The organism is Halorubrum sp. ASP1 (assembly GCF_005435135.1).
Lineage (GTDB): Archaea > Halobacteriota > Halobacteria > Halobacteriales > Haloferacaceae > Halorubrum > Halorubrum tropicale.
Genome location: NZ_SGUA01000003.1, coordinates 112148 through 167282, shown reverse-complemented (window position 1 = coordinate 167282; position 55135 = coordinate 112148). Strand labels below are relative to the sequence as shown.

General features: G+C 71.5%; 56 protein-coding genes, 2 tRNA genes and 1 pseudogene (2 of these 59 cut by a window edge). 28 read left to right on the top strand and 31 right to left on the bottom strand.

Going from position 1 to position 55135, the window contains the following annotated elements:
• On the bottom strand, positions 1 to 313 hold the 5' portion of the coding sequence (locus EXE48_RS05770) for a TRAM domain-containing protein (RefSeq protein ID WP_053770438.1). 161 nt of this gene lie to the left of the window's left edge; 313 of the gene's 474 nt are visible here — the first part of the coding sequence; its start codon is at positions 311 to 313; its stop codon lies off the left edge, out of view.
• A gap of 146 nt (positions 314 to 459) precedes the next feature.
• A complete protein-coding gene (locus tag EXE48_RS05765) occupies positions 460 to 807 on the bottom strand; it encodes a hypothetical protein (RefSeq protein WP_053770437.1) in 348 nt (115 codons plus the stop codon).
• Between the two features lie 99 nt (positions 808 to 906).
• Here EXE48_RS05765 and EXE48_RS19305 point away from each other — a divergent pair.
• Positions 907 to 1134, top strand: a pseudogene (locus EXE48_RS19305) (3-keto-5-aminohexanoate cleavage protein); the annotation flags it as partial.
• 5 nt (positions 1135 to 1139) lie between these two features.
• Here the strand turns inward: EXE48_RS19305 and EXE48_RS05755 are convergent.
• On the bottom strand, positions 1140 to 3014 hold the full coding sequence (locus EXE48_RS05755; RefSeq protein WP_137705016.1) for an ATP-binding protein: 1875 nt from the start codon (positions 3012 to 3014) through the stop codon (positions 1140 to 1142).
• Between the two features lie 86 nt (positions 3015 to 3100).
• Here EXE48_RS05755 and EXE48_RS05750 point away from each other — a divergent pair, with 86 nt between their 5' ends.
• Positions 3101 to 3313, top strand: coding sequence for a DUF7987 family protein (locus EXE48_RS05750; RefSeq protein WP_053770434.1), 213 nt, complete (start codon positions 3101 to 3103; stop codon positions 3311 to 3313).
• A 298-nt stretch (positions 3314 to 3611) separates the two neighbouring features.
• Here the strand turns inward: EXE48_RS05750 and EXE48_RS05745 are convergent, their stop codons facing one another.
• Complete coding sequence (locus tag EXE48_RS05745; protein WP_053770433.1) at positions 3612 to 3935, bottom strand: DUF8022 family protein; 324 nt, start codon at positions 3933 to 3935, stop codon at positions 3612 to 3614.
• Positions 3935 to 5479: an acyl-CoA carboxylase subunit beta gene (locus EXE48_RS05740; RefSeq protein ID WP_053770432.1), complete on the bottom strand. Its 1545-nt coding sequence runs from the start codon at positions 5477 to 5479 to the stop codon at positions 3935 to 3937. Before EXE48_RS05740 ends, EXE48_RS05745 begins: the two co-directional genes overlap by 1 nt.
• 294 nt (positions 5480 to 5773) lie before the next feature.
• Between EXE48_RS05740 and EXE48_RS05735 the strand changes: the two genes are divergently transcribed.
• The 4 genes from EXE48_RS05735 to EXE48_RS05720 all read left to right on the top strand — a co-directional run bounded on the left by EXE48_RS05735 (position 5774) and on the right by EXE48_RS05720 (position 8123).
• On the top strand, positions 5774 to 6412 hold the full coding sequence (locus EXE48_RS05735) for a 50S ribosomal protein L1 (RefSeq protein WP_053770431.1): 639 nt from the start codon (positions 5774 to 5776) through the stop codon (positions 6410 to 6412).
• A complete protein-coding gene (locus EXE48_RS05730; protein ID WP_053770430.1) occupies positions 6409 to 7449 on the top strand; it encodes a 50S ribosomal protein L10 in 1041 nt (346 codons plus the stop codon). Before EXE48_RS05735 ends, EXE48_RS05730 begins: the two co-directional genes overlap by 4 nt.
• 16 nt (positions 7450 to 7465) lie before the next feature.
• Complete coding sequence (gene rpl12p / locus EXE48_RS05725; RefSeq protein ID WP_053770429.1) at positions 7466 to 7810, top strand: 50S ribosomal protein P1; 345 nt, start codon at positions 7466 to 7468, stop codon at positions 7808 to 7810.
• 121 nt (positions 7811 to 7931) lie between these two features.
• On the top strand, positions 7932 to 8123 hold the full coding sequence (locus EXE48_RS05720) for a hypothetical protein (RefSeq protein ID WP_053770428.1): 192 nt from the start codon (positions 7932 to 7934) through the stop codon (positions 8121 to 8123).
• Here EXE48_RS05720 and EXE48_RS05715 read toward each other — a convergent pair.
• A complete protein-coding gene (locus EXE48_RS05715) occupies positions 8104 to 8745 on the bottom strand; it encodes an SWIM zinc finger family protein (protein ID WP_121599972.1) in 642 nt (213 codons plus the stop codon). The genes EXE48_RS05720 and EXE48_RS05715 overlap by 20 nt on opposite strands.
• 176 nt (positions 8746 to 8921) lie before the next feature.
• Here EXE48_RS05715 and EXE48_RS05710 point away from each other — a divergent pair, with 176 nt between their 5' ends.
• Positions 8922 to 9137 carry a DUF7472 family protein gene (locus tag EXE48_RS05710; RefSeq protein ID WP_053770426.1) on the top strand — a complete coding sequence of 72 codons (216 nt, stop codon included), beginning with the start codon at positions 8922 to 8924 and terminating at the stop codon, positions 9135 to 9137.
• Positions 9138 to 9192: 55 nt separating this feature from the next.
• On the opposite strand, the gene EXE48_RS05705 is transcribed toward EXE48_RS05710, so the two are convergent.
• The 5 genes from EXE48_RS05705 to EXE48_RS05685 form a co-directional block, all read right to left on the bottom strand.
• Positions 9193 to 10353: a DNA primase gene (locus tag EXE48_RS05705; protein WP_053770425.1), complete on the bottom strand. Its 1161-nt coding sequence runs from the start codon at positions 10351 to 10353 to the stop codon at positions 9193 to 9195.
• A gap of 105 nt (positions 10354 to 10458) precedes the next feature.
• Complete coding sequence (locus EXE48_RS05700; protein ID WP_053770424.1) at positions 10459 to 11109, bottom strand: HVO_2922 family protein; 651 nt, start codon at positions 11107 to 11109, stop codon at positions 10459 to 10461.
• A gap of 88 nt (positions 11110 to 11197) precedes the next feature.
• Positions 11198 to 11851, bottom strand: a complete 654-nt coding sequence (locus EXE48_RS05695; protein ID WP_053770979.1) for a protein sorting system archaetidylserine decarboxylase — start codon at positions 11849 to 11851, stop codon at positions 11198 to 11200.
• Complete coding sequence (locus EXE48_RS05690) at positions 11848 to 12897, bottom strand: AAA family ATPase (protein ID WP_053770423.1); 1050 nt, start codon at positions 12895 to 12897, stop codon at positions 11848 to 11850. Before EXE48_RS05690 ends, EXE48_RS05695 begins: the two co-directional genes overlap by 4 nt.
• A 60-nt stretch (positions 12898 to 12957) precedes the next feature.
• The gene (locus tag EXE48_RS05685) at positions 12958 to 13614 is read right to left on the bottom strand and encodes a DUF4013 domain-containing protein (RefSeq protein ID WP_053770422.1); all 657 of its coding nucleotides are present in this window, start codon (positions 13612 to 13614) and stop codon (positions 12958 to 12960) included.
• Positions 13615 to 13785: 171 nt separating this feature from the next.
• On the opposite strand from EXE48_RS05685, the gene EXE48_RS05680 reads away from it, so the two are divergent.
• From EXE48_RS05680 to EXE48_RS05665, 4 genes are all read left to right on the top strand, one after another.
• Positions 13786 to 15084 carry an ABC transporter substrate-binding protein gene (locus EXE48_RS05680; RefSeq protein ID WP_137710963.1) on the top strand — a complete coding sequence of 433 codons (1299 nt, stop codon included), beginning with the start codon at positions 13786 to 13788 and terminating at the stop codon, positions 15082 to 15084.
• 53 nt (positions 15085 to 15137) lie between these two features.
• On the top strand, positions 15138 to 16124 hold the full coding sequence (locus EXE48_RS05675) for a carbohydrate ABC transporter permease (protein WP_053770420.1): 987 nt from the start codon (positions 15138 to 15140) through the stop codon (positions 16122 to 16124).
• Positions 16121 to 17065, top strand: coding sequence for a carbohydrate ABC transporter permease (locus tag EXE48_RS05670; protein WP_053770419.1), 945 nt, complete (start codon positions 16121 to 16123; stop codon positions 17063 to 17065). The genes EXE48_RS05675 and EXE48_RS05670 overlap by 4 nt, the downstream gene beginning before the upstream one ends.
• 102 nt (positions 17066 to 17167) lie before the next feature.
• Positions 17168 to 18286 carry an ABC transporter ATP-binding protein gene (locus tag EXE48_RS05665; protein WP_053770418.1) on the top strand — a complete coding sequence of 373 codons (1119 nt, stop codon included), beginning with the start codon at positions 17168 to 17170 and terminating at the stop codon, positions 18284 to 18286.
• A gap of 48 nt (positions 18287 to 18334) precedes the next feature.
• Here EXE48_RS05665 and EXE48_RS05660 read toward each other — a convergent pair whose 3' ends face one another.
• Together EXE48_RS05660 and EXE48_RS05655 are read right to left on the bottom strand one after the other, a co-directional pair.
• Positions 18335 to 18748, bottom strand: a complete 414-nt coding sequence (locus EXE48_RS05660) for an SHOCT domain-containing protein (protein WP_137705013.1) — start codon at positions 18746 to 18748, stop codon at positions 18335 to 18337.
• Between the two features lie 64 nt (positions 18749 to 18812).
• Positions 18813 to 19292 (bottom strand): DUF192 domain-containing protein, encoded by a 480-nt coding sequence (locus tag EXE48_RS05655; protein ID WP_053770416.1) that lies wholly within the window; start codon positions 19290 to 19292, stop codon positions 18813 to 18815.
• Between the two features lie 61 nt (positions 19293 to 19353).
• On the opposite strand from EXE48_RS05655, the gene EXE48_RS05650 reads away from it, so the two are divergent.
• Positions 19354 to 19427, top strand: a tRNA-Val gene (locus EXE48_RS05650).
• A 256-nt stretch (positions 19428 to 19683) separates the two neighbouring features.
• Here the strand turns inward: EXE48_RS05650 and EXE48_RS05645 are convergent.
• The 13 genes from EXE48_RS05645 to EXE48_RS05585 form a co-directional block, all read right to left on the bottom strand.
• Positions 19684 to 20118 (bottom strand): hypothetical protein, encoded by a 435-nt coding sequence (locus tag EXE48_RS05645; RefSeq protein WP_137710962.1) that lies wholly within the window; start codon positions 20116 to 20118, stop codon positions 19684 to 19686.
• Positions 20119 to 20196: 78 nt separating this feature from the next.
• Positions 20197 to 21012 (bottom strand): ABC transporter permease, encoded by an 816-nt coding sequence (locus tag EXE48_RS05640; protein ID WP_137710961.1) that lies wholly within the window; start codon positions 21010 to 21012, stop codon positions 20197 to 20199.
• Entirely contained in the window at positions 21009 to 22058 is a 1050-nt protein-coding gene (locus EXE48_RS05635; protein ID WP_137710960.1) for an ABC transporter ATP-binding protein, read from the bottom strand. The genes EXE48_RS05640 and EXE48_RS05635 overlap by 4 nt, the downstream gene beginning before the upstream one ends.
• A 71-nt stretch (positions 22059 to 22129) precedes the next feature.
• Positions 22130 to 24298 (bottom strand): NAD-dependent DNA ligase LigA, encoded by a 2169-nt coding sequence (gene ligA, locus EXE48_RS05630; protein ID WP_137710959.1) that lies wholly within the window; start codon positions 24296 to 24298, stop codon positions 22130 to 22132.
• An 82-nt stretch (positions 24299 to 24380) separates the two neighbouring features.
• Positions 24381 to 25580 carry a metal-dependent hydrolase family protein gene (locus EXE48_RS05625; RefSeq protein ID WP_053770412.1) on the bottom strand — a complete coding sequence of 400 codons (1200 nt, stop codon included), beginning with the start codon at positions 25578 to 25580 and terminating at the stop codon, positions 24381 to 24383.
• Between the two features lie 80 nt (positions 25581 to 25660).
• A complete protein-coding gene (locus EXE48_RS05620) occupies positions 25661 to 25969 on the bottom strand; it encodes a glutaredoxin family protein (protein WP_053770411.1) in 309 nt (102 codons plus the stop codon).
• Complete coding sequence (locus EXE48_RS05615) at positions 25966 to 26346, bottom strand: DUF7126 family protein (RefSeq protein WP_137705008.1); 381 nt, start codon at positions 26344 to 26346, stop codon at positions 25966 to 25968. The genes EXE48_RS05620 and EXE48_RS05615 overlap by 4 nt, the downstream gene beginning before the upstream one ends.
• On the bottom strand, positions 26346 to 27263 hold the full coding sequence (gene guaA / locus EXE48_RS05610; RefSeq protein WP_053770409.1) for a glutamine-hydrolyzing GMP synthase: 918 nt from the start codon (positions 27261 to 27263) through the stop codon (positions 26346 to 26348). The genes EXE48_RS05615 and guaA overlap by 1 nt, the downstream gene beginning before the upstream one ends.
• Positions 27264 to 28919 carry a CTP synthase gene (gene pyrG, locus EXE48_RS05605; protein WP_053770408.1) on the bottom strand — a complete coding sequence of 552 codons (1656 nt, stop codon included), beginning with the start codon at positions 28917 to 28919 and terminating at the stop codon, positions 27264 to 27266.
• A 111-nt stretch (positions 28920 to 29030) separates the two neighbouring features.
• Entirely contained in the window at positions 29031 to 30356 is a 1326-nt protein-coding gene (locus EXE48_RS05600) for an outer membrane protein assembly factor BamB family protein (RefSeq protein WP_137710958.1), read from the bottom strand.
• 166 nt (positions 30357 to 30522) lie between these two features.
• Positions 30523 to 30606: transfer RNA gene (locus tag EXE48_RS05595), tRNA-Leu, on the bottom strand.
• 30 nt (positions 30607 to 30636) lie between these two features.
• Positions 30637 to 31689 carry a PAS domain-containing sensor histidine kinase gene (locus EXE48_RS05590; RefSeq protein WP_137710957.1) on the bottom strand — a complete coding sequence of 351 codons (1053 nt, stop codon included), beginning with the start codon at positions 31687 to 31689 and terminating at the stop codon, positions 30637 to 30639.
• Positions 31690 to 31749: 60 nt separating this feature from the next.
• A complete protein-coding gene (locus EXE48_RS05585) occupies positions 31750 to 32631 on the bottom strand; it encodes an EamA family transporter (RefSeq protein ID WP_053770405.1) in 882 nt (293 codons plus the stop codon).
• 105 nt (positions 32632 to 32736) lie between these two features.
• Here EXE48_RS05585 and EXE48_RS05580 point away from each other — a divergent pair, with 105 nt between their 5' ends.
• Both EXE48_RS05580 and EXE48_RS05575 read left to right on the top strand, forming a co-directional pair.
• Positions 32737 to 33288, top strand: coding sequence for a DUF309 domain-containing protein (locus EXE48_RS05580; RefSeq protein WP_137710956.1), 552 nt, complete (start codon positions 32737 to 32739; stop codon positions 33286 to 33288).
• An 81-nt stretch (positions 33289 to 33369) separates the two neighbouring features.
• Positions 33370 to 34173 (top strand): M14 family metallopeptidase, encoded by an 804-nt coding sequence (locus EXE48_RS05575; RefSeq protein ID WP_053770403.1) that lies wholly within the window; start codon positions 33370 to 33372, stop codon positions 34171 to 34173.
• On the opposite strand, the gene EXE48_RS05570 is transcribed toward EXE48_RS05575, so the two are convergent.
• On the bottom strand, positions 34174 to 34554 hold the full coding sequence (locus EXE48_RS05570) for a cupin domain-containing protein (protein ID WP_053770402.1): 381 nt from the start codon (positions 34552 to 34554) through the stop codon (positions 34174 to 34176).
• A gap of 84 nt (positions 34555 to 34638) precedes the next feature.
• Here EXE48_RS05570 and EXE48_RS05565 point away from each other — a divergent pair, with 84 nt between their 5' ends.
• The 3 genes from EXE48_RS05565 to EXE48_RS05555 all read left to right on the top strand — a co-directional run bounded on the left by EXE48_RS05565 (position 34639) and on the right by EXE48_RS05555 (position 39054).
• On the top strand, positions 34639 to 35823 hold the full coding sequence (locus EXE48_RS05565; RefSeq protein ID WP_053770401.1) for a CBS domain-containing protein: 1185 nt from the start codon (positions 34639 to 34641) through the stop codon (positions 35821 to 35823).
• Between the two features lie 75 nt (positions 35824 to 35898).
• Positions 35899 to 37947, top strand: a complete 2049-nt coding sequence (locus tag EXE48_RS05560; protein WP_137710955.1) for a DUF460 domain-containing protein — start codon at positions 35899 to 35901, stop codon at positions 37945 to 37947.
• 120 nt (positions 37948 to 38067) lie between these two features.
• Entirely contained in the window at positions 38068 to 39054 is a 987-nt protein-coding gene (locus tag EXE48_RS05555; protein ID WP_053770399.1) for a tyrosine--tRNA ligase, read from the top strand.
• A 21-nt stretch (positions 39055 to 39075) separates the two neighbouring features.
• On the opposite strand, the gene EXE48_RS05550 is transcribed toward EXE48_RS05555, so the two are convergent.
• Complete coding sequence (locus EXE48_RS05550; RefSeq protein ID WP_199236352.1) at positions 39076 to 39843, bottom strand: topoisomerase DNA-binding C4 zinc finger domain-containing protein; 768 nt, start codon at positions 39841 to 39843, stop codon at positions 39076 to 39078.
• An 88-nt stretch (positions 39844 to 39931) separates the two neighbouring features.
• Positions 39932 to 42274 carry a DEAD/DEAH box helicase gene (locus tag EXE48_RS05545; protein ID WP_137710954.1) on the bottom strand — a complete coding sequence of 781 codons (2343 nt, stop codon included), beginning with the start codon at positions 42272 to 42274 and terminating at the stop codon, positions 39932 to 39934.
• A gap of 199 nt (positions 42275 to 42473) precedes the next feature.
• Here EXE48_RS05545 and EXE48_RS05540 point away from each other — a divergent pair, with 199 nt between their 5' ends.
• From EXE48_RS05540 to EXE48_RS05505, 8 genes are all read left to right on the top strand, one after another.
• Positions 42474 to 42836 (top strand): TRAM domain-containing protein, encoded by a 363-nt coding sequence (locus EXE48_RS05540; RefSeq protein ID WP_053770397.1) that lies wholly within the window; start codon positions 42474 to 42476, stop codon positions 42834 to 42836.
• A 92-nt stretch (positions 42837 to 42928) separates the two neighbouring features.
• Positions 42929 to 46990: an LAGLIDADG family homing endonuclease gene (locus tag EXE48_RS05535; RefSeq protein ID WP_137710953.1), complete on the top strand. Its 4062-nt coding sequence runs from the start codon at positions 42929 to 42931 to the stop codon at positions 46988 to 46990.
• 4 nt (positions 46991 to 46994) lie between these two features.
• On the top strand, positions 46995 to 47294 hold the full coding sequence (locus EXE48_RS05530; protein ID WP_121563234.1) for a DUF7854 family protein: 300 nt from the start codon (positions 46995 to 46997) through the stop codon (positions 47292 to 47294).
• Between the two features lie 106 nt (positions 47295 to 47400).
• On the top strand, positions 47401 to 47739 hold the full coding sequence (locus EXE48_RS05525) for a DUF7855 family protein (protein WP_137704998.1): 339 nt from the start codon (positions 47401 to 47403) through the stop codon (positions 47737 to 47739).
• Entirely contained in the window at positions 47736 to 48548 is an 813-nt protein-coding gene (locus EXE48_RS05520) for a DUF7856 family protein (protein WP_137710952.1), read from the top strand. The genes EXE48_RS05525 and EXE48_RS05520 overlap by 4 nt, the downstream gene beginning before the upstream one ends.
• A gap of 24 nt (positions 48549 to 48572) precedes the next feature.
• Positions 48573 to 49418 (top strand): DUF7857 domain-containing protein, encoded by an 846-nt coding sequence (locus EXE48_RS05515; protein WP_137710951.1) that lies wholly within the window; start codon positions 48573 to 48575, stop codon positions 49416 to 49418.
• Entirely contained in the window at positions 49415 to 50065 is a 651-nt protein-coding gene (locus EXE48_RS05510) for a nucleotide-binding protein (RefSeq protein ID WP_121599950.1), read from the top strand. The genes EXE48_RS05515 and EXE48_RS05510 overlap by 4 nt, the downstream gene beginning before the upstream one ends.
• A gap of 75 nt (positions 50066 to 50140) precedes the next feature.
• Positions 50141 to 50836 carry a M48 family metalloprotease gene (locus tag EXE48_RS05505; protein ID WP_121599949.1) on the top strand — a complete coding sequence of 232 codons (696 nt, stop codon included), beginning with the start codon at positions 50141 to 50143 and terminating at the stop codon, positions 50834 to 50836.
• A gap of 27 nt (positions 50837 to 50863) precedes the next feature.
• Here EXE48_RS05505 and EXE48_RS05500 read toward each other — a convergent pair whose 3' ends face one another.
• Entirely contained in the window at positions 50864 to 51169 is a 306-nt protein-coding gene (locus EXE48_RS05500; protein WP_053770389.1) for a HalOD1 output domain-containing protein, read from the bottom strand.
• Positions 51170 to 51292: 123 nt separating this feature from the next.
• On the opposite strand from EXE48_RS05500, the gene pheS reads away from it, so the two are divergent.
• The 3 genes from pheS (at position 51293) to EXE48_RS18385 (ending at position 54857) form a co-directional block, all read left to right on the top strand.
• Positions 51293 to 52822 (top strand): phenylalanine--tRNA ligase subunit alpha, encoded by a 1530-nt coding sequence (gene pheS / locus EXE48_RS05495; RefSeq protein ID WP_121599947.1) that lies wholly within the window; start codon positions 51293 to 51295, stop codon positions 52820 to 52822.
• The gene (pheT, locus tag EXE48_RS05490; RefSeq protein ID WP_137710950.1) at positions 52822 to 54582 is read left to right on the top strand and encodes a phenylalanine--tRNA ligase subunit beta; all 1761 of its coding nucleotides are present in this window, start codon (positions 52822 to 52824) and stop codon (positions 54580 to 54582) included. The genes pheS and pheT overlap by 1 nt, the downstream gene beginning before the upstream one ends.
• Before the next feature lie 119 nt (positions 54583 to 54701).
• Entirely contained in the window at positions 54702 to 54857 is a 156-nt protein-coding gene (locus EXE48_RS18385; RefSeq protein WP_158293540.1) for a hypothetical protein, read from the top strand.
• An 84-nt stretch (positions 54858 to 54941) separates the two neighbouring features.
• Here EXE48_RS18385 and EXE48_RS05485 read toward each other — a convergent pair whose 3' ends face one another.
• Positions 54942 to 55135: the 3' portion of a bifunctional 4-hydroxy-2-oxoglutarate aldolase/2-dehydro-3-deoxy-phosphogluconate aldolase gene (locus tag EXE48_RS05485; protein WP_137710949.1), read on the bottom strand. Its footprint extends 445 nt past the window's final position; 194 of the gene's 639 nt are visible here — the last part of the coding sequence; the start codon falls outside the window, past its right edge — the gene reads right to left on this strand; it ends in the stop codon at positions 54942 to 54944.

Below are 55135 nucleotides of genomic sequence, written 5' to 3'. Positions count from 1 at the left end.
CTTGCGCCGTCGCGTGGCTCGACTTCACGCGGTGGATCTTGACCTCGGCGCGCGCCGGGGGGAGCAGCCCGTCGACGAGGACGATGAACCCGTCGTCGGTGCGGCCGACGCCGGCGCCGCTCTCGTGGATGTCGTCGACCTCGACGACGACCGCCTCGCCGGGCTGGACCGGCTGCTGTTTCAGCTCGTAGATCGGCATGTCGTAGTGGTTACACCACTCCGCGCCGCCTTTGTTGCCGTAGTGTTGACACCCCATCCCCTGGATCCGTTCGTCGAAGCTGGGGCAGTCGTCGGCGAGTGGACAGTCCGCCATACCGTAGGGGAGACCGGCCGCCGTTGTAAACGTTTTCGACTCTCAGACCGAAGTTCGCGAAAACGGCCGATTCACGCGGGCGAGCGGCGGCTGCTTCGAGACGGGGAGAGAGCGGGGAGCGCGGCGGGGCGCGGACCCCGGCGGCCTCACAGGAACTCGCGGACCTCGGAGTACCACATGTCGTGGTGGTCGACGGCGTCGAGCGCGTCCGCGACGTCGACCGCGATGGCGTGCCAGCAGCGCTGGTCGGGGTCGTCGGCGTCGAGGTTGTACGTCGCGTCCGCGCAGTTACACTCTCCCCCCTCGACGACGTACTCGTCCTCGTGGCCCACGACGACGGTGAAGTCGCGGTAACGCTTCACGCGACCCTCGCCGACCGCCTCGATGGCGCGCTGTCCCCGGTCGCCGTGGGCATCGACGATCGCCGCCGCGATCGGGCCGGTCAGCTCTCCGGCCTCGTCGATCGCCGACCGCCAGTCGTCGACCGGCTCCATGGCCATCCGTTCTCGGGCGGTCGGTTAAACAGCGTCGGTCAGATCGGACCGGATCGAATCGGCTCGGAACGGAGCGGAGCGTGCGCCCCGACGCGGGGTTTCAACGTGGTCGGGTTCGGCCCGCACCAGCTCCCGATGACGACCCAGCCGCTGCTGCTCGGCGGGCACGTCCGGGTGGGCTTAGAGGACAACCGGTACTACGAGCGGGGCGAGCTGGCGACGAACGAGCAGTTAGTGGCGCGGGCGGCGCGGCTCGCCGAGGAACTCGGGCGGCCCGTGGCGACGCCCGAGCAGACGCGGGAGCTACTGGGGCTCCGGGGTCGGTAGCCCGCTCACTCCAGCACGATCAGCACGTCGCCCATGTCGACGCTGTCGCCCTCGCCGACGTGGACGCTCGCGACGGTGCCGCCGCGCTCGGCGACCACGTCGTTCTCCATCTTCATCGCCTCGAGGACGCAGACCACGTCGCCGGCGGCGACCTCGTCGCCCTCGTCGACGTCGACCGAGAGGATCGTCCCCTGCATCTCCGCGTCGATGGCCTCGCCGCCCTCGGCCACGTCGACGCCCGAATCGTCGCCGCCGTCGTCGTCGGTGGCTTGCGGCGGGCGCTGCTGTCCGCCGCTCCCGCTTCCGCCGCCGCTCTCGGGCACCGGGATCGCGGGCGCGCCGCGCTCCTCTAACTCCACGTCGAAGCGCTTGCCGTTCACCTCGACGGTGAACTCGCGCTCGGTCACCGCTTCCTCCTCGTCGTCGCCCGCGGCGGCCGACTCCGTCCCCCACTTCTCCTGCGCGTCGGCGACCAGCTCGCGGTCGAGCTCCTCGTCGAGGTACTTCGTCGTGTGCGTCCCGTCGACGAAGCGCTCGTCGTCGAGCATCAGCCGGTGGAACGGGACGATGGTGACGACGCCCTCCAGGTCGTACTCCGCGAGCGCGCGCTTCGAGCGCGCGAGACACGCCTCGCGGTCGCCGGCCCGGACGATCAGCTTCGCGATCATCGAGTCGTAGTCGGTGACCAGCTCGTCGCCCTGGCGGAGCGCGTCGTCGACGCGGACGCCGATCCCGCCCGGCGGGTCGTACGTCTCCAGCGACCCCTCGTTGGCGGGCTGGAAGTCGTTGGCGGCGTTCTCGGCGTTGATCCGGAACTCGATCGCGTGGCCCTCGAGCTCCACGTCGTCCTGCGAGACCGAGAGGCCCTCGCCGCTGGCGACCCGGAGCTGTTCCTTGACGATGTCGATCCCCGTCAGCTCCTCCGTGACGGTGTGTTCGACCTGGATCCGGGTGTTGACTTCGAGGAAGTAGAACGGCGTGTCGGGACCGAGCGGCTCCGACGGGTCGCGGTCGGGGTCCTCCTCGACGAGGAACTCGACCGTCCCGGCGTTGGTGTAGTCGGCGGCGGCGACGCCGCGGCGGGCGGCCTCGCCGATCTTCTCGCGCAGTTCGTCGGAGAGCGCCGGGGAGGGCCCCTCCTCGATCACCTTCTGGTGGCGGCGCTGGAGCGAGCAGTCGCGCTCGCCGAGGTGGACCACGTCGCTCTCGCTCACCGAGCCGTTCGGGTCGTCGGCGACGACCTGGACCTCGACGTGGCGGGGGGTCTGGAGGTAGCGTTCGAGGTACACCGAGTCGTTCGAGAAGTACGCCTCGCCCTCGCGCTTGGCGGACTCGAGCGCCTCCGCGGCCTCGTCCGCGCCCTCGACGACCTTCATCCCGCGGCCGCCGCCGCCGCCCTCGGCCTTGATCGCGACCGGGTAGCCGTGCTCGTCGCCGAAGTCCGTGACGGCCTCGGCGTCGGTGACGGGCTCGGTCGTCCCGGGGACGATCGGCACGTCGGCGTCGTCCATCACGCGCCGCGCGTGCGTCTTCTCGCCCAGCCGCTCCATCGCGTCGCTCGACGGCCCGACCCAGGTGATCCCGTCGGCGGCCTCGACGCGGGCCGCGAAGTCGGCGTTCTCCGCGAGGAAGCCGTACCCGGGGTGGATCGCGTCCGCGCCGGCCGACCGCGCCGCCTCGACGACGGCCTCGCCGTCGAGGTACGAGTCGGCCGCGCGGGCGGGCCCGACGTTGTACGCCTCGTCCGCATACCGGACGTGGCCGCCGTGCTTGTCGGCGTCGCTGTAGACGGCGACGGTGTCGACGCCCAGCTCCGCACAGGCGCGCATCACCCGGACCGCGATCTCGCCGCGGTTCGCCACGAGAACCTTATCGAACATTCCTGTCGGTTCTTCCACCAACTGCTACCAAACTCTGTCGGTCCGTGCCGAGACGGTTAAGGGGACCGCGGGCGCCAGGTTGAGGCATGCTCGACGCGGGAAACCCGTACGTGCTGCCGTCCGTGCTGGTCGGCGCGGCCGTCTACCTCGGACTCACCGCGGCCACCGACGCCTCGCTGCCGGTCCGGATCGGCGCGCTCCTCGTCTTCGTGGCCGTCGTGCCGGTGGTCCTCAATCGACTCCTCGGCGGCCGAGGCGGCCCGACCGACCCCGACGACGGCGACGAGACGGCGGAGTAACGGCGACGGACGCGACCGACGCGGGCCGCGCGACCGCCGGCGTCCTCGCCGGCGACGAGCGGGCGCGCCGGCCGACCGCGTGAGCCGCTACCACAGGTATATATGTCAGCGGACGTATCTGCGGACGCGCTCTGAGTAGAGGCCGGATCGACGGCGCGGCGGACCGACGCCGCGCTGTCGGGGGAATGTACGCGGTCGGACGCCGCCGCGTCCGGCGGCGCCGTTCGACGTGTCGAGGACTCGACCAGGGACGGGTCGGGCGGACGAACGCCGAAAGGCGGAGCGGCGCGTCGGCGCGTCAGAACCGGTCGCTCCTGCCCGCCGCGGTCCACGGGTCCGCGGGCGCGTCGGCCGGGACGCGCACCCGGCGGCGGCGGAGTCGCTCGATCCGGCCGGCGAACGCCCAGCGGTCCTCGTCGCGGCCGTCGTCCGCCTCGCTCGCGGCGGCCGCGGCGGCGAGTTCGCCGTCGCGGAGGTGGGCGGCGACCGCGGCGGCGATGGCGGCCGCCTCGTCGTCGCGGGCGTCGTCGGGGATCGAGAGCCCGGCGAGCGCGGCCGCCGGGTCGGCGGTCGCCGCCGGGTCGGTCGCCCCCCTTTCGTCCGGGTGGTCGTCGGCCGCCATCAGATCGGGATGTTGCCGTGCTTCTTGGCGGGCTGGTCCGAGTTCTTCCCCTTCAGCATCTTCAGGTCCTCCACGAGGCGCGCGCGCGTCTCGGTCGGCTCGATCACGTCGTCGACGAAGCCGCGGTCGGCGGCGGTGTAGGGGTTCGCGAACTCCTCGCGGTACTCGTCGATGAGCTCCTGCCTGCGCGCGTCGGGGTCGTCGGCCTCGGCCAGCTCCTCGCGGTAGAGGACGTTGACCGCGCCCTTCGGCCCCATCACGGCGATCTCCGAGGTGGGCCACGCGTAGTTGACGTCGCCGCCGATGTGCTTCGACGACATCACGCAGTAGGCGCCGCCGTACGCCTTCCGGGTGATGACGGTGAGCAGGGGGACGGTCGCCTCCGAGAAGGCGTACAGCAGCTTCGCGCCGTGGCGGATGATCCCGTTGTGCTCCTGGTCCGTGCCGGGCATGAAGCCGGGCACGTCCTCGAAGGTGACGATGGGGATGTTGAACGCGTCGCAGAAGCGGACGAACCGCGCGCCCTTCTGACTCGCCTCGATGTCGAGCGTGCCGGCGTTCACGCGGGGGTTGTTCGCGACGACGCCGACGGAGTGGCCGTCGAGGCGGGCGAAGCCGACGACGATGTTCTTCGCGAAGTTCTCGTGCACCTCGAAGAAGGAGCCCTCGTCGGTGACGCTCGCGATCACGTCCTTCATGTCGTACGGCTTCCGGGGCGCGTCGGGGACGATCTCGGCGAGCTCCTCGTCGGCGCGCTCCGGGTCGTCCCACGGCTCGACGCGCGGCGGGTCCTCCACGTTGTTCGCGGGGAGGTACGACAGCAGCCGCGCGATGTTGTCGAGCGCCTCCTCCTCGCTCTCCTCGGCGAAGTGCGCCACGCCGGAGGTCGACGAGTGGGTGACCGCGCCGCCGAGCTCCTCGAAGCTCACCTCCTCGCCGGTGACCGTCTCGATGACGTCCGGCCCGGTGATGAACATGTGGGAGGTTTCTTTCACCATGAAGGTGAAGTCCGTGATGGCGGGGGAGTACACCGCGCCGCCCGCGCACGGCCCCATGATCGCCGAGATCTGGGGGATCACGCCCGAGGCCTCCGTGTTGCGCCGGAATATCTCCGCGAAGCCGCCGAGCGAGGCGACCCCCTCCTGGATCCGGGCGCCCGCGGAGTCGTTGAGGCCGACGACCGGCGCGCCCACGTCCATCGCCTTGTCCATCACCTTACACACCTTCTCGGCGAACACCTCGCCGAGCGACCCGCCGAAGACGGTGAAGTCGTGCGCGAACACGAACGTCTTCCGGCCGTTCACCTCGCCGTAGCCGGTCACCACCCCGTCGCCCGGGATCTGCTGTTCCTCCATCCCGAACGTGTGGTTGCGGTGGGTGCGGAACCGGTCGAACTCGTGGAAGGTGCCGTCGTCGAGGAAGTAGTCGATCCGCTCGCGGGCGGTCATCTTCCCCTTGTCGTGTTGCGACTGGATCCGGTCTTCGCCCCCGCCCTTCGCCGCCCGCTCGCGGCGCTCGCGGAGGTCCTCGATACGGTCGTCCATCGTCACGGCGGACCACCCTGCGTCATTACCTCGTGGGTCGGCGACCGCCGTCAAAAGGGTTCCCCTATCCGACGTTTCGGCCTTCGACGCCCGTCGAATCCGTCCCGCGGCGGCCGACGACGGGCGCCGGATCCGAACGTGAGCGCGCGAACGACCCGGAGCGGCCCTGTCGCCGGTTCACACGGCGACCGGCGGTTCGACGCTTTTAAACCTCCGATGAACCACTCTCCGATGAGACAGGCTTCGCCTGTTTCACTGACCCGTAGGAGCGACCTGCGTACTACGGAGGTGAAAATGGCAGACACAATACAAGAGGCCGTAACCCTCGCACTCGACGATGCGCCCGAGCGGAACTTCCGCGAGACCGTGGACATCGCGATCAACCTGCGAGACCTCGACCTCAACGATCCGTCGAACCGTATCGACGAGTCCGTCGTGCTGCCGGCTGGAACGGGGCAGGAGACACAGATCGTCGTCTTCGCGGAGGGCGAAACCGCCGTCCGCGCAGAGGAGGTCGCTGACGAAGTGCTCGACAGCGACGACCTCGAAGACCTCGGAGACGACGACGACCGCGCAAAGGACCTCGCCGACGACACCGACTTCTTCGTCGCCGAGGCCAACCTGATGCAGGACATCGGTCGGTACCTCGGTACCGTCCTCGGTCCGCGCGGGAAGATGCCTACCCCACTGCAGCCGGACGACGACGTCGTCGACACAGTCAACCGGATGAAGAACACGGTGCAGCTCCGGTCGCGCGACCGGCGCACGTTCCACACCCGCGTCGGCGCCGAGGACATGGGCGCCGACGCGATCTCGGACAACATCGACGTCATCATCCGGCGACTCGAAGCGAACCTCGAGAAGGGCCCGCTCAACATCGACGGGATCTACGTGAAGACCACGATGGGTCCCGCGAAGGAGGTGCCCGTATGAGCTCGGTCCGCAAGACCGAGACGATCCCCGAGTGGAAGCGGGAGGAGGTCGACGAGCTCGTCGAGTTCATCGACTCCTACCAGTCCGTCGGGATCGTCGGCGTGTCCGGCATCCCGAGCCGGCAGCTCCAGGCCATGCGCCGGGAGCTCCACGGCTCGGCCGCCGTCCGCATGAGCCGCAACACGCTCACGAACCGGGCGCTCGAGGAGGTCGGCGACGGCGTCGAGGCGCTGACGGAGTACGTCAGCGGCCAGGTGGCGCTCGTCGGCACCAACGACAACCCGTTCGGCCTCTTCAAGCAGCTCGAAGCCTCGAAGACCCCCGCCCCGATCAACGCGGGCGAGGTGGCCCCCAACGACATCGTGATCCCCGAGGGCGACACCGGCGTCGACCCGGGGCCGTTCGTCGGCGAGCTCCAGACCGTGGGCGCGGCCGCCCGCATCATGGACGGCTCGATCAAGGTGACCGAGGACTCGACCGTGCTGGAGGAGGGCGAGGTCGTCGACGACGACCTCGCGAACGTCCTCGTCGAGCTCGGCATCGAGCCCAAGGAGGTCGGCCTCGACCTGAAGGCCGTCTACTCCGAGGGCGTGCTGTTCGAGCCCGACGAGCTCGAACTCGACGTCGACGAGTACGAGGCGGACGTCCGGTCCGCCGCGGCCGCCGCGCGCAACCTCTCGATCAACGCCGCGTACCCGACGGCCGCCACCGCCGGCGCCCTCATCGCGAAGGCGTCCGGCGAGGCGAAGTCCGTCGGCCTGTTCGCGGAGATCGAGAGCCCGGACGTCGTGCCCGACCTGATCGGGAAGGCCGACGCCCAGCTCCGCGCGCTCGCGGCGCAGATCGACGACGAGGAGGCGCTCCCCGAGGAGCTCCAGGGCGTCGAGGCCGCGCCGGCCGCGGAGCCGGCGACGGACGACGCCGACGAGGAAGAGGAACAGGCGGACGACAACACGGAAGACGCCGAGGAGGCCGACGACGACGCCGACGACGACGGCGACGACGGCGGCGAAGGACTCGGCGCGATGTTCGGATAACACGAGGTACACACCAATGGAATACGTTTACGCTGCGCTCATCCTGAACGAGACTGGCGAAGAGATCAACGAAGACAACGTCACCGGCGTGCTGGAAGCCGCCGGCGTCGACGTCGAGGAGTCCCGCGTCAAGGCGCTCGTCGCCGCGCTGGAGGACGTCGACATCGAGGAGGCCATCGAGACGGCCGCCGCGGCCCCGGCCGCCGGCGCGTCCGCCGGTGGCGCCGCCGACGCCGACGCCGCCGACGAGGCGGACGACGACGACGAGGACGAGGCCGACGAGGCCGACGCCGCCGACGAGGCGGACGACGACGAGGACGAGGGCGACGGCGGCGAAGGGCTCGGCGAGCTGTTCGGCTGAGCCGGCGCGCGACTCCCTCGACGCCGACCGCGTCGACCCGTACCGATTTTTCAACGACCCGCTATCCGGAGTGATAACGTCGTCCGCGAATTTATATGTCAATCTCTGATAGACGTGTGTAATGAACATCGTCGACGGAGACAAAGCCGAGTGCGCGCGGTGCGGGGAGGTGTACCCGCTCGCGGACGTCTCGCTGCTGGAGAAGGACACGAACCGGGACTACGAGCGGGTGCTCTGCGAGGAGTGCGTCGAGGTCGTCGGCGTGCCGCGCGGGTACTCGCTGCGGCGGGACATCACGTTTCTGGCGCGGTGAGCCGCGAGGCCGGGAAGGCGTACGTCCGCGCGTCGCGGGGCGCGAAGTCCGGACGGAGCGACGAGACGTAGACGGCTTCGACGGCGGGCTCGTGGGCGCCGTACGCGGCGTTCGACGCGTAGTCGACGAGGGGGCGGCCGTCGTCGGTCCGGTACTCGTCGGCGCGCTCGGTCGTGACCGCGGTCACGACGAGCCGGTCGCCCGTCTCGCGGTCGCTGACGACGGTTCCCGGGTCGAACGCGTGGGCGTCACAGAGGTACGACCCGCCCTCGTCGGCGGGGACGAACGTCGCCGTCCCGCAGACCGCGCAGGCGCCGACGCGCTCGTCGGGAGCGGGGACGACGCCGGCGGTCACCGACAGCGCGACGCGGCGCAGGTGCTTACAGCGGGCGCCGCGGATGGCGTGGTCGGGACAGGTACAGCGCCCGGCGTCGAGGGCAACGACGTACGTGCCGCCGTCGGTGTCGACGACGTACCGACGGTCCGGGAGCTGGCGGACGGTCATCGGCTCCGAGAGGGCCCGCTCGGCCCGCTCGTCGGCCGGGGACGAACGCGTCGCTCGGGGCGTGTCGGAGCGGTTCGGATCGGCGGGTGACGCGGCTGTGTTTCGGGTGTGCGTCATGGGCGACCGCGAGGCGGGGGCCTCGCTTCGACCGAAGATAGGGACCCGAGACTGGTAAACGCACCGGCGAACCGCGGAGAATCGGGTGTTTCGCCCCGGTTCGGCCCTGTTCGCGCCCAGAGCGGGGTGCCGCCCTCATCGAAGTCCTTTTTTAGCGGCGACGGGAAGCCGCGAACATGGAAATCGATGCGGAGTTCCGTCGGCAGATCGCGGTCTCGCTGGCGGCGGCCGCGGTGTTCATCGTCGGGCTGGTCGCCATCGGGGTCACCTTCGGCGGGTCGACGGTCCTCCCGGAGGCGGGGGCGATCGCGCTCGTCGGGCTCCTGACCGGGTTCGTCCTGCTGATGGCCGGCGTCGGGACCTTCCTGATGCGGGCGAACGGCGGCTCGTAAGGCCGTCGAGCCGCAGCGGTCCGCTGTTTCTGTCGCCGCGTTCGATTCGCCGCGCTCACGCCGCTCCCGTCCCGTCGGTTTCGCGGTCCGCCCGCCAGTCGGTCACGTCGTCGGCCGCCGCCACTCGCTTTTCGTAGTACGAGAGGGGGTCCGGCGCGACCTGCATGTGGTCGTCCTCGTTGTGACAGATGCCGTAGTTCGCCAGCGTCTCGCAGGTCGGCGGGGGGTACTGGGTCCCGCGGTCGTCGGTGAGGAACTCGGTCTGGTAACGGATCCCCTCGGCGTCGAGGCTGGTGTCGGCGCAGAAGGCGACGACCTCGTCGGGCGTCATGCCGATACCGACGAGGAACGCCATCAGCGCGAACGACTCGGCCGCGGAGAGCGCAGTGTCGCGCTCCGCCTTCTCGATCAGGTTCGTCATACATGGCGGGAACAGCGCGGGGGCGACGACGTCCGGCGGCTCGGCGTACGTCCGCTCGGAGAGCAGCCGGCGGAGGTCGGCGACGCGCGACTCCAGCGCCGCGGCGATCTCCTCGTCGGCACCGAGTTCGAAGGGGAGCCCCTCGGCGACCCGCGCCTCGACGGCGGCCTCCAGCGCCGCGAGCAGCTCCTCGCGGGAGACCCGCACCGCGCCGTCGGCGAGCGCCCGGTTGACCAGCCGCCACGAGTCGCCCCACTCGGGGGAGGTGAGCCGGAGGTAGGGGCCGACGTCGATCCGGTAGCTGTCGGGGTCGCGGCCGGCCCCGCCGCCCGCCGCCGCACCCGCGCCGCGGGCGCCGGCGGGCGCGGTCGCGTCCGGTCGCACGGCGTCGGCGAGGTCGAACTCGGCGAGCAGGTCGTCGAGCCCGACCGTCGCGGTCGACACGGACCGCAGCTCGTCGTCGGTCTCCAAGTCGCGGCGGACCCGCTCCACGGCGGTCGCCGCCTCCGCGGCGGCGTACTTCTCGATGGCGGGGTCGGAGTCGAGCAGCGAGACGAGGATCCGCGCGATGGGGTACGAGAGCAGCTCCGCCTGGGCGTCGTACGCGGACTCGCCGGGGAACGCGCCGCTCTCCGAGGCGACGGTCCCCTCGAGGAGGGCGCGTTCGACGCGCTCGCGGGCGCGGTCGACCGCCGGGGCGTCGGTCGCGACGAGCTCCGGCAGCGACACCGCGGCCGACGCGACCGCCTCGCGGGCGCTCGCGAAGAACGGGTACTTGGCGTCGAGCGCGTCCATGTCGCTCAGAGGTAGTGAAGGCCGGCGAATAAGCGGTGCGGTCCGCGGTCGCGCCGCCGGCGGGGCGGCGGTCGGACCGCGGGCGCCTCGCCGCTGGACCGAGACCTACTCGTCCGGCTCCTCGACGGCCGCGCCCGGCGCGTTCGACTTGACGCTGGTGAGGCCCTGTTTCGCCTTCTGCTTGGAGGCGTACCCCTGTCCGCTGTCGGCGATGATGTTGCCGTTCTCGTGGCGGAGCCGCCAGCGGTACTCGTCGGCCTTGTCGCGGAACAGCTCGAACGCGGCGTCGCTGCCGCCCTCCTCGGGCGCCTCCTCGTCGCGCGAGACGTCGATCACGTGCGCGCCCGCCGCGTTCCGCTGGACGCTCTCGATCCCGGAGCTGGCGTCGCGCTTGTCGGCGTATCCCTCGCCGCCGTCGGCGATGATGTTGCCGTTCTCGTGGCGGAGCCGCCAGCGGTACTCGTCGGCCTTGTCACGGAACAGCTCGAACGTCGCCCTGCTCGCGCTCGCGTCCTCGTCGACGGCGACCTCTTCGTCGGGCCACTCCACCTCGATCTCGAAGCGGACCGTGCCGTCCTCCCGTTCGAGTTCGACCTCGACGTCGCCGGTCCCGGCCGCGTCGACCGTCACCGTCCCGCCTTCGTCGACCGGTACGGGTTCGCCGCGACCGAGCGCGCGGGCGATCCGGCGGAGGTACGTGGCCAGCCCCTGTCGGGTCCGCGACCGACTCGACTCGTGGATGGTGTCGTCGGGCATGCGCGAGAAGCGTCACCGCCGCCAAAGAAAAGTGTACGCCCGAAATCCGGGGTCTCGCGTGGTATCTCAGTCGATCGGTGTTCGACGGTCACGCCGCGGGGTCGGCCGCGTCCGGCCGCTCCGCGATGATCGTCTCGCCCGCGCGGACGCCGTCGCCCTCGGCGACGAGCAGGTCGTCGCGGCTCACGTCCGCGGGCAGCACCACGTCGGCGCGAGAGCCGAACGAGACGTGTCCGACGCGGTCGCCGCGCTCGACGCGGTCCCCCGGCTCGACCGACGGGTGGATCCGCCGGGCGAACCAGCCCGCGATGACGAGCAGCTCGTACTCCCCGAAGTCGATCGCGACCTGCTCGTTGCGGTCCGACTCCTTGTCGAACGCCGGGCGGTTCGCGCCGGGACGGTGGCGGACCTCGCGCACCTCGCCCGCGAGCGGCGCGCGGTTCACGTGCACGTCGGTGACGTTCATGAACACGCCGACGCGGAGCCGCGAGCCCTCCTCGCGGACCACGGAGACGGTGCCGTCGGCCGGGGAAACGACCGTCTCGTCGCCCCTCGGCGGGTCGCGCGCCGGGTCGCGGTGGAACCAAAGGACCACGACGGCGAGCGCGACGAGCGCGGCGCCGACGGGCGGGACGAACGGCAGCGCGACGGCGCCCGCGAGCGCGGGGACGAGCGCCAGGTCCCACGCGGCGTCGACGACCGGGAAGGGGAGCAGCCGCGAGAGCGGCGGGCGGCGGGTCACGGCGCCGCCTCCGCGTCCCGGAGACCGGGCGAGAGCTCGGTCCGCCCCGCCGCCCACGCCGCGAGCAGGTGGACGAGGTGGGTCGTGTCGTGGAGCCCGTCGGACAGGTCGAGGTCGGCCTCGCCCGCGAGCGCGTGGAGGCGCGCGAGGTCGTCGCCGCCGTACTCGGAGCCGGCGCGGGCGACGCGGAGCGTCTCGCGGAGCAGCTCCTGGCCGTCGTACCCCTCGTCGAGCAGGTCGTCGAGCGCCGAGCGGGCGTCCGCCAGGTCGCCGGCGCGGGCGTCGGCGAGCGCCGCGCGGATCGCGTCGTCGTCGCCCACGTCGCCGAGCGTCTCGTAGGCGGTCGACATGGAGATCTCGCCGCCCTCGACCGCGGTCGCCTGCGCCGAGAGGATCGCCTCCCGGAGGTCGCCGCCGGCCGCGCTGGCGACGAACTCCAGCCCGTCGCCGTCGTAGTCGACGCCCTCGCGCTCGCAGATCGCTTCCAGGACGTCGATCGCCTCGTCGGTGGTCGGCGATCGGACGCGGACCGGGAAGCAGCGCGACCGGATCGGGGCGATGAGCTTCGAGGGCTGGCGCGTCGCGATCACGAACTGGGTGGTGCGGTGGTGCTTCTCCATCACGCGGCGCAGCGCCTGCTGGAAGTCCTCGCGGATCGCCTCCGCGTTGTCCAACAGGACCGTCTTGTACTCGCCGGACATCGGCGCGTACGACGCGGACTCCTTCAGCACGCGGTTTATCATGTCGCGTTTCGCCATCGAGCTTCGGCCCGCGAGGAACCCCTCGAACCGCGGGTCGGTCCGGATCTCCTTTTTTGTCCGCCCGAAGAAGTCGGCGACGTTGATCTCGATCAGGTCGGCATCCGGGTCGGCGTGCGACGCCGCCGCGAGCGCGCGCGCCGCCGCCGTCTTCCCGACTCCCGGCGGCCCCTGGACGACGAGGTTCATCGGCTCGTCGACGGCCCGACGCAGGCGGTCGCGGGCCTCGTCCTGCCGGATCTCGTCGAGGTCGGGCGCGTGCGCGTCTGTCCACAGCGGTCCGTCCATGTCGTGCGGATCCGGGCCGGGCGGTCAAGAATCGGTCGGTCGCGGCGCCGCGTCGTCGCCCTACCGTCGCCGGGCGCGCTCGACCGCGCGACCCCAGAGGTACGCGGCCACGAGGAGGCCGTACGCGAGGACGAACGTCCCGAACAGCGGCCCCGCGCGCGAGACGGTGAACAGCGCGCCGCCGACGCCGACGGCGACGACGAGCGCGGTGAAGCCGAGGGTCCACCCGAAGAAGTAGGCGGCGTGACCGGCGACCGGCCGGAGGGCGCTCGGGGAGAAGGCCCGGCGGAGCGACTCCTCCCGGCCGTAGGTGATCAGCGAGACGGGCGCGAGGTACGTGCCGAGGACGCCGACGAAGAGGACGGCCGTCGAGCCGGCGAGGATGCGGCCGACCGGCGCGTTCGCGCCGGGGTCGAGCGTGACGACGCCGTAGAGCGTCACGAGGAGGGCCGCGAACGGGACTCCGAGGAACACCAGACAGACGGCCGTCCCGCCGAGCGACCGGCGGAGGAGCGTCCGACCGTCGGCGAGGAAGGGCGGCATCGAGTCGCCCCGCTCGCTGGCGGTCAGCACGCGGACGAGGTAGCCGACGACCGGCAGCGCCGGGAGGACCGGGACGACGACGGCCAGCGCGAACAGCAGCCAGACGGCGAGGAGGGGCCGCTCCCGGGCGTCGCCGGCGACGGGATACGTGACGGCGGCGGTCGAGGGGCGCATGCGTACGCCCATCCGCCGGACCGTAGTATGCCCGTCGGTCCGTCGCCGTCCGACCGGACGTAAAGAACTCCGATTACGACTGTGGGTGACGCCGGATAGATACTTCGAAAATAGTTCTCAAAGAATGAGTAAGTATATATGGCAATCATCCATTGTGTATCGTGAAGTACCATGACAGACCAAGACAAGCGGTTATCGCGGCGACACTTCGTCGGAGCGACGGGGGCGGCGACGCTCGCGGGGCTCGCCGGCTGTTCCGGCGGCGGCGACGGCGGCGACGGCGGCGACGGCGGAAGCGGCAACACGCTCGAAGTTCTTCACGCGTGGACCGGCGGCGACGGCGCCCGCGCGGCGGAGGCGCTCGTCACCGCCTTCAACGAGGAGCACCCGGACGTCGAACACGAGTTCAACCCGATCGGCGGCGGCGGGAACCAGAACCTCGACGCAGTCGTCGCGAACCGGCTCCAGAACGGCGACCCGCCGAGCTCGTTCGCGAACTGGCCCGGCCCGAACCTCCAGCGGTACGAGGGCGTGCTGGGCGAGGTCGGCGACATCTGGGAGTCCGAGGGCTTCGAGGACGTGATGGTACAGGAGGCGGTCGACCTCCACCAGTACAACGGCGCCTATCGGGGCGTCCCCCTCGGCTCGCACCGCCTGAACTGCCTGTTCTACAACACCTCGGTCGTCGAGGAGGCGGGGGTCGACCCCGACTCGCTGACGAGCGTGTCGGCGCTCATCGACGCGCTGGAGACGGTCCAGAGCGAGACCGACGCGATCCCGATGACGCACGGCGCGAGCGGTACCTGGACGACGACCCAGCTGTTCGCCTCGACGATGCTCGGGCAGGAAGGGTACGACGCGTACATGAGCTTCATCGAGGGGAGCCCGGACGAGGCGGCCGTCCGCGCGACCTTCGAGTCGCTCGCCGAGATCCTCGGGAACTACATCAACGAGGACGCCTCCTCGATCGGACTCACGGAGTCCAACCAGAACATCATCGAGGGGAACGCGGCGTTCATCCACCAGGGTAACTGGGCCGCCGGGGCCTACCGGAACGCCGAGGACTTCAGCTACAACGAGGACTGGGGCTTCAAGACGTACCCCGGCTCGGAGAACATGTACATGCTCCACTTCGACTCGTTCCTCTACCCGTCGGACAACCCGAGTCCGGAGGCGACCAAGACCTTCCTCTCGTTCGTCGGGAGCGAGGCGGCGCAGGTCGCGTTCAACCAGTACAAGGGCTCGATCCCGACGCGGACCGACGTCGACATGAGCGAGTTCGGGCCGTACCTCCAGGAGACGCAGGAAGACTTCGCCAGCGCCGAGCAGCGGCCGCCGAACCTACAGCACGGGCTCGGCGTCCCCTCGGAGACGATGACGGCGCTGAACGAAGTGATCTCCAGCGAGTTCTCCGGACCGTACAACGTCGACGCCGCCACGCAGGGCTTCGTCGACGCGGTCTCTAACTGACACCGGTCCTCGATGCGACCGGATTTTAGCGGTTTCGGCACACGACGACCCACATGACACGGAACACTGACACCGGCGACGAGAGTGGCGACGCGGTCACGGACGGCGGCGTCGCCGAGGAGCGCGGCGGGTCCGGGTTCAGTCCGATCGACGCGCTGAACGAGCGCTTCGGCAGCGACTTCGTCGAGTCCTCGCAGTTCTGGCTGCCGCCGTTCCTGCTGGTCGGCCTCTTCGTCTACGGGGCGATCATCTGGAACCTCCTGATCTCGCTGACGGACTTCAGCGGCTTCGGGACCCCGAACTACGGCGACCTGGACCTCGAGATGTACAGCCGCGCGCTGGCCGACAGCGGGTTCGTCGACGCCGCGATCAACACCTTCATCCTGCTCGTCGGGTTCACCCTAGTGACGCTCGCGATCGGGCTCGGACTGGCGATCCTGATAGACCGGAACATCCGGTTCGAGAACACGTTCCGGACGATCTACCTGTTGCCGATGAGCCTCTCGTTCGTGGTCACCGCCCAGTTCTGGGCGTGGATGTTCAACTTCAACAACGGGGTCATCAACATCGTCATCACGTCGCTCGGCTTCGGCCGAGTCAACTGGATCGGCAACCCAGACATCGTCCTCTGGGCGGTGATGTTCGCGCTGATGTGGCAGTTCGCGGGGTACGCGATGGTCGTGTTCCTCGCGGGCCTGCGGGCCATCCCGAACGAGCACTACGAGGCGGCGAAGGTGGACGGCGCCTCGACGGCGCGGATGTACTGGCGCGTGATCATCCCGCAGCTGAAGGGGTCGACCATCAGCGCCTCGGTCGTCCTGATGGTGTTCGCGCTGAAGGCGTTCGACTTCCTCTACTCGCTCGTCGGCGGCTACCGACCGCCCAACGGGTCCGACATCCTCGCGACGAAGATGGTCCGCGAGGCGTACGCGAACCTGAACTGGGCGTACGCGTCGGCGATCGCCATCACCCTGTTCGTGATGACGCTCGGGATCGTCGGCCCGTACCTCTACTACCAGTACAACCGGGGGAACCTATGAACGACGACGCACGAACGGACGGCGGCACGGCATCGGCGACGGACTCCGGCGCGTCCGCGGGGCCGCTCGCGGAGGTCGACGGGTACCGGGTCCTCCTGTACCTCGGGCTCCTCGGGATCCTGGCGTTCTTCATGATCCCGATCGAGTCCGGGCTCGTCACCTCGTTCAAGACGTCGAGCGGCGTCACCGGGTCGCTCCCGTTCGCGCCGCCCACGGGGAGCACGTTCACCTTAGAGAAGTGGCGCACGGCGTTCGACGCGCTCGGACGCGGCCTGATAAACAGCGCGCTGTACGCCATCCCGGCGACCGTCATCTCGGCGCTGCTCGGGAGCTTCGCGGCGTACGGCCTCACGCAGTCGGACTGGAAACAGCGGTACAAGGCGCCGGTCCTCGCGCTGTTCGTCGCGGGGATCTTCATCCCGTACCAGGCGGTGCTGGTGCCGCTCTCGCAGTTCTGGTCGATGATCCCGCTCCAGGACGCCCTCGGCTTCCTGTGGGCGCTCGGGATCAACAACGACTACACCGGGATATTCGAACTGATCGTCACGCACGTGGCCTACGGGCTCCCGATCTGTACGGTCCTGTTCAGGTCGTACTACAAGAACATGAGCGAGGAGATGATCGAGGCCGCGCGGCTGGACGGCGCGTCCATCCGCCGGATCTACCGCCGCATCGTGCTCCCGCTCTCGGGACCGATGTTCGCGGTGGTCCTGATCTACCAGTTCACGCAGATCTGGAACGACCTCCTGTTCACCCTCGTGTTGGTCCAGACCGAATCCAGCGCGGCGGCGCCGATCGTGTTGATCCTCGCCGGGCTGGGCACGTCGCTCGAAGGACAAGACTTCGCGCTCCGCATGGCGGGCGCGTTCATCGCCGCCCTCCCGACGCTCGCGGTCTACATCGCGTTCGGCGAGGAGTTCGCCGAGGGGGTGGCGACATGAACGGCGCCGCTCGCGGGCAGCAATCCATGACTCGACAGCAACCACGCAGCCGACCGAAGGTATCGCTCTCAAACCGCCGCGCCGTTCCGCGGGGGCGATAGCATGGGGACGCTCGAACTCGACGGCGTGAGCAAGGTGTTCCCGGACGGGGACGGCGAGGTCGTCGCCGTCGACGACGTCGACATCGAGATGCGCGACGGCGAGTTCCTCGTCGTGGTCGGCCCCTCGGGCTGCGGGAAGTCGACCACCCTCCGGATGGTCGCGGGGCTGGAGACGGTGACCAACGGCGAGATCCGACTCGCCGGGAGCGTCATCAACGACGTGAAACCCCAGCACCGCGACATCGCGATGGTGTTCCAGTCGTACGCGCTGTACCCGCACATGACGGTACAGGAGAACATGGCGTTCGGACTGGAGGAGTCGACGGACCTCTCGGACGACGAGATCGAGACGCGCGTCACCGACGCCGCGGGGACGATGGGGATCGGCGAGCTGCTGGACCGGAAACCGTCGGACCTCTCCGGCGGCCAGCAGCAGCGGGTCGCGCTCGGGCGGGCGATCGTCCGCGACCCCGAGGTGTTCCTCATGGACGAGCCGCTCAGCAACCTCGACGCCAAGCTCCGCTCGGAGATGCGGACGGAGCTCCAGCGGCTCCAGGCCGAACTGGACGTGACGACGATGTACGTCACGCACGACCAGACCGAAGCGATGACCATGGGCGACCGGATCGCGATCCTCAACGCCGGCGAGCTCCAGCAGGTCGCGACGCCGCTGGAGTGTTACCATGAGCCGGCCAACCGGTTCGTCGCCGGGTTCATCGGGGAGCCGTCGATGAACTTCTTCGATGTCGAGCGCGACGCCGACACCCTCCTCGGCGACGCCTTCGACTACCCGCTCTCCGAGCCCACCCTCGGCGACGTCGGCGACATCACCGACCTCACGCTCGGGATCCGGCCCGAGGACATCTCGCTGGCCGACGACCCGACCGGCGAGCACACCTTCTCGACGGTGGTCGAGGTCGTCGAGCCGATGGGCGACGAGAACACCGTCTACCTGCGGTTCGAGGACGCGCCGGAGGGCGAGACGTTCATCGCGACCGTCGGCGGCCTCCAGCAGATCTCGGTCGGCGACGAGGTCCACGTGGAGATCCCCGAGGAGACGATCCACCTCTTCGACGGGACCACCGGCGACGCGGTCCACAACCGCGAGATCGACGAGTAGTTCCGGAGGTCTCCCTCCGCGTCGGCGTCGACAGCTGTCCCGGCGCCGTCACTCCCGGATGCGGTCCACTTCTCGCCGGACGCTCTCTCGCACTCGGTCGGCGACGTCGCCGCCCGAGTCGGTGACGGTCTCGGCGTCTTCGGTCTCCAGGAGGCGGTCAAGCTTGCGCTCGAACTCCCGTTCGTCGATGTCGCCGCGCGCGTAGCGCTCGCGGAGGGCGTCGAGTGCGGGGTCGCCGGTGGCGTCCGCGCGGTCGTCGGCGTCGTCCTCGGGGACCGGCTTCGTGAGGACGTGGAAGACGGGCAGGACGATGACGAGCCCGAAGAACCACACGAGCGGGAGCCACCACCAGACGCCGGTGAGGAGCGGGGCGGCGACGCCGGCGCCGACGACGCAGAGGGCGAACACCCGCCGCCAGCGGTGGCGGAGGTTCCACGCGATCCGGCCGGGGAGTCCGGTCATGGTCGAGGCGACGCCGGCGAGGCCCAAAGCGGTTTCGTCGACCGACCTGGCGGCCGCGGCGGGGTCACTCCCGGTCGATCACGAGTCGGTCGCCGGGACCGACGCCGTGGCGCTCGCTCCACCCGCGCGGCACTTCGAGGACGTACCGCCCCGGCCCCTCGTAGCGGGTGAGCGGCGGCGACTCCGGCGCCGCCTCGTGGACCGTCGTGACGGTCCCGTCGGCGTCGGCGAAGACGATGTCGAGCGCGAACGCCATGTCGCGCATCACGTAGGCGCGCTCGGCCGTCTCGCCGTGGACGAACAGCATCCCCTCGCCGGCGGGGAGGTCGTCGGTCGCGGAGAGCCCGACGTAGCGTTTCACGAAGCCGTCGGCGACGCGGACCTCGACGGTCGCGAGCGTCTCGCCCGTCTCGCCGTCGACGGCCTCGACCGTGGCGGTGTCGTACCCGGTGATCAGGAGGGCCGGGTTCGCGGCGGCGGCGCCGACGGCGGCGAGGGCGATCAGCGCGAGCGCGGCCGCGACACCGACGAGGCGGCGATTCACGGTCGATCCTCGCGCCCGAGAAAGAAACCGTTTTCCGCTCCCGGCGGGTTCAGACGGGTGAGGGCTCGTGGTCTAGCTGGTTATGACGCGGCCTTTACAAGGCTGAGATCGGCGGTTCGAACCCGCCCGAGCCCATTTCTGGGACGAACGAAGTGAGTCACAGAAATGTACCCGAGGGCGGTCGAACCCTGAAAGACGCAGCGTCGAGCGAAGCGAGACGACCGTCTTTCTTCGGTTCGAACCCGCCCGAGCCCACTATCGGCGCCGCGAGCAATTCGTGAGCGGCGCCGCTGTGACTGTTTGAGGGCGGGTTCGAAGCAGGGAACGGAGCGAGCGAAGCGAGCGGAGTGAGTGAGGTTCGAACCCGCCCGAGCCCACGACCGGGCGACCGTCAGTCGGAGAGCAGTCGGCCGAACAGCAGCGGGGAGACGAGCAGCGCGACGGGGACGGCGATCCACACCTGACCCGCGAACACGTCGTACTGGCCGAGCGTGACCGAGACCGGTGTCCCCTCGACGTATCCGACGAGAAACTCGAAGCCGACGGTGAGGAGGGTCCAGAGGACGCCGACGGAAAGGAGTTCGGCGCGGGAGTAGGCGATCGAGGTACGCGAGAAGTACGCCCGAGCGACAAGCAGGATCGCCGCGACCAGGACGGCGGTGCTCGCCACGTGTCCGGGGTACTCCCCGATCCGGGGGATGAGGACGATCTCGCGGAGCGCCCCGTTGGCGACGGCGATCGCCGCCAGCGCGGCCCAGACGCCCAGCGGATAGCCGACTGCGCCGACGGCGCTCCGTTCCGTGTCGGTGTCGGTCGAAGTGCCCATACCGTCTCGCCACGCGGCGAGGAGAAAGCCGTATCGAGCGTTCTCACCGGGAGAGAGGCCGGGGCGAGATCCCGGTCGTCACAGGTCGGCCGCGTCGAACTTCAGGAGTCCGGCGAGCGGCGGGGCGAGCGTCCAGAACACCAACATCGCGGCCGCCGACAGCTGCTGTTTGGCGGTCTCGCCGCTGAACAGCCGCTCAGCGAGGAAGGCCCTCGACAGCGCCTCGACGGCGGTCGTCGGGTTCGAGGCCCGGAGGAACACGTCGACCTGCGTCGCGGACACTGGCAGGGCGTCGAGGGCGGGCCCGACGGCGCCGACGAGCTGGCCGGTGAGCGGGCCCCACAGCAGGACGAAGAGGACGTAGACCCCGACGCCGCCGATGAGCGCCCGCCGCTGGGTCGAGAACGCGGCCGAACAGCCGACGGAGATGGCGACGAACACGACGCCGAGCGCGGCCGCGAACACGGTGTAACCGAGGAACGCGCCGGCGTTGAACACGACCGGCGCCGCGATCAACACCAGCGCAGGCAGCAGGAACCCGGCGAACACCGCGAGCGCGAGCGCCGCGCCGCGCCCGGCGACCTTGCCCAAGACCACGTCGGCCCGCGAGTGCGGCAGCGACAGGAGCAGCTTCAGCGAGCCGGACTCGCGCTCGCCGCTCACGGCGTTGTAGCCGACGACGACCCCGACGAGCGGGATCAGCGTCGTGACGAGGAAGCGGCCGACGAAGGCGCTCAACAGTAGCTCCGTGGCGAACTGCTCGCTCTCGCCGGTGGGCCGCACCGCGTACGCGAACGCCGCGACGAGCAGCGAGAACAGCACCACCAGCGCGATCATGCCGCGGGACCGAACGGTCTCGCGGAAGTCCTTCCGAGCGACGGCGGCGAGGCTCATCGGTCCACCTCCTCGGTCGCCGGACCGTCCTCGGGCGTCGGGTCGGGATCGGCCGTCGAGTCGGAATCGGCCGCCGAGTCGGAATCGGCCGTCGGGTCGGCGGCGGGTTCCGATTCGGTCCCGTCGGGCGCCGAACCGGCCGCGTCGCCCTCGGTGTACGCCAAGAAGAGGTCCTCCAGCGAGGCCTCGCGGGTGTGGAAGTCGTCGACCGCGACCCCGGCGTCCTCCAGCGCCGCGATGACCCCCGTCTTCGCCTCGCTGGCGCAGTTCACCACCAGTTCGTCGCCGTCGCGGGAGACCCCGGAGACGCCGGCGACGGCGCGGACCGCCGCGACCGCGTCCCCGTCGGCGCCCGCGGCCGCGACTTCGAGCGTCTCCTCGCCGCCGACGGCCTCGCGGAGCCCCTCGACGGAGTCCTCGGCGACGAGTTCGCCGTCGCGGAGGATGCCGACGCGGTCGCAGACGGCGTCGACCTGTTCGAGGATGTGCGAGGAGAAGAAGACGGTGGCGCCGCGCTCGGCCTCGGCGCGGACGATCTCGCGCATCTCCTTCGCGCCGGCCGGGTCGAGGCCGGACGATGGCTCGTCGAGGATCAGCAGGTCTGGATCGCCGACGAGCGCCATCGCGAGGGCGAGCCGCTGGCGCATCCCCTTCGAGTACTCGCCGGCGGCGCGGTCGGCGGCGTCCGCGAGGCCGACGCGGTCGAGCAGCGCGTCCGGGTCGTCGGCGGCGTCCTTCGACTCGACGGCGAACTCGACATGTTTTCGCCCGGAGAGCCGGTCGTACACCGAGAAGCCGTCCGGGAGCACGCCCGTCCGCCGCCGGATCTCGACGCCGTCCGTCGCGACCTCTGCGCCGAGCACGCGGACCGTCCCCGCGGTCGGGCGGACGAGGTCGAGGAGCATGTCGATCGTCGTGGACTTGCCCGCGCCGTTCGGCCCGAGGAACCCGTACACCTCGCCGTCTTCGACGGTGAGATCGAGGTCGCGAACGGCCGTGACCTCGTCGAACCGCTTGGTCACGCCCCGTAGCTCGATGGCGGTCATGCCTTCCGGTTCCGGCGTGAGTTGATAAAGGGTTGCGGGTCGGGGCGAGCGTCGCGCGGGCGTCGCGGCGCTCACGCGTCGCCTGCGGGCGGCCACGCCACGCCGCGCTCGGCGAGCAGGTCGGCGAACGCGTCCTCGTCGAGGACGGGGACGCCCTCGGCGTCGGCGTCGTCGCGCTTCGACCGACCCGGGCTCTCGCCCGCGACGAGGTAGTCGGTGTTCCCGGAGACGCTGGACGTGGCGTTCGCGCCGTGCGCCTCGACGTGCGCCTGCGCGTCGCCGCGGGGCACCGACAGCGACCCGGTGAACACGAAGGTGAGCCCGTCGAGCGCGTCGGTCGGGCCGGAGGCCGCGTCGGTCTCGAACGGCTCGGGGTCGACCCCGCGCTCGCGGAGCCCCGCGATCGCCGCGCGGTTCTCCTCGCGGTCGAGGAAAGACCGGATCGAGGCGGCCACCTCGGGGCCGACGTCGTCCACCTCGCGGAGCGCGTCCTCGTCCGCGTCGAGGAGCGCGTCGAGCGTCCCGAAGTGCGCGGCGAGCGCCCGGGCCGTCGTCGCGCCCACGTCCGGGATCCCGAGCCCGGCGAGGAAGTCGTCGAGGGGCGGGTTCCGCGTCGCGTCCAGTTCGGCGATCAGGTTCTCTGCGCTCCTCGAACCCCACCCCTCCAGTTCGGCGAGCTCCGCGGCGGTCAGGTCGTACAGGTCCGGCAGCGACTCGACGAGGCCGGCCTCGCGGAGCTGCTCGACGCGCTCCGGGCCGAGCCCCTCCACGTCGAGCGCGTCGCGGCGCGCCCAGTGCTCGACCGCGCGCTCCAGCTGCGCCGGACAGCCGAGCCCGCCGGTACAGAACGCGAGCGGGCCGTCGCGCTCGACCGCGGCCCCGCAGACCGGACACTCGTCGGGGAACTCGTAGGTCCCCTCGCTGCGCTTCTCGACGACCTCCGGGACGTAGGGGATCACGTCGCCGGCGCGGTAGATCCGGACGCGGTCGCCGACGTTCACGCCGAGGGCCTCGATCTCGGCGGGGTTGTGGAGCGTCGCGCGCGAGACGGTGACGCCGCCGACGTCGACGGGGTCCAGCTCGGCGACGGGCGTGAGCCGGCCGGTTCGGCCCACCTGGACCGTCACCCCTTCGACGGCCGTCGTCGCGGTCCGCGGCGGGAACTTGTGCGCGAACGCCCAGCGCGGCGCGCGCGACGTGCTCCCGAGCGCCTCGCGGTGCGCGAGGGCGTCGACCTTGATCACGACGCCGTCGACCGCGTAGTTCAGGTCGTCGCGGGCGTCGAGGACCGCGTCGCGGTACTCGATCGCGGCCTCGACGTCGTCGACGACCTCGACCCGGTCGTTCCGGCGGAGCCCGAGCGACCCGAACGCGTCGAGGACGTCGCGGTGGCGCGCGGGGCGCTCCGGGCCGTCCTCGCCGGCCTCCCACGCGAGCACGTCGAAGAAGAAGACGTCGAGGGGGCGCTCGGCGACGACCGCGGGGTCGAGCTGGCGGAGCGTGCCGGCGGCGGCGTTGCGCGGGTTCGCGAACGGCTCCTCGCCGCGCTCGATCAGCTCCTCGTTGTACGCCTCGAAGGCGTCGCGGGGCATGTAGACCTCCCCCCGAACGGCGAGCCGGGCGGGGCGGTCGTCGCCGCGCAGGCGGCCGGGGACGGAGGGGATCGTCCGGACCTGCTCGGTGACGTCGTCGCCCTCGCGGCCGTCGCCGCGGGTGGCCGCGCGGACGTACTCGCCGCCCTCGTAGATCACCTCGATCGAGAGCCCGTCGAACTTCGGCTCGCAGACGTACGCGAGGTCGGCGGGGTCGAAATCGGTGAGGTCGCCGGCCTCGGCGGCGTCCGCGAGCCCCCCGCGGACGCGCTCGTCGAACTCGCGGACGGCCGCCGCGTCGGTCGCGTTGTCGATGGAGCGCATCGGCGCGACGTGCTCGACGGTCGCCAGTTCCTCGAGGGGCTCGCCGCCGACCCGCCGGGTCGGGGAGCCCTCCGTCGGGAGGTCGAAGGCGGCTTCGAGCTCCTCCAGCCGGGCGAACAGCGCGTCGTACGCCGCGTCCGAGATCAGGGGGTCGGCCGCGACGTAGTACCGGTGGTCGTGCTCGCGCACCGCCGCGCGGAGCAGTTCGGCCTGCTCTGCCGCCTCGTCGGCGGAGAGGTCGTCGACCGGGTCGAAGTCGGTCGGCGGGTCCTCGACGTACGGGTTCTCGGCCGGGTCCGCGTGCCGGGTCGACGGAGTCGTCATCGACCGGATATGGGGCCGACTCGGGGTAAAAATGCCCGTTCCGGCGGCGGTGGGTGAGCGGGCGGTCCGGGGTCGGCCTCGGTCAGGCGACGCGGTCGCCGCGCGCGAACACGGCCGCGGGGTCCTGCCACGCCGTCACGTCCTCGGTCGGGTCGGCGTCGAGGACGACCAGGTCCGCCGCGTACCCCTCCGCGACGCGGCCGACGTCGTCGAGGCCGAGCAGGTCGGCCGCGTTGACCGTGGCGGCTTCGAGCGCCCGTTCCGGCGAGAGCCCGTAGTCGACCATGTACGCCAATTCCTGCGGGATGTCGGCGAAGAAGTTGAACGGCGTGCCGGCGTCGGTCCCCATCGCGATGGGAACGTCGGCCGCCAGGGCGTGGTCCCACGCGTCGTCGAAGCGGTCCACGGCGTCCTCGGCCTTCGCGACCGCGTCCTCGGGGATGCCGGCCTCCACGCCGTGGTCGGCGATGCCGCGGAGCGCGCTCGCGGTCGGGACCCAGTAGGTGCCGCGCTCGGCCATCATCTCGGCGGCCTCGCGGTCCATGAACGTCCCGTGTTCGACGCTGGAGATGCCGGCCTCGACGGCGTTTTTGATCCCCTCCTCGCCGTGGGCGTGGGCCGCGGTCGGCGTGTCGGTCGGCGCCGCCGCGTCGGTGAACGCGGCCAGCTCCTCGGGGGTCAGCTCCGGCGCGCCGGTCACCGCGCCCTCGGTGAGGACGCCGCCGGTGGCCATACACTTGAGCACGTCCGCGCCGGCCTTCAGCTGCTCGCGGGCCGCCTTCCGCACCTCGGCGGGGCCGTCCGCCTCGCGGCCGAACCAGTTCCCGTGGCCGCCGGTCATGATCACGTTGCGGCCGCACGCGAGGACGCGCGGGCCGTCGATCTCGCCCGCGGCGACCGCCTCGCCCGCGTCGAGCGCGAGCGTCCCGCGGCTGCCGAGGTCCCGGACGGTGGTGACGCCGGCCGAGAGGGCGGCGTCGAGGTTGCCCGCGGCCCGGTAGCTCGCGGTGTAGTCGCTCTCGGAGACCGCGGTCGAGACGTCCGGGCGGCCGTCCATCATCACGTGGACGTGCGCGTCGATCAGCCCGGGCGCGACCACGCGGCCGCTCGCGTCGACGCGTTCGAGGTCCGCGTCCGGAACGTCGTCGACCGCGCGCTCGACCGCCTCGGAGTCGCCGACCGCCGCGATATCGCCGTCCACGACCGCCACGTCGGCCAGCCGCGTTCCCTCTGCGTCCGCGACTCGACCCCCGGTGAACAGGTGTGCGCCGCTTTGTGTCATGCCGATCAGAGAGGGAGACGCGAAGGTAAAGGGTCGGGTCGCGGTAGGAGGGGCGGACGGTGCCCGGGACGCCGACCGCGTCAGGTCGCCGCCAAGAGCTTCAGCCGCAGGTCGCGCTCGTCGACCTCGTACTTGAACGCCGGGGTGCCGTCGACGAGGACGTACGGGACGCGCTCGCCGTACTCGTCGGCGAGCTCGGGGTCGGCGTCCACGTCGACCACGTCGAGGGCGACCGTCACGCCGTCGAGGTCGGCCGCGACCGACTCGATCGCCTCGCGGGCGACGACGCACAGCGAGCAGTCCTCGCGGGTGTAGAGGGTGACCGGGACGGTCGTCGCGTCCGCGGCGTCCTCGCGTCCGGCCGGGTCGCCGGCGTCGTCCCCGCTCACGGCTCGCCGTCGTCGGAGAGCAGCTCCTCGGCGACCGTCGCGGCGCCCAGCAGGTCGGGGTCGACCGCGAGGTCGGCGACCGTCGCGACGAACTCCGGCAGCGACCGGCTCGCGTAGGTGACGACGCGGACCTCGGGGTTCAGCTCCTTGGCGACCGGGATGCCGGTCGCCTCCTCGACGTCGGTGAGGACGAAGTAGGCGGCGTCGGCGACGCCGGCGTCCTCGAGCTTCGGCGCCGTGACGAGCCCCTCGACCCGACGGACCTCGACGCCGAGCGCGGCGAGCTCCTCGCCGAGGCCGTGCCGGTCGGGGCCGGCGACGACCGCGAGTCGGCCCTCTGTGCGGCCGCCGTCGGGGCGGGCGGGGGTCCCCGCCATTACTCGTACTCGATCGTCGCGGGCGGCTTGTGGGTCACGTCGTACACCACGCGCGCCACGTTCTCGTTCTCGCCGGTGATCCGGCTCTGGATCCGCTGGAGCGTGCTCCAGTCCAGCTCCTGTGCCCGGGCGGTCATCCCGTCGCGGCTCTCGACGGAGCGCACCGCGACCACCCAGCCGTGGACCCGATTGTCGCCCTTGACCCCCGTCGCCTTGCCGAGGACCGCGGCGAACGCCTGCCACGGGTCGTACTCCGCCAGTTCCTCCTCGACGACGTGGGTCGCCTCGCGGGCGACCGCGGCCTTCTCGGGCGTGACCTCGCCGACGATCCGGACCGCGAGACCGGGCCCGGGGAACGGCATTCGCTCGGAGATGATCGCTTCGAGGCCGAGCGCGCGGGCGACTTCGCGGACCTCGTCCTTGTAGAGGTCGCGCACGGGCTCGACGATCCCCTCGAAGTCGACGACCTCGGGGAGCCCGCCGACGTTGTGGTGCGACTTGATGTTCCCCTCCGACTCGATGCGGTCGGGGTAGATCGTCCCCTGGACGAGGTAGTCGGCGTCCACGTCGCGCGCGACCGTCTCGAACTCGTCGATGAACCCCTCGCCGATAACGTGGCGCTTCTCCTCGGGGTCGGTGACGCCCGCGAGCCGGTCGAAGAAGCGGTCCTGCGCCTCGATCACTCGCAGCGACTCCATAAACTCGAACGTGTCGCGGATCTCGTCGGTCTCGCCCTTCCGCATCAGCCCCGTGTCGACGTAGACGGGGGTGAGCTGGTCGCCGACCGCCTCGTACGCGAGCGTCGCCGCGACCGAGGAGTCGACCCCGCCGGACAGGGCGATCACGGCGTTCGCGTCGCCGATCGCCTCCCGGATCTCCGCTTTCGCCTCCGCGATGAAGTCCTCCGTCTCGACCATCTATAGCCTCACGTCCGCGTTCCGCTCGGTTGTGTCCGTCGATCCCAGCGCCGCCTCGACGAGGGAGACGAACGGCGGGCTCGCGCGGTCCGGACGCGACCGGAACTCGGGGTGCGCCTGCGTGCCGAAGAAGAACGGGTGGTCGGCGCGTTCGAGGATCTCCATCCGGTTGTCCGCGCGGCCGGAGAAGACGAGGCCGTCGGCCTCCAGGGCGTCGATGTACTCGGGGTTCACCTCGTAGCGGTGGCGGTGGCGCTCCGTACAGGCGTCGGCGCCGTACACCTCGGCCGCGAGGGTGTCGGGCTCGATGTCGGTCTCGTGGGCGCCGAGCCGCATCGTCCCGCCCATGTCCTCCGTCTCGTACTGCTCGGGGAGGAGGTCGATGACGGGGTGGGGCGTGTCGGGGTCGATCTCCGCGGAGTGGGCGCCGTCGAGCCCGAGGACGTGCCGCGCGTGTTCGACGACGGCCATCTGGAAGCCCAGGCAGAGCCCGAGGAACGGCACGTCGTTCTCGCGTGCGTAGCGGACCGCCTCGATCTTCCCGTCGGTGCCGCGGGAGCCGAACCCGCCGGGGACGACGACCGCGTCGGCCGTCGCGAGCCGCTGCTCGTGTTCCGCCCGGGTCTCGTCGGCGTCGACCCACAGCACGTTCACCTCGGTGCCGGTCTGGATGCCGGCGTGCTTCAGCGCCTCGTGGATCGACATGTAGGCGTCTTCGAGGGCGTACTTGCCGACGAGCGCCACGTCGATCTCCTCGTCGCGGTCGCGGGTGACGAGGTCCCGCCACTCGGTCGAGCGCTCCGCCTTCGGGAACGCCTCGTCGGCGAGGCCGAGCCGCTCCATCACGTACTCGTCTAACCCCTCGTCTTCGACCATCAGCGGGACGTGATAGATGTCCTCCACGTCGGGGTTCGAGAAGACGGCGTCCGTGGGCACGTCGCAGAACAGGGCGATCTTCTCTTTGGTCTCCGGGTCGAGCCGGTCCTCGGAGCGCCCGACGAGGACGTCCGGCTGGAGCCCGATCGAGCGCAGTTCCTTCACGGAGTGCTGGGTCGGCTTCGTCTTCTGCTCGCCGTTCTTCGAGTACGGGACCAGGGTGACGTGCGTGAAGAGGATGTCCTCGTCGTCCTCCTCGTGGGCGAACTGGCGGAGCGCCTCGAGGAACGGCATCGACTCGATGTCGCCGACGGTCCCGCCGATCTCGACGAGGCAGACGTCGGAGCCCTCGGCGGCCTCGCGGATCCGCCGCTTGATGTCGTCGGTGACGTGCGGGATGATCTGGACCGTCTTCCCGAGGTAGTCGCCGGCGCGCTCGCGCTCGATGACGTGCTCGTACGTCTTCCCCGTGGTGACGTTGTGGTCGAACGTCATGTCGGTGCCGAGGAAGCGCTCGTAGTTGCCCAGGTCGAGGTCGACCTCGCCGCCGTCCTTGAGCACGTACACCTCGCCGTGCTCGTACGGGTTCATCGTCCCGGCGTCGACGTTGAGGTACGGGTCCACCTTGACGGCGGTCACGTCGAAGCCCGCGTTGGCGAGAAGGCGCCCGGTGCTGGCGGCCGTGATGCCCTTGCCCAGCCCGGACATCACTCCGCCCGTGACGAACACGAACTTCCGACCCAGCGAGGGGTCGTACCCCGTGTCGGGATCTGCTGGCATATCGACCGTCCGGCAGGCCGGGGCAAAACCGTTTCGGACCCCGCGTTTCGCTGGACGTTCGTGGCTATCTGCCGAGGCTCCGCCCGACCGTTCGACGGCGGTGCGGCCGGGTCACTCCGGCGCGGCGAGCCGGTAGCACATGCCGGGTTCGTCGGTGTCCTCAGGGGCGCGCTCGGTGTAGTAGACCCCGTCGTCGGTGACGAACGGGGCGCTGGTCACCTCGCCGTTGCCCTCGACCGCCCAGGTCACCGAGCCGTCCCCGCGGTCGAGCGCGTAGAGGTGGTGGTCGTACGAGCCGACGAGGACGTGCCCGTTCGTCACGGTCACGTTCCCGGTGATCCACCCGTCCGTCGGGGTCGACCACAGCTCCTCGCCGGTCGCCAAGTCGATCGCGTAGACGTTCGTGTCGTGGCTCCCGACGTACACCGTCCCGTCGTGGACCGCCGGCGCGCACATGACGCCGCCCGTGCGGATCGGGTCGGGATCGCCCGACGGCGACACGGACTCGTCGGTCTCGAACGCCCAGAGCCCGGAGCCGTCGGCGACGTCGACGGCGGTGACGGTGCCGGCCCACGACGGCACCACCGCGATCCCGCGGCTGACCGCGATCGGGGCCTTGACGTCGCCGCCGGTGTCGAAGGTCCACGCGCGCTCGCGGTCGGAGACGGACCACGCGTAGACGCGGCCGTCGTTGGCGCCGAACAGGAAGCGGTCGCGGTCGAGGTCGACCGCGACGGTCGAGTGGGGGTGGTCGGTCGGCCGGCCGTCGCGCCACACCTCCTCGCCGCTCTCGGCGTCCAGCGCGACGGCGGCGCCGCTCGGCGGCGTGAACTCGACGGCGAGGTACAGCGTCCCGTCGTGGTACGTCGGGCTGGCGGCGGCCGCGTCGCCGACGTCGGTCTGCCACTCGATATCGCCGGTCGCGACCGAGACCGCGGAGACGACGCCGTCGTAGGTGCCGACGTACGCCGACCCCTCGGCGACCGCGGGGGTGCCGTGGCTCCCCCACTTAGCGTCGGAGAGGTCCGTCGCCCAGTTCGTCGTCCCGTCGACCGCGATCGACTGGATCCGGCCCGTGTCGTCGGCGACGAGGACGTCGCCCGCCGGCGTCGGCATCGGGCTGCCCTTCGAGGCGGAGTGCTCGCCGCGGTTCGCCGGCACCGACCACCGCACCTCGACGCTCTCGGGTATCGTCGCGTCGATGTGGCCGTGGTTCCGCAGCCCCTGTCGGAACTGCGACGTGAGCCCGTCCGACGACTGCGGCCGGGCGGTAAGATCCAGGGGCAGGTCGACTCCGTCGAATCCCGACCCGGCGCCGGCGGCGGGCGAGTCGCCGTCGCCCGGCGAGTCGCCGCCGATCGAGCTACACCCGGCGAGGCCGGCGACGCCGACGCCGCCGGCGACGCGGAGCCAGTCGCGGCGCGTGCGATCTCTCATAGGGACCGGTTCGGGGGTGAGGATAAAAACCCACCTCGCTCGGAGCGAGGTGGGTCGCGGGACGCGACGCGGCCGCGGCTGGTCGAGGCAGCGGTCCGAGTGAAGTTTTGCGAGGGAAGAGCGCTCCGAGAGCGTCTTCCGCATCACGGGGGGTGGACCCCGGCGATGCGAGGGGAGGGATTTGAACCCACGGACCTCTACAGGAGCGGATCTTGAGTCCGCCGCCGTTTCCGGGCTTGGCTACCCTCGCACGCGGGCTGGCGTTAGATGGGCGCCTCCTTTACGCCGTCGGTTCCGCGCCGACCAGCGTCGCGCGGAACCCGCCCGCGACGGACTCGTCGATTTCGAGCGTCCAGTCGTGCGCGGCCGCCACGCGCTGGACGATGGCGAGCCCGATCCCGGTCCCGCCCCCGGGGGAGACGCCGAAGTCGGTCAGCGCCGCGCGCGCCTGCTCGTCGTCCGGCAGCCCCGGGCCGTCGTCGGCCACGTACACCCCCCGGTCGTCGACGCCGACGCGGACCGTGGGGGCGTCCCCGCCGTACTCGAAGGCGTTGCCGATGAGGTTGCCGATGGCGCGCCGGAGCAGCGTCGGGTCGCCGGTGACGGGACCGGCCTCGTCGACGACGAGGTCGGCGTCGGGGGGGCAGTCGCCGAAGTCGCCCGACTCCAAGCAGTCGGCCGCGAGCTCGGAGAGGTCGACCGCGGCGTCCTCGGTCTCGATCGCTTCGGGCTCGCGGGCCATCACGAGCGCCTCCTCGATCATCGTCTCGATCCGGTCGAGCGCGTCCTCGGCCGCCGCCAGCCCCTCCGTCTCGTCGGTCTCGCGCGCGAGGTCGACGTAGCCGCGGGCGACCGACAGCGGGTTCCGGAGGTCGTGCGAGAGGAAGCCGGCGAGGCGTTCGAGCCGCTCGTTGAGCCGCTTCAGCTCGCGCTCGCGTTCGACCCGCTCGGTCACGTCGCGGATGACCCCGACCGCGCCGACGATCGACCCGTCGTTCTCGATCGGCGTCAGCCGCGTCTCGGTGGTGACGTCGCTGCCGTCCGCGAGCGTCGTCGTGAGCTGGACGCGCTCGTCGTCCACCTCGCCGTCGAGGACCCGTTCGACCGCCGCCCGGTAGCGGTCCCCCGTCTCCGCGCTCCAGTACCCCGCCTCCACGAGCCGCTCCGGGTGCCTCCCGTGGAGGACGGCCTCGTCGAACCCGGTCACCTCGCGGAGGCGCTCGTTGACGAACACCCGGGTCCGGTCGGCGTCGAGGACGTAGGCCCCGTCGCCGAGGGCGTTCACGATCGACTCGGCGTGGTCGATCGGACTCGACTCCGACGGGGGTTCCATGCGGTCGCTACGGGGCGAGCCGTAAAGTCCTCTCGGGTGACCGACGGCGCGCCCGGCGAGTCACCCGGCTATCATGGCGACGCCGACCACCGCGAGGACGGCCGCGACGAGCCGGAGCCGGAAGTGGCGCTCGCCGAGCAGCACGCCGCCGAGGACGACCGCGACGATAGCCTGCGTGTTGATCACGGGCGAGGCGACGCTCGCGGGCAGCGCCGCGAACGCGACCGTGGTCAGGTGCTCGCCGACGGCGACGAGCGCGCCGGCCGCGAGGAACTTCGGAACGTCTTCGCGGCTCGCGTCGATCGGGGTTCGCACCGCCGCCGGGAGCAACACGACGGCGACGCCGGCGAGCAGCAGCGGCACCCAGAGCGTGCCGGGGATCGCGAGCTCCTGGAGCGCGACCCGCTTGCCCACGTCGCCGACGGCGTAGCAGGCCGCGCTCGCGAGCGCCAGCTGGGCGGGCCGCGAGCGGGCGGCCCGCGCGAGCGGCGCGAAGAAGCTGCCCGGCTCGTAGTTCGCGACGTACACCGCGAGCGTGGTGACGACGACGCCGGCGACCTGGATCGGCGCCAACACCTGACCGAGCAGCCCGACCTCCAGCGGGAGGACGAACATCGGGACCACCTTGTTGATCGGCGCGACGTACGAGACCGCCCCGTCCTCGATGGCCCGCAGGAAGAGGACGAAGGCCGCGGCCGTCGCGACGCACGTGCCGGCGACGACGGCGAACCGCCGGGGGACGGCGATCCCGGCCAGCCCGGCCGCGGCGTCGCCGAACCCGACCGTGAGCCCGGTGCCCGCGAGGAACCACCCGAGCGCCGCGGCGTTAACCGCCACCGTCAGCGCCGCCGGGGGATAGTCGGCGAAGGCGCGCTTCAGGACGAAGAGGTACGTCCCCCAGACGACGGCGGCGGCGACGGCGAAGAGGAGCCCGGCGTCCATTCGTTCGCCCCGAGCGCGACCGGCGGAAAGAGTGGTTCGATCCGGGGCCGCCGGGCGCCGGGCCTCGCGAAACGGTTAGGTCGCTGCCGCGAGAACGCCGCGCACATGGACGACCACACCCGCGACCCGGGCGTCGCCCCGCCGCTCGGGAACCCGACCGGGTGGCACGCGGGCGACGAGCCGTCCGGCGACGGGGAGCCGTCGGCGGAGGGCGCGGCCGACGCGGGGGCCGTCGGGGGGTACTGGGAGCACGCGACGCTGCGGCGCGCGACCGAACACGGGGTCCGGCTGTTCAACGACGGCGCCTACCACGAGAGCCACGACTGCTTCGAGGACGAGTGGTACAACTACGGGAGCGGCACGGCGGAGAGCGCCTTCCTCCACGGGATGGTCCAGGTCGCGGCCGGCGCGTACAAGCGCGTCGACTTCGAGAACGACGCCGGGATGCAGTCGCTGTTCGAGACGGCCCTCCAGTACCTCGACGGCGTTCCGAGCGACTTCTACGGCGTCGACGTCGCGGACGTCCGAGAGACGCTCCGCGCCGCGCTCGACGACCCGAGCGCGGTCGACGGCTGGCAGATCACGCTCGACGGCGCGCGGCCCCCGGCGTACCCCGCGGACTACGAGTACGCGGAGCGGGTCGACGAGAGGCACTGAGGGCGGGCCGACGACGCGGGCGAGGGCTCGCGGCCGCCGCCGATCCGAACGCCACTTATCAGCCGCCCGCCTGGAGGTCGTATGGAGATTCACGACCTTGGCGACGGGGAGCCCGAGGTCGCCGTGGTCGGCGCGATCCACGGCGACGAGCCCTGCGGCGCCCGCGCCGTCGAGCGCCTGCTCGACGCCGACCTCGCCCCCGAGCGTCCGGTGCGGCTGATCGTCGCCAACGAGGCGGCGCTCGACGCCGGCGAGCGGTACCTCGACGCCGACCTCAACCGGGCGTTTCCGGGCAACCCCGACGCGGCGGCCCACGAGGTGCGGCTGGCGGCCGACCTCGTCGACGCGCTGGCGGGGTGTACCACCCTCGCGATCCACTCGACGCAGTCGTACGCCGAGCCGTTCGCCGTCATCGACTCGATGGACGAGGTGACCCGCGCGGTCGCGCCGCACCTCCCCGTCGACGCCGTGATCCAGACCGACGCGTTCACCGAGGGCCGGCTCATCGAGCACCCGCACACGCTCGAAGTGGAGGCCGGGCTCCAGGGCTCCGAGGGCGCCGCCGACAACGCCTACTGGCTCGCCCGCGCGTTCCTCGCGGCGACCGGCGCAATCACCGCGCCCGGCGCGGACGACGTCCTCGACGCCGGGGGCCGCGAGGACGTGTCCGTGTTCCGGCTCCGCGAGCGGATCCCGAAGCCCGACGCCGAGGCGTACGAGGTGTTCGCGCGCAACTTCGAGCGCGTCGAGTCCGGCGAGCGGTTCGCGGCCGCGGACGGCGAGCCGCTGCTCGCCGACGAGCCCTTCTACCCCGTGCTGCTGTCGCCGAACGGCTACCGCGACCAGTTCGGCTACGTCGCCGATCGGGTCGGCACGCTGGAGTAGCTACTCGACGAGCTCGATGGCGTCGTCGCCGTTCGGCACCGCGCAGATGAACGCGCCCGGCTCGTCGCCCGCGTTCCGGTACCAGTGTTCGACGCCCGCGGGGATGAGGAGGGCGTCGCCCGGCGACACCCGATGCTCCTCGTCGCCGACGCCGACGACGTACTCGCCGGAAAGGACGTACTGCTCGTGTTCGACCGCGTTGGTGTGGCGCGGGACCTCGGCGCCCGGCGCGAGTTCGAACCGGCGCATCGCGAAGTTCGGGGCGCCGTCGGACTCGTCGAGGAGGACGGCCTTCGAGAGCCCCTCGGCGGCGTCGACCGGCTCGGACGCGACCGCGTCGGCGCGTTTCACGACCGCCCCGGGATCGGCTGTGTCGCTCATGGGCGTCCGTGACGGGCGGGAGGTACTTAACCGATCACCGCACTGACCCGGTGACTTAACCGATCACCGGCCGAACCGGAGGGTATGCGTGGAATCAAGGTCGGGAGCGCGTTCGGTATTCCGATCCGCCTCAACTGGACGTTCTTGCTCGTCTTGCCGCTGTTCGCGTACCTCATCGGCGGAGAAGTGAGCACCATCGCGGAGGTGATGAACGAGGTCGCCGGGCTCGGCATCGACACGGCCGCGGTCGCGACCGGGACCACGCCGTGGATCCTCGGCCTGTCGGCCGCGGTGGGGCTGTTCGCCGGCGTGCTGCTCCACGAGTTCGGCCACTCGCTCGTCGCCATGCGGTACGGCTACGAGATCGAGTCGATCACGCTGTGGCTGCTCGGCGGCCTCGCCAGCTTCGCCGAGTTCCCCGAGGACTGGAGACACGAGTTCTGGATCGCGATCGCCGGCCCGCTCGTCAGCGTCGCGGTCGGGGCGGCCTGCTACGCCGTCGTCCTCGTCGCGCCGATGGGCTCGAACGCCGTCCTCTTCGTCTTCGGCTACCTCGCGCTGTTGAACGTCGTGCTCGCGGTGTTCAACATGCTCCCCGCGTTCCCGATGGACGGCGGCCGGGTCCTCCGGGCGCTGCTCGCGCGGAACCAGCCGCACGCGCAGGCGACCCAGCGGGCCGCCGCCGTGGGGAAGGTGTTCGCGTTCCTGATGGGGATCATCGGCCTGTTCACCTTCCAGCTGCTGCTCATCGTCCTCGCCTTCTTCGTCTACATCGCCGCCTCCGGCGAGGCCCAGCAGACGACCCTGAAGGCCGCCTTCGAGGGCGTCAGCGTCACCGACGTGATGACGCCCCGCGAGGACCTCCACACGGTGACTGAAGACACCTCCGTCGCCGACCTGATGAGCCGGATGTTCGAGGAGCGCCACACGGGCTACCCGGTCCTCGACGGCGACGACCTCGTCGGGATGGTGACGCTCGAAGACGCGCGGTCGGTCCGCGAGGTGGAGCGCGACGCCTACCGCGTCGACGACGTGATGGCGACCGACCTCGTCGCCGCCGACCCGAACGCCGACGCCCTGACCGCGCTCCAGACCATGCAGGAGCACGGCGTCGGGCGCCTCCCGGTCGTCGACGCCGACGGCGCGCTCGTCGGGCTCATCTCGCGGTCGGACCTGATGACCGCGTTCAACATCATCCAGACCGGCGGCACGCCGGGCGTCATCAGCGGCCGACGACAGGGGGCCGGCGACGAGTCGCGGATCCTCTGACCGCTCGCGCCCCGGCGACGGCCGGCCGCACCCCCCGGCGTGGGGTATATACGCGGCAACGACCTACCTCGGTACGTGACAACCCGGACCATCCGCGCCCGCGACCGGCCGGTGTTCGGCGTCGACGTCCACAGCGGCGACGTCCGCGGCGACAGCCCCTCCTACGCGCTCGTCATCCTCGACCCCGTCGACGAGGACGACCCGGACGCCCCGGACGCGGACGGGCCGATGGCCCGGGTCACCCGCGACGTGGTCTCCTTCCGGAAGCTCTGCCGGCTGATCGACGACCGCGAGCCCCTCTACGTCGCCACCGACAACGCCTACGAGCTGGCGGCCGACAAGAACGAGCTGGTCGGCTTCCTCCGGTCGCTGCCGGACGGGACGCGGCTGGTCCAGGTGACCGGCGCCGAGCGCCCGGAGCCGCTCTCGCGGGTCGCTTCCCGGCACGGGATCCCCTACGGGAAGGAGCCGATGAAGGAGGCGGAGGCGGCCGCGCGGCTCGCCGCGGCCAACGTCGGCCACGAGGTGACCGCCTTCACCGACGAGACGACGGTGAAGGTGTCCCGCGGCCGCTCGACGGGCAAGGGCGGGTGGAGCCAGGACCGCTACACCCGGCGGATCCACGGCAACGTCCGGAAGCGGACGCGGCAGGTCCAGTCGAAGCTGAACGAGGCGAACCTCGACTTCGAGCGCGACGTGACCGAGAAGTACGGCGGCTACGCGAACGCGACGTTCACCGTCGAAGCCCGCCCCGAGGACATCCCCGTCTCGGACTCGCGGGCCGGCGACGTGCGCGTCGAGGTCGAGCGCGAGCGCCGCGACGGCATCGAGTACGAGCCGCTGGTGAAGCGGCGCGACCGCGTCATCGTCGGCATCGACCCCGGCACCACCACCGCGGCCGCGGTCGTCGGCCTCGACGGCACCGTCCACGCGCTCTACTCCTCGCGTACCGGCGACACGGCCGAGGTGACCGAGTGGATCGTCGAGCAGGGGCGGCCGATCATCGTCGCCGCCGACGTGGAGCCGATGCCGGAGACCGTCGAGAAGTTCCGGCGCTCGTTCGACGCGGCCGGGTGGCGCCCCACGACGGACCTCCCGGTCGACGAGAAGCTCCACCGCACCCGCGAGGCGAGCTACGACAACGACCACGAGCGCGACGCGCTCGCCGCCGCGCTGTACGCCTACGACGACCACGAGGACCAGTTCGAGCGGATCGCGGCGAAGACGCCGCCGCGGCTCGACCGCGAGGCGGTGATCGCCGGCGTCGTCGCCGGCGGCTCGTCGGTCGAGGCCGTCGTCGAGGACTTGAGCGAGGACGACGGCGACGGCGACGATGGGAGCGACGAGGCGGAGGCGGACCCGACGGAGCCGGAGCGCACCGAGGAGGAGGAGACGATCCGCCGGCTCCGCGAGCGCGTCGACCGGCTGGAGTCCCACGCCGAGTCGCTGGAGGAAGACCTCGACGAGCGCGACGACCGGATCGCGGAGCTGGAGTCCGAGTTGGAGGAGGCGAAACGCGAGGAGCGCATCGAGGCCCGCACGCGGCGGGCGGTCTCGCGGCTCGAACGCGAGACGGACCGGCTGGAGCGCGAGCGCGACGAGGCCCGCGAGCGCGTCGAGGACCTCGAACGGAAGGTGGAGACGCTGAAGGAGCTGTGGCGGCTCGACCACTCGAACTTCGGCGACGTCGCCGAGGGGCAGGGCCTCGTGAGCGTGAAGGTCGTCGAGCAGTTCACGCTCGACGCGCTCGACGCCGCCGACGAGGCGTACGGGCTCGTGGCCGGCGACGTGGTGTTTCTCCGGGACGCCTCCGGGGCGGGTCGCCGGACCGCCGAGCGGCTCGCCGAGGCGGAGCCCCGCGCGGTGATCCGCGGCGAGGGGAACCTCTCGGACGTGGCCGACGAGGTGCTGTTCGAGCGGGCGGTTCCGGTGGTGCCCGCGGACGCGGTGCCGGTCCGCGAGGTGGACGAGCTGGCGGTCGCGAGCGAGGAGGCCCTCGTCGAGGCCGTCGACGAGTGGGAGGAGCGCGCCGAGCAGCGCCGCCGCGACGAGAAGGCCGAGCGGATCGACCGGATCATCTCCGAGCACCGCGCGGGGCGGACGCTGCCCGAGACCGAGGAGTGACCCCGACCCGGTCGCCTCGAAACCGAGGAACCGGCGGTCGACGGCCGCGCTGGCGGCGCTCCCCGTGAGTCGTCGGCACGCATCCAGAAGTCATATGTCCGGGAACGCACACTCGGAGGTATGGACGCTCACGAGCTGATCACCCGGAACGCGGCCGAGGTGGTCACCGAGGCGGAGATCGAGGCGCTGGCCGACGACCCCGAGGGCAAGCGGGCGTACGTCGGCTACGAGCCCTCGGGCGTGCTCCACATCGGTCACATGCTCACCGCGAACAAGCTCATCGACCTCCAGGAGGCGGGCTTCGAGGTCACCGTGCTGCTGGCCGACGTACACGCCTACCTCAACGACAAGGGATCGTTCGAGGAGATCCGCCACACCGCCGAGCGCATGCGCGACCAGTTCATCGCCTACGGGCTCGACGAGTCGAACACGCAGTTCGTGCTCGGCTCCGACTTCCAGCTCGACGACGACTACACGCTCGACCTCCACGCCCTCGAACTGGAGACCACCCTCTCCCGCGCCGAGCGCGCGATGGCGGAGATCAGCTCGGGCGACTCGGTGAAGGTTTCGCAGGCCGTCTACCCGCTGATGCAGGCGCTCGACATCCCGTACCTCGGCGTCGACCTCGCGGTCGGCGGGATGGAGCAGCGCAAGGTCCACATGCTCGCGCGCGACGTGCTCCCGAGCATCGACCGCGAGCCGCCGACGAGCCTCCACACGCCGCTTATCGCCGACCTCGGCACCGGCCGCGGGAAGATGTCCTCCAGCGAGGGCGTCACCATCTCGATGGAGGACTCCCGCGAGGACATCGAGTCGAAGGTGAACGACGCCTACTGCCCGCCGACGGCCGACCCCGAGCCGACCGACGACGGCGCCGAGCGCGAGAACCCCGTCCTCCAGGTGTTCGAGTACCACGTCTTCCCGCGGTTCGACGCGGTGACCGTCGAGCGCCCCGAGGAGTACGGCGGGAACCTGGAGTACGACGCCTACGACGACCTGGAGGGCGACCTGGAGTCCGGCGAACTCCACCCCGCGGACGCGAAGGGCGCGCTCGCGGAGTACCTCGACCGCCTCATCGCGCCGGGGCGCCAGCAGCTCGCGGAGTAGGTCGGTCGTTCCGCGGCGCCCTCACTCGGCGTCCGCCTCGTTCCTCGCCGCGCGACCGTCGAGCGCGCAGGTCCCGTCCAGACAGCCGAGCCCCGCCGCGGTCTCGAAGACGGGGAGCCCGCAGTCGCACTCGTCGACGACGACCCCGGCCGGGAACGAGAAGGTCGTCTCGCAGTCGGGGTAGTTCTCGCAGCCGAGGTAGACGCGGCCGGGCGCGGAGCGGACCCGGAGGTCGCCGTCGCAGTCCGGGCAGTCCCAGACGCCGTCGAAGCGGTCGCTGACTGCCTCCGCCATGGGGTCGCAGCCCGGGTCGAGACAGAGGTGGAACGGCTCGCCGCGCTCGACGCGAATCTTCGGGAGCCCGCAGTCGTCGCAGGTGGCGTCCGTGACGCTGGCGCCCGCCGGCAGCCCCCGCCGCTCCTCGCAGTCCAGGCAGACCACGTCTCCGCGCGAGCGCACGAGCGGCCCGCCGTCGTCCGGGCAGGTCCCGACCGGGACGCCGGCCTCGGTGACGGGGAGGGCCCGGCTCGCGGTCGCCTCCGCCGCGACGACGCGGAGTCGCCGGGAGCCGTCGCGGGCGGTGACGGTGAACCCGTCGCCGTCGCCCTCGACGACGACGCTCTCGGGGCGGGTGAGCCACGCGACGGGCTGGTAGCCGTCGGCGTCGTGGACGAGCGTCGTGTCGTCGGGTTTGATCAGGACCACGACCCGTCCCCGGTGGGTGCGGGTGCGGTCGCCGCGGTCGGTTACCTCGCAGTCGCCGGCCAGCACGCGGAGTCGCTGCGGCATGGGGCGACTGGCCGCGGAATGACTGAAAAGCGCTCGTAACGGGGTTTATCCGGGATGCGGAGCGCCGGTAGCGGGCGGGGCGACGCCGTCACTCCACCCGGACCGTCCGCGTCGCGGTGACGGGGAGGAGCGGGAGGTCGGGGAAGACGACCTCGACGACGAACTCCAGCTCGTCGGCGTCCGGCGGCCCGAACACGCCGACCGGGACCGTCGCCGTCCCGTCGAGGTACGTCGTCGTCGCGGTCATCTCCACGTCGTTGACCGTGACGCGGATCCCCGCGCGGGCGCTTCCGGAGACGGCCTCGACGGCGACCTCGCACATCTCGTTGTCGCCGACCGCGATGGCCTCGGGGAAGTCCCCCCAGTCGACGTCGACGCGGGGGCAGTCGCGCGCGGCGTCGACGATCCGCTCCGCGACGGAGTCGCTCATGCCGGCGCGTTCGAGGTCCGCCGCGCCGGTGTCGACCACGTCGACCGGGGAGGCGAGGCCGGCGTCCGCGAGGCGCTCGGCGCGCCCGGAGCCGACCCCCTCGATCGCCGTGAGCGCGACCGCCTCGCGGGAGACGCCGTGCTCGACGCGCGCCTCGACGCGGCGGGCGAGGTTGGCGGCGCGCGGGCCGGCGAAGCGGTCGAGGAACTCCGCGAGCGCGGCGAGGAGGCGGAGCGCGTTCTGTCGGATCACCCACGCGTCGGACCGGAGGTCCGAGGGGATCGAGTCCGCCATGCCGGCGAGCAGGATGGCGAACACCTTGCGGTGGCCGTCCTCCAGGTCGGTGTCGCGCCCGTCGAGGACCCGGTCGATCGCGTCCGACTCGGCGGACCGCGCCGAGACGGAGTCGAACTCGCCGGCCGACGCGACGGTCTCCAGCACGGAATCGACCGTCAGCGTCTCGCGGTCGGCGAGGCGGCGGAAGCGGCGGGCGGTGTCGAGCCGGAGGTAGTACTTGGAGGCGAGCCGTCCGAGGGCGGTCGGCTCGATCGCGAGGTCGTCGTCGGCCGCGACGAACCCGTCGTCGACGAGCGATTCGAGGTGGTCGCGCACGCGGTCGCGGAGCGTCGGGAAGTCGTACTGCTCCGGTTGCGACCGCGCGCGGACGTAGTAGAAGGTGGTCTCCAGCCACGCCATCACGTCCTCGAGCCCGCGGATCGTCCCCATCGCGATCTCGGCGTTGAGGTGCGACTCGAGGTCGGCGGCGAGCCGCGACTCGATCTCCTTGCCGTCGCGCAACAGTTTGCGGTACCTGTCGGCGTCCCCGCGGTCGCAGACCACCCAGCCGTACCCCACGTCGTCGTACTCCGGCCGGCCGGCGCGCCCGAGCATCTGGAGCACGTCCAGCGGCGAGATGTCCGTCTCCCCCTCCAGCGGGTCGTGGTACTTGGTGTCGCGGATCACGACGCAGCGCGCGGGGAGGTTCACCCCCCACGCCAGCGTCGACGTCGAGAAGAGGACCTTGATCTTCCCCTGCTTGAACCACTCCTCGACGCGGTCGCGGTCGTCCTTCCCGAGGCCGGCGTGATGGAAGCCGACGCCGTCCGTGACCGACTGGCGGAGCGTGTCGTTGGTGAGCTCTTTGGCTTCGTTGTGGAAGTCGTAGTCGTCGCGTGAGTCGATCGGGATGTCCCGCTCGGTTATCTCGTCGCGCGCCTTCTTGGCGGCCTGAACCGTGTCCTGCCGAGAGGAGACGAACACCAGCGCCTGCCCGTCCTCGCGGACGTGCGGCTCGGCCAGGTCGAGCGCGCGGTAGAGCCGCCGGTACTTGTCGGCGAAGGCGTTCGAGCCGTGCGAGTACGTCTTCACGCCCGTTTCGAGGTCGACCGGGCGGTACTCGTCGCCGAAGGCGTAGGTCGTCTCCGCGGGCGCGTCCAGCCACTCGGCGACGTCGTCGATGTTCGGCATCGTCGCCGACAGCGCCACGACGCGGGGGTCCTGGAGCCGGCGGAGCCGCGAGACGGTCACCTCCAGCACCGCGCCGCGCTTCTCGGAGTCGAGCAGGTGGACCTCGTCGATGACGACGCAGTCCACGTCGGTGATGAAGGAGTAGCGCGCGGAGTCGTGCTTCCGGGTCGCGCTGTCGGCCTTCTCGGGCGTCGTCACCAGCACGTCGGCGCGCTCGGCGCGGCGCGGGTTGAGGTTCCGCTCGCCGGAGACGACGTAGACGGAGTAGCCCAACTCCTCGAAGCGCTCCCACTCGCTCTCCTTCTCGTTGGTGAGCGCGCGCAGCGGCGCGACGAAGAGGGCCGTCCCGCCCGCGTCGAGCGTCTTACAGATGGCGAGCTCGGCGAGCGCCGTCTTCCCGGAGGCCGTCGGCGCCGACGCGACCACGTTGTGGTCGGTCTCTAAGATGCCCGGCAGCGCCTCCCGCTGCATCCGGTTGAACTCGTCGAAGCCGAAGGCGTCGGCGAACTCCGGCACCGCGTCCGCGACCTTCACGGCACACCACACCCGTGCACGAGTCGTCGGGATCCGCGGCTGTGTCGCATTCGGATCGAGAGGGGGGCTTCGAGGGCAAAGGCGTTTCTCATGCGCCCGCGGGGAAGCCGAGGCGGTCGAGGGAGACACAGGCGAGGTGATCAGTCCCGCGGCGCCGCGTACCCACACCGTTTAGGTGACCGCGGCCGACCGCCCGGGTATGATTCCAACGTCGCCGCTCGTCGTCGGTATCGCCGTGGCGGTCGCGCTGCTCGCGCTGTTCGTGCTCGCCCGCCGGCTCCGCGGGCCGTCGAGCGAGGCGCGCGAGTCGAAACGCGCCCACGAGGCGGCACAGGAGCGCGAGCCGCCGGTCGAGATCGGCGAGACCTACGAGTTCGGCGTCACCGAGCTCACCGACCACCACTCCGGCGACGAGGTCGCCGTCGGGAAGGTCGAGGGGTTCGTCGTCTTCACCGAGGAGATCCCGAGCGGGCTCGAACCGGGCGACGTGATCCGCGCGAAGGTGCTCTCCTTCAACGAGGGCCGCACCTCCGCCGACGCGACGTTCGTCGAACGCGCGTAGCCGAGGGCGGACCGGCAGAGCGAGACGGCGGCCGAGACCACGTCCGCTCCGAACCGGAGGTTCATACGTGATGCCGACGAAGTGGTGTCGCAATGGCTCAGGCCGGCACCCAGGACCTCACGGAGCGGTTCATCCAGTTCTATCGCAACTACTACCGTGAGGAGATCGGACAGCTCGCCCAGCGGTACCCCAACGAGCAGCGCTCGCTGTACGTCTCCTACGACGACCTCTTCCAGTTCGACCGCGACCTCGCCGAGGACTTCCTGAACAAGCCGGAACAGATGCGCGAGTACGCCGAGGAGGCGCTGCGGCTCTACGACCTCCCCGCCGACGTGAGCCTCGGCCGCGCGCACGTCCGCATCGAGGACCTCCCCGAGAGCGTCGACATCCGCGGCATTCGGGTCCACGACGACCACATCGGCAAGCTCGTCTCGATCCAGGGCATCGTCCGCAAGGCCACGGACGTCCGCCCGAAGGTGACCGAGGCCGCCTTCGAGTGCCAGCGCTGCGGCACGATGACGTACATCCCGCAGTCCGACGGCGGCTTTCAGGAGCCCCACGAGTGCCAGGGCTGCGAGCGACAGGGCCCGTTCCGCGTCAACTTCGACCAGTCCGAGTTCGTCGACTCCCAGAAGCTCCGCATTCAGGAGTCGCCCGAGGGCCTCCGCGGCGGCGAGACCCCCCAGTCGCTCGACGTCGACATCATCGACGACATCACCGGCGAGGTGAGCCCCGGCGACCACGTCACCTGCGTCGGCGTCCTCCACATCGAACAGGTCGAGCAGGGCAACGAGAAGTCCGCCATCTTCGACCTGTACATGGACGGCGTCTCCATCGCCATCGAGGACGAGGAGTTCGAGGACATGGACATCACCGACGCCGACAAACGCGACATCATCGAGCTCTCCGAGCGCGACGACATCTACGAGGCGATGGTCGGCTCCATCGCGCCCGCCATCTACGGCTACGAGGAGGAGAAGCTCGCGATGATCCTCCAGCTGTTCTCCGGCGTCACGAAGCACCTCCCCGACGGCTCGCGGATCCGCGGCGACCTCCACATGCTCCTGATCGGCGACCCTGGCACCGGGAAGAGTCAAATGATCAGTTATGTCGAGAATATCGCTCCAAGATCAGTTTATACCTCAGGAAAAGGATCATCTGCGGCGGGCCTCACGGCCGCGGCCGTCCGCGACGACTTCGGCGACGGCCAGCAGTGGTCGCTCGAAGCCGGCGCGCTCGTCCTCGCGGACAAGGGGATCGCGGCGGTCGACGAGCTGGACAAGATGGACTGCGTCACCGGCGACGCGCTAGTCTCCCTCGCCGACGGGCGCGTCGAGCGCATCGGAGAGCTGGCGCGGGAAGCGGCCGAGGACGGCGAGGTCGAGGAGCTTTCGAACGGGCGGCGTATCCGCGACGTCGACCTCGACGTCTGGTCGATGAACGAGGACGGAAACCTCGTCGAGCGGTCGGTTTCGGCGGTCCACGAGTACGACGTGCCGTCGGAACTGACCCGAGTGACGACGGAGACGGGCGAGTCGCTGACCGCGACCGCCGACCACCCGTTCTTCGTCCTCGACGACGGCGAGCGCGTCGAGCGCGAGGCGGCCGCGCTGAACGACGGCGACTGGGTGTACGTCCCGCGCGAGATCCCGACGAGGGCGGCGGACGGCGGAGCGGTGGCCGCGAGCGGGGGAGGGGGGCCGGCGACCGAGCCCGGCGACGGCCCGACGGTCGACGCTGACGGGGTCGACCCCGCCACGGCGAGCGTCCTCGGGTACCTCTCCGGCGACGGCAACATCTACTACGACCGCGACGAGGGCGTCTACGGCGTCCGGTTCACGAACACGGACGACGGACTCCTCGACGACTTCGAGCGCGCGGCGCGGGCGGCGTTCGACGCGGAGCCGGTGCGGCCGCCGAGCGAACGGCGCGACGACGGCGTCGAGACGGTCCGGGTCGCCGGGAAGGAGCACGCCGACGCCGTCCTCGACGCGGGGATGAACCTCGGTCGGTACGACGAGAAGTGCTTCCCGACCGCCGTGACGACGGGGAGCCGCGCGGCGAAGGCCGCGTTCGTCCGCGCGCTGGCCGACAGCGAGGGCCACGTCGACGAGTCGGCGGGCAACGTTCGGATAGCGTCGGCGAGCCGAGACCTCCTCCGCGGCACCAAGAACCTCCTCTTACAGTTCGGCGTGTCGAGCCAGCTCCAGCACCGCGAGCGAGACGGCGGGCGCGACGTGTACTACCTCACGGTGACCGACGCGGACTCGCTCGCGGCGTTCCGGCGGTACGTCGGGTTCACGGCCACGCGGAAGGCCGAAGCCCTCGACCGCGTCGTCGACGCCGCCGACGGCGACCGCACGATTCTCGACGTGGTCCCGGAGGTCGACGACGTGCTGGCGCGGTGTCGCGACTCGCTCCGGCTTCACCAGAGCGAGTGCGGTATCGGCGCCGTCACCTACCACGACTTCGAGACCGGGAGCGCGAACGTCTCGCTCCACCGCGCGGAGCGGATACTCGCGGCGTTCGAGGGGCGGCGCGAACGCGCGGCCGACGACCGCGACGCGCTCGACGAGACGGCGACGTGGGGGACGCTCTCGGAGCTTCGGGACCGGTACCACGTCTCGCAGTCCGAACTCGCCGAGGGGACGGCGCTGTCCCAGCAGCGGATCTCCCGCGAGTGGGGCGAAAGCGAAACCGTCCGTCGGACGGTGGCCGCGCGACTCCGAGCGGCGCTCACCGACGTCGCCGAGACCGACCTCGGCGACCTCCGCGAGTTCGTCCGCGGCGACGTGAAGTGGCGTCGGGTCGAGTCGGTCGAGACGGTCCCGCCCGGGTCGGTCGAGCACCGCGGCGAGGTGCTCCGGCAGCGTCTCGCCGACGTCGTCGGCGGGCCGGCCGACACGGCGGAAGAACGCGCTCGCGACCTGCTCGACCGCGGTCCGGTCGGCGAGACGCGAGCGGCGCTGTCGGAGGCGCTCGACGCGTACGGGGTCAGTCAGGCGGACGTGGCGTCGGAGCTCGACGTGAGTCAGGCGACCGTGTCGCGGTGGCTGTCCGGTACCGTCGAGACGGACCACCTCGACGACCTGCGCGAGGCCGTCGTTGAGGAGGTCGGCGCCGTGAAGGCGGAACTGCGGTCGATCCTCTCCCGGATCGACGACGGCGAGCGACCGAGGGTGTACGACCTGACCGTCGAGGGGACGCACAACTTCGTCGCGAACGGGCTCGTCGTCCACAACTCCTCGGACCGCTCCGCCATGCACGAGGGCCTCGAACAGCAGAAGATCTCGGTCTCGAAGGCGGGGATCAACGCCACTCTCAAGGCGCGGTGTTCGCTGCTCGGCGCCGCGAACCCCAAGTACGGTCGGTTCGACCAGTACGAGCCGATCGGCGAGCAGATCGACTTAGAGCCCGCGCTCATCTCGCGGTTCGACCTGATCTTCACGGTGACGGACAGCCCGGACCCGGAGCACGACTCCCGGCTGGCGCAACACATCATCAAGACGAACTACGCCGGCGAACTCAACACCCAGCGCGAGGAGCTGGCGAGCTCGGAGTTCACCTCGGAGCAGGTGGCGGAGGTGACCGAGGAGGTCGCGCCGGAGATCGACTCGGAGTTGCTGCGGAAGTACATCGCCCACGCGAAGCGATCTTGCTTCCCGACGATGACGGAGGAGGCGAAGGAGCTGATCGAGGAGTTCTACGTCGACCTGCGCTCGAAGGGCGCCGACGAGGACGCGCCGGTGCCGGTGACCGCCCGGAAGCTGGAGGCGATGGTGCGGCTCTCGGAGGCGAGCGCGCGGGTGCGGCTCTCGGACACCGTCGAGCGCGAGGACGCCGACCGCGCGACCGACATCGTCGAGTCGTGTCTCAAGGACATCGGCGTCGACCCGGAGACGGGGCAGTTCGACGCGGACGTGGTCGAGACGGGCACCTCGAAGAGCCAGCGCGACCGTATTAAGGGCCTCAAAGACATAATTAATGAGATTGACGCCGAGTACGAGAACGAACCAGGAGCACCACATGATGCCGTCGTTGAGCGCGCCGCCGCGGAGGGAATTGACGAGGATAAAGTGAAAAACGAAGTTGAGAGTTTGAGGCAGAAAGGGGACATCTACAGCCCAACCAACGACCAGTACAAGGTCGTTTGATCTGATGGACCGCATCTCCGCGATACGGAACGTCGAGGACGCGCTCCGCGAGTTCGAGGACGGCGAGGCCGACCTCGCGGCCACGGAGCGGCGCGTCGCGGCCGTCCTCCGCACGTACGCAACCGAGTTCGACGGCGACGGCGACGTGTTCCGCGCGGTCGGCGACGACCCCGTCGACGGCACCGTCGTCGTCGCGCCCTCGGAGCCGGCGGCGCGGGAGCGCGTCCTCGCCGCCAGCGGCGTCGACGGCGAGCGCGACCCGGACGGCGGGGACGGGCCGGCGTTCGACGTCGAGCGCTTCTGAGGGCCGGCCTCGAAGGCGGGAGCGTCGGCCGGGAGGGCGGTCGCTGAAGCCGACTGAAACGTTCCGGTCCGGAACGGATAAATTGGAAAATCGACCACCCGCGGGCGTGCTGCTGGTCGTGACGTATTCGGCGGCCGCCCGAACCGGCCTCCGGAACCTGTGTCGCCGCCACGAGGGGGTCGTCGCCCGGCGGTTCGGTCGCGCCGCGCTGCTCGACGAGACGGTGTACGCCGCGTTCCTCGCGCTGCGGCTCCGCGAGTCGCACGGCGGGGACGTCCAGATCGAGCGCACCGAGCCGTTCAACGAGTTCGTCGCCGTCGACGAGCCGGTCCGAGAGGCCGCCGCGGCCTACGCGGACCGGAGCGCGGAGTCGACGCCGTACGCGGCGTTCGCGGCGGGGACGGACCACCCGGACCCGGACGCCATGCGCGGCAGAGAGCTGTGACCGAGACGAGACCGACACCGCGGGAGCCGGACCGGAAAGGGGAGGCCGACGGCAACGAGGACGAGTCGGCCGCGGTCGAGGGACCGTCGGAGCCGAGCGCGGTGCTCCGGCGGCTCCCCACCGACGCGGGACTCCGTCGGCAGCTCGCGGCGGCCGCGCGCTCGCGGGGACGGACCGCGTCGGTCGCGGCGGAGATCGACGAGATCGGGGCGGAGCTCGCGGCGATCGAAGTCGAACCGGTGGACCTGACCGCGGCGCGGCGGCGGGTCGCCGAGACGAGCGGCGAGATAGAGCGCCTGAAAGAGCGGGTGGCGGCGCTGCGCGGCGACGCCCGGGCGCGCCGCGCGGTCGACGCCGAAGCGGACGACGCGCTCGACGACCTGGAGGCGGCGGCGGCGGAGCTGTCGGCCGCGCAGACGGAGGCGATCGCCGCCGAGCAGGCGCTCGAACGCGCGCGGGCGGAGGCGGCCCGGAACCGCGACGAGCGGCGACGGCGCCTGCGGCTCCGCGACCGGCTCCGGAACCGCCGCCGCGCCGCCCGCCGCGAACTCGCCGAGGGGATCTATCCGGCGTTTCGGCGCGCGCTCGCGGTCGTCCCGGGCGGCGATCCCGGGGCCGCCGGCGCGGCCCCCGACGCGTACGACGGCGACCCGGTCGCGGCGTCGCTCGCGGCGGTTAGGGTGGCGGCGCTCGACGGCGCCGTCGAACTGCGAGGGGACGCGGCCCGGAGGGTCGCGGCCGCCGACCGAGCGGCGAGGTCGCTGCTCCGGACCCCCGACGTCCGCGCGGCGTCCGACCCCGACGGTTAAATACGATTCCGCGGGAGTCGGCGCATGGAACTCGACTGGTCCGTCGGCCGCGAGGGGGAGGCGTCGCTCGTGGGTGTCCGGGTTCGCAACGACGGGGCGGTCCCGCGGCGGGTCCGGATCGAGAGCCGGCTGGACGGTCCCGTCCTGCCGCCGCGTCGCGGCGGTGTTCCCGAACGCGGATGGGACGCGACCGGCGTCACCGCGGTGATCGACCCGGGCGAGCGCGCGGCGTTCGGGTTCGCGGCGGTGGCGGAGCCGGTCGACCCGCCGGTCGAAATCGCGGGGGTCGAGCCCGCGACCGCGGAGCCGAACGGGGATGACGCGGCGACCGGAGGCGACGCGGTCCGCGTGCGGGAAGCGGTCCGCGACCTCGACTCCCATCGTCCTCCGCGGCAGGTGGTCGACGGTGCGGGGGCGGTCAACGGTGACGGAAACGTGAGCGACGGCGACGAATCCGGGAGCGCGAGAGCGAGCGACTCGGACGAGGACGAGACCGAGCGGGCGCGAAGCGGGGGCGACCCGGGAACCGACGACGACGCGGACGCGAGCGGGGGGGCCGCCGAGGGCGACGCGGAGCGGTCGGCGACAGCCGAGTCACCGCCGACTGCGACGGCGGCCGACGGGGTCGACGCGTGGTTCGCGGCCGTCGAGGACCGGGTCGAGCGGGCGGAGCGGCTGAGCGGCGCCGACCTCGAAACGGCGACCGCGGTCGTCGAGGAGGCCGGCGGCCTCGACGCGGTCGCGTCTCTCGACGAGCGCGTCGCGGCAGACGCCGAGCGGCTGCGGGCGGTCCGCGACCGCGCCGCGGCGCTGGCCGAGCGGGCGGAAGCGAGCGAGGTGCCGACCGCTGCGCTGGAGGATCTGGCGTGATCCTCGCGGTCGCCGGCGGGAAGGGCGGCGTGGGGAAGACGACGCTGGCGTACAACGTCGCCGCCGCGCTCGGCGGGATCGTCGTCGACGCGGACCTCGGGATGGCCGACCTGCCGGACGGCCGCGGCCCCGACCTCCACGACGTGCTGGGCGGCGCGGCGGACCCTGTCGATGCGGTGCGGCCGGGACCGGTCGACATCGTCCCGTGCGGCCGGACGCTGGCAGGGGCGCGGGCGACCGACCTGACGCGGTTGGAGGGGGCGGTCGCCGCGGTCGAACGGGAGTTCGGGACCGTCGTCCTCGACTGTCCCGCGGGGCGCCGCGCCGACGCCGGCGTGCCGCTCGCGGTCGCGGACGCCTGCCTCCTCGTCGTCTCGCCCCGGGCGTTCGCGCTGGCCGACGCGATCCGCACCCGGGAGCTCGCCCGCGAACTCGACGCCGGGCTGGTCGGCTGCGCGGTCAACCGCGTGACAGAGCCGCCGCCGGTCGAAGCGATCGGCGACGCGCTCGGCGCGCCGGTCGAGGTGATCCCGGCCGATCCCCGCGTCGGCCGGTCCGTCGCCGCGGAGCGGCCGGTCGTCGGCGCCGCGCCCGACAGCGAGGCCGCGGCGGCGGTCCGGGCGCTCGCTCGCCGCGTTCCGGAGTGACCGGCGGAGGCGGCGACCCGGCGGCACGTCGCGACACCGCGCCTTTTTACTCCGGGCGTCCCGTCGGCGAGAGCGATGATCAGGGTCGCGCTCGTCGTCGGCGTCGCCGTCGTCGCCGCGCTCGCCGTCGCCGTCGGACCGCTGTACGCGGCCGACCGCTTCCGGGACCTCCGGGAGCCGACGGACGCCGAGCGGGCGCAGATCGCGGCGCTTGCGGACCCCGGCGGGCTCGGCGTCGACCGGATCGCGATCGAGTCCGTCGACGAGGAAAACGCGGCGGGCGTCGACGGCGCCTCGGCGGCCGCCGGCCCCGCGGAGGTGTCGGTCCGGGGACCGCCCGGCCGACGGGTGTTGTTCCTCACGGAGGACGTGCTGACCGACCTCGACGAGGACGCCGCGATCGGCCTGTTCGCGGCGGAGGCGGGGCGGGTCGCGACGTACTACGCCGAGTTCCGCGCGGTCGCGGTCGGGGCGGTGCTGGCGGCGCTTTCGGCCGTCGTCACGGCGCTCGTCCCGTTCGAGTCCGGCTTCGCCGCCCTCGTCGCCGTCGGGCTCGTCTCCTTCTGGGCCGGGCGGCGCGTCCAGTACGCGGCGGACGGCCGCGCCGCGGACGCCGTCGGCGCCGCCCGCGTCGCGGACGCGTTCGAGCGGGTCGCGGCGCGCCGCGGCGCCGAGCCTGAGACCGGCGACTGGTCGACGTGGTTCGAGGTCCAGCCGCCGCTCGGGGACCGGATCGCGCGGCTCCGCGAACGGGCGGCGGAAGATGAGTAACGGCGGCGTTCGGAACCGATTCCCGAGTTAGTTCCGCGCCCGGCGAGCGACCGCGGAGTCGGGGCCGACGCGGACGTCGTAGCCCGCGACCGTGAGCGAGACGTCGACGTCCGCGCCGGAGCGACCGGCGACGAGCGCGTTCAGCGCGTCGGGATCGACGTGGTCGTACAGCACGACGCCCTCCTCGGGGAGTTCGGTCGGGTCGACGCCGGCGAGTTCGGCGATCGCCTCGACGACGGCGAGGCTCGGCGCGGGGCCGTCGCCGCCGTGACTGACGCGCGCCGTCTCCGGGACCGGTCCGGAATCGCTCGATTCGGCCGTTACGCTGCTCATACCCACTCTACTCGCATATACTATATAACTCAGTCGTTCAACTTATCAGAAATGATTATCGAAGGTCGCGGTCCGGTCCCGGAACCGTTACCAACCAGCCGCCCGCGTGTAGGGATAACTCGAATGCGACTCCCGGAACGACAGCTCGCGGTCCTCGAGGCCGCGAGCGCGACGGACGAACGAACGGTGGCGGAGATAGCCGACGGGACAGACCTCAGGCCGGAGACGGTCGCCGGCGCCGCCTTCGACCTGGCCGACGAGGGGCTCGTGGAGGTCGGCTCGGCGACCGACGAGACGCTCGATCTCACCGACGAGGGGCGGCGCTACGTCGAGGCGGGGCTGCCGGAGACGCGGCTCTACCGGGCCGGGCTCGACGCGGGCGCCGACGCCGAGCCGGCCGCGATGGGCGCGGTCATCGGCGAGGCGGACCTGGACGGTCCCGAGGTCGACATCGCGCTCGCGAACTTCGCGCGGAAGGGCCTCGGGAGCGTCGACGGCGGCGAGCTCTCGGTCGACCCGGACGCCGACCCGGACGCCGACCCCGAGGCGGCGGCGCTCGCGGCGCTCGCGGACGCCGGCGGCGAGGGGCTCGACGCGGACGCCCTCGGCGTCGACGGCGCCGTGATCGAGCAGCTCGACTCGCGCGGGCTCGTAGCGGTCGGCGAGTCGGTCACCCGGACGGTGACGCTGACCGACGACGGCGTCGACGCGCTGATGACCGGCGTGGAGGCGACCGAGACGGTCGGCGCGCTCACGCCCGAGCTCCTCGCGAGCGGCGACTGGCGCGACGCCGAGTTCGCCGAGTACAACGTCGAGGCCGAGGCGGAGACGGCCCGCGGCGGCCGCAAACACGTCCTCCGCCGGACCGCCGACCGCGTGAAGGACGTGCTGGTCGGCATGGGGTTCCAGGAGATGGAGGGCCCCCACGCCGACGCCGACTTCTGGATCAACGACTGCCTGTTCATGCCCCAGGACCACCCGGCGCGGACCCACTGGGACCGGTTCGCGCTCGACGTGGACCCGATGGACTCGATCCCGGACGAGCTGATGGCCCGGGTCGAGGCCGCCCACCGCGACGGGTGGGGGCTCGACGGCGACGGCTACCACTCGCCGTGGTCGGCCGACTTCGCCCGCGAGGTGGCGCTCCGCGGCCACACCACGTCGCTGTCGATGCGCTACCTCTCCGGGGTCGCGGGCGCCGAGCTGGAGCCCCCCCAGCGCTACTTCTCCGTCGAGAAGGTGTACCGCAACGACACGCTCGACCCGACGCACCTCCTGGAGTTCTTCCAGATCGAGGGGTGGGTGATGGCCGAGGACCTCTCGGTGCGCGACCTGATGGGCACCTTCGAGGAGTTCTACCGGCAGTTCGGCATCACCGACATCCGGTTCAAGCCGCACTACAACCCCTACACCGAGCCCTCCTTCGAGCTGTTCGGCGAGCACCCGGAGACGGGCGAGGAGATCGAGATCGGGAACTCCGGCGTCTTCCGCGAGGAGGTCACCGGCCCGCTCGGCGTCGACTGCGACGTGATGGCGTGGGGGCTCGCCCTCGAACGCCTCGCGATGTTAACCACCGGCGCGGAGGACATCCGCGACCTCCACGGCACCCTCGCCGACATCGACTTCCTGCGGAACGCGGAGGTGAGCTACTGATGCCCGTCGTCGACGTCGACCCCGACGAGCTGCGCGAGCTCACCGGCCACGACGAGAAGGGCGACGCGGAGCTGAAAGACGACCTGTTCGGGCTCGGCTTAGAGTTCGAGGGCGAGACCGACGACGGCATGTTCCAGTTCGAGTTCGCGCCCGACCGCCTCGACCGGCTCTCCGTCGAGGGGGTCGCGCGCTCGCTGCGCTACCACTACGGCGACGCGCGCGGCGTCTACGTGCCGAGCGCGAACGACCCCGAGTGGACCATCGAGGTCGACGAGTCGGTGCCCGACGAGCGGCCGTTCGTCACCGGCGCCGTGGTCCGCGGCGTCGACCTCGACGAGGCGGCGCTGGAGTCGCTGATCCAGCTCCAGGAGAAGCTCCACGCGACGATGGGCCGCGGCCGCGCGAAGGGCGCCATCGGGATCCACGACCTCGCGATGGTGAAGGGCGCGCCGCTCCAGGAGGGCGCGGAGCCGTCGATCACCTACCGCGGCGTCGACCCCGAGGGCGACGCGTTCGTCCCGCTCGACGCGAACGACGAGCTGACGCCCGCCGAGGTCCTGGCGGAGCACGACACGGGGACGACCTACGCGGACCTCGTCGAGGACCTCGACCGCTACCCGGCGATCTACGACGAGCTCGGTCTCTTCTCGTTCCCGCCCGTCATCAACGGGAAGCGGACCGAGGTGACGACCGGCTCGCGCGAGCTGTTCGTCGAGCTCACCGGCACCGACCAGTGGACGATCGACCGGATGTGCAACATCATCTGTTACGCGCTGTCGGCTCGCGGCGCGACGATCGAGGAGGTCGAGGTGAACTACGCCGACGGCGCGACGCACCCGAGCGAGTACGGGGCCGAGCTGGTCCGCCCGAACCTCGACACCGACGAGAAGAGCGTCTCGCACGACCGGATCGAGACGCTGCTCGGCGTCGACTTCGAGCCCGAGGAGGTCGTCGACTGCTTCGAGCGCGCCGGCCTCGACGCATCCTACACGCTCGGCGACGACGTCCGGTACGACGTGGAGATCCCGCCGTACCGCGTCGACGTGCTCCACCCGCTCGACCTCGTCGACGACGTGGGGCGGGCGTACGGCTTCGACGAGCTGGAGCCGCGCTACCCCGACGTCGGCACCGTCGGCGGGCGCCACGAGCGCTCCCGGCTGGAGGACGCGGTCCGAACGAGCCTCGTGGGGCTCGGTTTCGAGGACCTGCTGAACTTCCACATGACGAGCGGGACCGAGAACTACGACCGGATGCGGATCGAGCCGGGCACCGGCGGCGCCGCGGTCGACGGGGACGGCGTCTTCGGCGGCGGCGAGCCGGTCGAGATCACGGAGCCGTACAGCGAGGAGTACACCCAGCTCCGCACCTGGGCGCTCCCGTCGCTCGTGATGCTCTTAGAGCGGAACACCCACAACGCCTACCCGCAGGACGTCGCCGAGGTCGGCTTCGTCGCCGAGCGCGACGAAGACGCGGACACGAACGTCGCCGAGTCGCGCCGCGTCGCGGGCGCGGTCGCCCGCCGCGACGCCTCCTACGAGGCCGCGAAGGGACGGCTCCAGGCGCTCTGTGACGACTTCGACGCCGACTTGGCGACCCCGCGGACCGAACACCCCTCGTTCATCGAGGGGCGCGCCGCCGCCGTCGCGATCGACGGCGAGCGCGTCGGCGTCATCGGCGAGCTCCACCCCGCGGTGCTCGTCGAGCACGACCTGGAGGTCCCGGTCGCGGCCTTCGAGTTCGACCTCGACGCGCTGCGCTGAGCGGCCGGGAGGCTCGATCGGAGGACGACGGAACTTCCGGTTCGGCGGTTCCGTCACGAATTATCACGAGTCCGATCCGGAGCAGAAGACATATATTCGTCTTGCCGTACTCGCCGGGCATGAACTGCGACAGATGCGGCGTCGACGCCTCGCTCGCGCACCGGGACGTCGACGGCTTCGCGTACTACCTGTGTGACGCCTGTATCAACGGGTGGGACGCGGTCCGCGGTTCGTCGCCCGAGGCCGGCGACGAGACGCGCTCGACCGCGCAGTAGCGCGCGTCGCCCGCGACGGCGACGCCGAAGCCGGAGCGCCGGCGCGCGGAGCGGCCGCTCCCGGCGCGCCGGAGAGCGGAGCGCTCACTCGCGGGCCGCCGCGACGGCTTCGACCACCGCGCGCGCGTTCGACCGGACCGCGTCGAAGTCGCCGGCGGCGATCGCCTCGCCGTCGGCGATCGAACTGCCGACGCCGACCGCGGCCGCGCCCGCGTCGATGTACTCGCCGGCGTCGTCCGCGCCGACGCCGCCGGTCGGCACGAGCGGGATCTGACCGA

Bases quoted from the DNA above. Each gene is read 5' to 3' on its own strand.
- EXE48_RS05505 (WP_121599949.1), top strand. From the start codon at position 50,141: ATGATCAGGGTCGCGCTCGTCGTCGGCGTCGCCGTCGTCGCCGCGCTC.
- EXE48_RS05670 (WP_053770419.1), top strand. From the start codon at position 16,121: ATGAACGACGACGCACGAACGGACGGCGGCACGGCATCGGCGACGGAC.
- EXE48_RS05690 (WP_053770423.1), bottom strand. From the start codon at position 12,897: ATGGACGGACCGCTGTGGACAGACGCGCACGCGCCCGACCTCGACGAG.
- EXE48_RS05735 (WP_053770431.1), top strand. From the start codon at position 5,774: ATGGCAGACACAATACAAGAGGCCGTAACCCTCGCACTCGACGATGCG.
- EXE48_RS05600 (WP_137710958.1), bottom strand. From the start codon at position 30,356: ATGAGAGATCGCACGCGCCGCGACTGGCTCCGCGTCGCCGGCGGCGTC.
- EXE48_RS05500 (WP_053770389.1), bottom strand. From the start codon at position 51,169: ATGAGCAGCGTAACGGCCGAATCGAGCGATTCCGGACCGGTCCCGGAG.
- EXE48_RS05715 (WP_121599972.1), bottom strand. From the start codon at position 8,745: ATGACGCACACCCGAAACACAGCCGCGTCACCCGCCGATCCGAACCGC.
- EXE48_RS05660 (WP_137705013.1), bottom strand. From the start codon at position 18,748: ATGACCGGACTCCCCGGCCGGATCGCGTGGAACCTCCGCCACCGCTGG.
- EXE48_RS05615 (WP_137705008.1), bottom strand. From the start codon at position 26,346: ATGGCGGGGACCCCCGCCCGCCCCGACGGCGGCCGCACAGAGGGCCGA.
- EXE48_RS05530 (WP_121563234.1), top strand. From the start codon at position 46,995: ATGGACCGCATCTCCGCGATACGGAACGTCGAGGACGCGCTCCGCGAG.
- EXE48_RS05575 (WP_053770403.1), top strand. From the start codon at position 33,370: ATGGAGATTCACGACCTTGGCGACGGGGAGCCCGAGGTCGCCGTGGTC.
- rpl12p (WP_053770429.1), top strand. From the start codon at position 7,466: ATGGAATACGTTTACGCTGCGCTCATCCTGAACGAGACTGGCGAAGAG.
- EXE48_RS05720 (WP_053770428.1), top strand. From the start codon at position 7,932: ATGAACATCGTCGACGGAGACAAAGCCGAGTGCGCGCGGTGCGGGGAG.
- EXE48_RS05645 (WP_137710962.1), bottom strand. From the start codon at position 20,118: ATGGGCACTTCGACCGACACCGACACGGAACGGAGCGCCGTCGGCGCA.
- EXE48_RS05665 (WP_053770418.1), top strand. From the start codon at position 17,168: ATGGGGACGCTCGAACTCGACGGCGTGAGCAAGGTGTTCCCGGACGGG.
- EXE48_RS05625 (WP_053770412.1), bottom strand. From the start codon at position 25,580: ATGACACAAAGCGGCGCACACCTGTTCACCGGGGGTCGAGTCGCGGAC.
- EXE48_RS05755 (WP_137705016.1), bottom strand. From the start codon at position 3,014: ATGTTCGATAAGGTTCTCGTGGCGAACCGCGGCGAGATCGCGGTCCGG.
- EXE48_RS05535 (WP_137710953.1), top strand. From the start codon at position 42,929: ATGGCTCAGGCCGGCACCCAGGACCTCACGGAGCGGTTCATCCAGTTC.
- EXE48_RS05635 (WP_137710960.1), bottom strand. From the start codon at position 22,058: ATGACCGCCATCGAGCTACGGGGCGTGACCAAGCGGTTCGACGAGGTC.
- EXE48_RS05550 (WP_199236352.1), bottom strand. From the start codon at position 39,843: ATGCCGCAGCGACTCCGCGTGCTGGCCGGCGACTGCGAGGTAACCGAC.
- EXE48_RS05710 (WP_053770426.1), top strand. From the start codon at position 8,922: ATGGAAATCGATGCGGAGTTCCGTCGGCAGATCGCGGTCTCGCTGGCG.
- EXE48_RS05565 (WP_053770401.1), top strand. From the start codon at position 34,639: ATGCGTGGAATCAAGGTCGGGAGCGCGTTCGGTATTCCGATCCGCCTC.
- EXE48_RS05675 (WP_053770420.1), top strand. From the start codon at position 15,138: ATGACACGGAACACTGACACCGGCGACGAGAGTGGCGACGCGGTCACG.
- pheT (WP_137710950.1), top strand. From the start codon at position 52,822: ATGCCCGTCGTCGACGTCGACCCCGACGAGCTGCGCGAGCTCACCGGC.
- EXE48_RS05585 (WP_053770405.1), bottom strand. From the start codon at position 32,631: ATGGACGCCGGGCTCCTCTTCGCCGTCGCCGCCGCCGTCGTCTGGGGG.
- EXE48_RS05590 (WP_137710957.1), bottom strand. From the start codon at position 31,689: ATGGAACCCCCGTCGGAGTCGAGTCCGATCGACCACGCCGAGTCGATC.
- ligA (WP_137710959.1), bottom strand. From the start codon at position 24,298: ATGACGACTCCGTCGACCCGGCACGCGGACCCGGCCGAGAACCCGTAC.
- EXE48_RS05640 (WP_137710961.1), bottom strand. From the start codon at position 21,012: ATGAGCCTCGCCGCCGTCGCTCGGAAGGACTTCCGCGAGACCGTTCGG.
- EXE48_RS18385 (WP_158293540.1), top strand. From the start codon at position 54,702: ATGAACTGCGACAGATGCGGCGTCGACGCCTCGCTCGCGCACCGGGAC.
- pyrG (WP_053770408.1), bottom strand. From the start codon at position 28,919: ATGCCAGCAGATCCCGACACGGGGTACGACCCCTCGCTGGGTCGGAAG.
- EXE48_RS05740 (WP_053770432.1), bottom strand. From the start codon at position 5,479: ATGGACGACCGTATCGAGGACCTCCGCGAGCGCCGCGAGCGGGCGGCG.
- EXE48_RS05680 (WP_137710963.1), top strand. From the start codon at position 13,786: ATGACAGACCAAGACAAGCGGTTATCGCGGCGACACTTCGTCGGAGCG.
- EXE48_RS05705 (WP_053770425.1), bottom strand. From the start codon at position 10,353: ATGGACGCGCTCGACGCCAAGTACCCGTTCTTCGCGAGCGCCCGCGAG.
- EXE48_RS05700 (WP_053770424.1), bottom strand. From the start codon at position 11,109: ATGCCCGACGACACCATCCACGAGTCGAGTCGGTCGCGGACCCGACAG.
- EXE48_RS05745 (WP_053770433.1), bottom strand. From the start codon at position 3,935: ATGGCGGCCGACGACCACCCGGACGAAAGGGGGGCGACCGACCCGGCG.
- EXE48_RS05730 (WP_053770430.1), top strand. From the start codon at position 6,409: ATGAGCTCGGTCCGCAAGACCGAGACGATCCCCGAGTGGAAGCGGGAG.
- EXE48_RS05765 (WP_053770437.1), bottom strand. From the start codon at position 807: ATGGAGCCGGTCGACGACTGGCGGTCGGCGATCGACGAGGCCGGAGAG.
- EXE48_RS05570 (WP_053770402.1), bottom strand. From the start codon at position 34,554: ATGAGCGACACAGCCGATCCCGGGGCGGTCGTGAAACGCGCCGACGCG.
- pheS (WP_121599947.1), top strand. From the start codon at position 51,293: ATGCGACTCCCGGAACGACAGCTCGCGGTCCTCGAGGCCGCGAGCGCG.
- EXE48_RS05540 (WP_053770397.1), top strand. From the start codon at position 42,474: ATGATTCCAACGTCGCCGCTCGTCGTCGGTATCGCCGTGGCGGTCGCG.
- EXE48_RS05750 (WP_053770434.1), top strand. From the start codon at position 3,101: ATGCTCGACGCGGGAAACCCGTACGTGCTGCCGTCCGTGCTGGTCGGC.
- EXE48_RS05685 (WP_053770422.1), bottom strand. From the start codon at position 13,614: ATGCGCCCCTCGACCGCCGCCGTCACGTATCCCGTCGCCGGCGACGCC.
- EXE48_RS05515 (WP_137710951.1), top strand. From the start codon at position 48,573: ATGGAACTCGACTGGTCCGTCGGCCGCGAGGGGGAGGCGTCGCTCGTG.
- guaA (WP_053770409.1), bottom strand. From the start codon at position 27,263: ATGGTCGAGACGGAGGACTTCATCGCGGAGGCGAAAGCGGAGATCCGG.
- EXE48_RS05580 (WP_137710956.1), top strand. From the start codon at position 32,737: ATGGACGACCACACCCGCGACCCGGGCGTCGCCCCGCCGCTCGGGAAC.
- EXE48_RS05555 (WP_053770399.1), top strand. From the start codon at position 38,068: ATGGACGCTCACGAGCTGATCACCCGGAACGCGGCCGAGGTGGTCACC.